General features: G+C 44.4%; 39 protein-coding genes, 21 tRNA genes, 2 rRNA genes, 5 pseudogenes and 1 riboswitch (1 of these 68 running past the window's edge). Of the genes and pseudogenes, 49 read left to right on the top strand and 18 right to left on the bottom strand.

Going from position 1 to position 43,149, the window contains the following annotated elements; genetic code table 11:
* From Q3W56_RS11120 to Q3W56_RS11005, 24 genes and pseudogenes are all read left to right on the top strand, one after another.
* Positions 1 to 83: ribosomal RNA gene (locus tag Q3W56_RS11120) — 23S ribosomal RNA — on the top strand; the annotation flags it as partial.
* Between the two features lie 134 nt (positions 84 to 217).
* A 5S ribosomal RNA gene (gene rrf, locus Q3W56_RS11115) occupies positions 218 to 333 on the top strand.
* A gap of 22 nt (positions 334 to 355) precedes the next feature.
* A tRNA-Val gene (locus tag Q3W56_RS11110) sits at positions 356 to 431 on the top strand.
* Positions 432 to 463: 32 nt separating this feature from the next.
* Positions 464 to 539 (top strand) — tRNA-Thr (locus tag Q3W56_RS11105).
* 37 nt (positions 540 to 576) lie between these two features.
* A tRNA-Lys gene (locus tag Q3W56_RS11100) sits at positions 577 to 652 on the top strand.
* Between the two features lie 10 nt (positions 653 to 662).
* A tRNA-Leu gene (locus Q3W56_RS11095) sits at positions 663 to 749 on the top strand.
* 5 nt (positions 750 to 754) lie between these two features.
* Positions 755 to 829: transfer RNA gene (locus tag Q3W56_RS11090), tRNA-Gly, on the top strand.
* A gap of 14 nt (positions 830 to 843) precedes the next feature.
* Positions 844 to 929 (top strand) — tRNA-Leu (locus Q3W56_RS11085).
* Between the two features lie 9 nt (positions 930 to 938).
* Positions 939 to 1,015, top strand: a tRNA-Arg gene (locus Q3W56_RS11080).
* Between the two features lie 26 nt (positions 1,016 to 1,041).
* Positions 1,042 to 1,118 (top strand) — tRNA-Pro (locus tag Q3W56_RS11075).
* A 5-nt stretch (positions 1,119 to 1,123) separates the two neighbouring features.
* Positions 1,124 to 1,196: transfer RNA gene (locus Q3W56_RS11070), tRNA-Ala, on the top strand.
* Between the two features lie 24 nt (positions 1,197 to 1,220).
* Positions 1,221 to 1,297, top strand: a tRNA-Met gene (locus Q3W56_RS11065).
* A gap of 2 nt (positions 1,298 to 1,299) precedes the next feature.
* A tRNA-Ile gene (locus tag Q3W56_RS11060) sits at positions 1,300 to 1,376 on the top strand.
* A gap of 6 nt (positions 1,377 to 1,382) precedes the next feature.
* Positions 1,383 to 1,475: transfer RNA gene (locus Q3W56_RS11055), tRNA-Ser, on the top strand.
* 17 nt (positions 1,476 to 1,492) lie between these two features.
* Positions 1,493 to 1,569 (top strand) — tRNA-Met (locus Q3W56_RS11050).
* 64 nt (positions 1,570 to 1,633) lie between these two features.
* Positions 1,634 to 1,710, top strand: a tRNA-Asp gene (locus Q3W56_RS11045).
* 12 nt (positions 1,711 to 1,722) lie between these two features.
* A tRNA-Phe gene (locus Q3W56_RS11040) sits at positions 1,723 to 1,798 on the top strand.
* A gap of 19 nt (positions 1,799 to 1,817) precedes the next feature.
* Positions 1,818 to 1,893 (top strand) — tRNA-His (locus tag Q3W56_RS11035).
* A gap of 9 nt (positions 1,894 to 1,902) precedes the next feature.
* A tRNA-Gly gene (locus Q3W56_RS11030) sits at positions 1,903 to 1,976 on the top strand.
* A 15-nt stretch (positions 1,977 to 1,991) separates the two neighbouring features.
* Positions 1,992 to 2,068: transfer RNA gene (locus Q3W56_RS11025), tRNA-Ile, on the top strand.
* 10 nt (positions 2,069 to 2,078) lie between these two features.
* A tRNA-Asn gene (locus Q3W56_RS11020) sits at positions 2,079 to 2,153 on the top strand.
* Between the two features lie 3 nt (positions 2,154 to 2,156).
* Positions 2,157 to 2,247, top strand: a tRNA-Ser gene (locus tag Q3W56_RS11015).
* Positions 2,248 to 2,277: 30 nt separating this feature from the next.
* Positions 2,278 to 2,349: transfer RNA gene (locus Q3W56_RS11010), tRNA-Glu, on the top strand.
* Positions 2,350 to 2,597: 248 nt separating this feature from the next.
* Positions 2,598 to 3,191, top strand: a pseudogene (locus Q3W56_RS11005) (glycogen/starch/alpha-glucan phosphorylase); the annotation flags it as partial.
* Between the two features lie 16 nt (positions 3,192 to 3,207).
* On the opposite strand, the gene Q3W56_RS11000 reads toward Q3W56_RS11005, so the two are convergent.
* The 5 genes and pseudogenes from Q3W56_RS11000 to Q3W56_RS10985 form a co-directional block, all read right to left on the bottom strand.
* On the bottom strand, positions 3,208 to 3,675 hold the full coding sequence (locus Q3W56_RS11000; protein ID WP_302895514.1) for a TspO/MBR family protein: 468 nt from the start codon (positions 3,673 to 3,675) through the stop codon (positions 3,208 to 3,210).
* 91 nt (positions 3,676 to 3,766) lie between these two features.
* Positions 3,767 to 4,041 (bottom strand): annotated as a pseudogene (locus Q3W56_RS10995) (CotS family spore coat protein); the annotation flags it as partial.
* A 293-nt stretch (positions 4,042 to 4,334) separates the two neighbouring features.
* Positions 4,335 to 5,541, bottom strand: a pseudogene (locus Q3W56_RS10990) (glycosyltransferase family 4 protein).
* 7 nt (positions 5,542 to 5,548) lie between these two features.
* Positions 5,549 to 5,850 (bottom strand): annotated as a pseudogene (locus tag Q3W56_RS21015) (UDP-glucose 4-epimerase); the annotation flags it as partial.
* 347 nt (positions 5,851 to 6,197) lie between these two features.
* On the bottom strand, positions 6,198 to 6,917 hold the full coding sequence (locus Q3W56_RS10985) for a yteA family sporulation protein (protein ID WP_019715489.1): 720 nt from the start codon (positions 6,915 to 6,917) through the stop codon (positions 6,198 to 6,200).
* 292 nt (positions 6,918 to 7,209) lie between these two features.
* On the opposite strand from Q3W56_RS10985, the gene Q3W56_RS10980 reads away from it, so the two are divergent.
* The 10 genes from Q3W56_RS10980 (at position 7,210) to Q3W56_RS10935 (ending at position 18,846) form a co-directional block, all read left to right on the top strand.
* Complete coding sequence (locus Q3W56_RS10980) at positions 7,210 to 8,625, top strand: isochorismate synthase (protein WP_302895513.1); 1,416 nt, start codon at positions 7,210 to 7,212, stop codon at positions 8,623 to 8,625.
* Positions 8,622 to 10,364: a 2-succinyl-5-enolpyruvyl-6-hydroxy-3-cyclohexene-1-carboxylic-acid synthase gene (gene menD, locus Q3W56_RS10975; RefSeq protein ID WP_302895512.1), complete on the top strand. Its 1,743-nt coding sequence runs from the start codon at positions 8,622 to 8,624 to the stop codon at positions 10,362 to 10,364. Before Q3W56_RS10980 ends, menD begins: the two co-directional genes overlap by 4 nt.
* Positions 10,352 to 11,194: a 2-succinyl-6-hydroxy-2,4-cyclohexadiene-1-carboxylate synthase gene (gene menH, locus Q3W56_RS10970; RefSeq protein ID WP_302895511.1), complete on the top strand. Its 843-nt coding sequence runs from the start codon at positions 10,352 to 10,354 to the stop codon at positions 11,192 to 11,194. The genes menD and menH overlap by 13 nt, the downstream gene beginning before the upstream one ends.
* Before the next feature lie 13 nt (positions 11,195 to 11,207).
* On the top strand, positions 11,208 to 12,026 hold the full coding sequence (gene menB, locus Q3W56_RS10965) for a 1,4-dihydroxy-2-naphthoyl-CoA synthase (protein WP_003219322.1): 819 nt from the start codon (positions 11,208 to 11,210) through the stop codon (positions 12,024 to 12,026).
* Between the two features lie 90 nt (positions 12,027 to 12,116).
* Positions 12,117 to 13,577, top strand: a complete 1,461-nt coding sequence (locus Q3W56_RS10960) for an o-succinylbenzoate--CoA ligase (protein WP_302895510.1) — start codon at positions 12,117 to 12,119, stop codon at positions 13,575 to 13,577.
* Complete coding sequence (gene menC, locus Q3W56_RS10955; RefSeq protein WP_302895509.1) at positions 13,574 to 14,689, top strand: o-succinylbenzoate synthase; 1,116 nt, start codon at positions 13,574 to 13,576, stop codon at positions 14,687 to 14,689. The genes Q3W56_RS10960 and menC overlap by 4 nt, the downstream gene beginning before the upstream one ends.
* A gap of 275 nt (positions 14,690 to 14,964) precedes the next feature.
* Positions 14,965 to 15,885, top strand: coding sequence for a metal ABC transporter solute-binding protein, Zn/Mn family (locus tag Q3W56_RS10950; RefSeq protein WP_302895508.1), 921 nt, complete (start codon positions 14,965 to 14,967; stop codon positions 15,883 to 15,885).
* Positions 15,886 to 15,903: 18 nt separating this feature from the next.
* Entirely contained in the window at positions 15,904 to 16,656 is a 753-nt protein-coding gene (gene mntB / locus Q3W56_RS10945; RefSeq protein ID WP_302895507.1) for a manganese ABC transporter ATP-binding protein MntB, read from the top strand.
* A 5-nt stretch (positions 16,657 to 16,661) separates the two neighbouring features.
* Positions 16,662 to 17,969: a metal ABC transporter permease gene (locus Q3W56_RS10940; RefSeq protein WP_302895506.1), complete on the top strand. Its 1,308-nt coding sequence runs from the start codon at positions 16,662 to 16,664 to the stop codon at positions 17,967 to 17,969.
* Positions 17,959 to 18,846 carry a metal ABC transporter permease gene (locus tag Q3W56_RS10935; RefSeq protein ID WP_302895505.1) on the top strand — a complete coding sequence of 296 codons (888 nt, stop codon included), beginning with the start codon at positions 17,959 to 17,961 and terminating at the stop codon, positions 18,844 to 18,846. The genes Q3W56_RS10940 and Q3W56_RS10935 overlap by 11 nt, the downstream gene beginning before the upstream one ends.
* Positions 18,847 to 18,864: 18 nt before the next feature.
* Here the strand turns inward: Q3W56_RS10935 and Q3W56_RS10930 are convergent, their stop codons facing one another.
* From Q3W56_RS10930 to Q3W56_RS10920, 3 genes are read right to left on the bottom strand one after another with little or no spacing between them, the layout of a single operon-like run.
* Complete coding sequence (locus tag Q3W56_RS10930) at positions 18,865 to 19,023, bottom strand: DUF1540 domain-containing protein (protein ID WP_003219337.1); 159 nt, start codon at positions 19,021 to 19,023, stop codon at positions 18,865 to 18,867.
* Positions 19,024 to 19,076: 53 nt separating this feature from the next.
* Positions 19,077 to 20,117: a cytochrome d ubiquinol oxidase subunit II gene (locus tag Q3W56_RS10925; protein ID WP_302895504.1), complete on the bottom strand. Its 1,041-nt coding sequence runs from the start codon at positions 20,115 to 20,117 to the stop codon at positions 19,077 to 19,079.
* 42 nt (positions 20,118 to 20,159) lie between these two features.
* Entirely contained in the window at positions 20,160 to 21,491 is a 1,332-nt protein-coding gene (locus Q3W56_RS10920) for a cytochrome ubiquinol oxidase subunit I (protein ID WP_302895503.1), read from the bottom strand.
* A 205-nt stretch (positions 21,492 to 21,696) separates the two neighbouring features.
* Here Q3W56_RS10920 and Q3W56_RS10915 point away from each other — a divergent pair, with 205 nt between their 5' ends.
* Positions 21,697 to 21,945: a type B 50S ribosomal protein L31 gene (locus Q3W56_RS10915; RefSeq protein ID WP_019715477.1), complete on the top strand. Its 249-nt coding sequence runs from the start codon at positions 21,697 to 21,699 to the stop codon at positions 21,943 to 21,945.
* Between the two features lie 118 nt (positions 21,946 to 22,063).
* Entirely contained in the window at positions 22,064 to 22,627 is a 564-nt protein-coding gene (locus tag Q3W56_RS10910; RefSeq protein ID WP_302895502.1) for a beta-class carbonic anhydrase, read from the top strand.
* On the opposite strand, the gene yidD is transcribed toward Q3W56_RS10910, so the two are convergent.
* Positions 22,624 to 22,851 carry a membrane protein insertion efficiency factor YidD gene (gene yidD, locus Q3W56_RS10905; protein WP_019715475.1) on the bottom strand — a complete coding sequence of 76 codons (228 nt, stop codon included), beginning with the start codon at positions 22,849 to 22,851 and terminating at the stop codon, positions 22,624 to 22,626. The two genes, Q3W56_RS10910 and yidD, sit on opposite strands and share 4 nt — an antisense overlap.
* Before the next feature lie 126 nt (positions 22,852 to 22,977).
* Here yidD and Q3W56_RS10900 point away from each other — a divergent pair, with 126 nt between their 5' ends.
* Both Q3W56_RS10900 and Q3W56_RS10895 read left to right on the top strand, forming a co-directional pair.
* Positions 22,978 to 23,451 carry an S-ribosylhomocysteine lyase gene (locus Q3W56_RS10900; RefSeq protein WP_019715474.1) on the top strand — a complete coding sequence of 158 codons (474 nt, stop codon included), beginning with the start codon at positions 22,978 to 22,980 and terminating at the stop codon, positions 23,449 to 23,451.
* A gap of 119 nt (positions 23,452 to 23,570) precedes the next feature.
* On the top strand, positions 23,571 to 24,011 hold the full coding sequence (locus tag Q3W56_RS10895; RefSeq protein WP_302895501.1) for a FixH family protein: 441 nt from the start codon (positions 23,571 to 23,573) through the stop codon (positions 24,009 to 24,011).
* Here the strand turns inward: Q3W56_RS10895 and ytzI are convergent.
* Entirely contained in the window at positions 24,005 to 24,145 is a 141-nt protein-coding gene (ytzI, locus tag Q3W56_RS10890; protein ID WP_019715472.1) for a YtzI protein, read from the bottom strand. The genes Q3W56_RS10895 and ytzI overlap by 7 nt on opposite strands.
* A gap of 133 nt (positions 24,146 to 24,278) precedes the next feature.
* Between ytzI and Q3W56_RS10885 the strand changes: the two genes are divergently transcribed.
* The 3 genes from Q3W56_RS10885 (at position 24,279) to ytkD (ending at position 25,972) form a co-directional block, all read left to right on the top strand.
* Complete coding sequence (locus tag Q3W56_RS10885; protein WP_019715471.1) at positions 24,279 to 24,716, top strand: Dps family protein; 438 nt, start codon at positions 24,279 to 24,281, stop codon at positions 24,714 to 24,716.
* Positions 24,717 to 24,881: 165 nt separating this feature from the next.
* On the top strand, positions 24,882 to 25,286 hold the full coding sequence (locus Q3W56_RS10880; RefSeq protein WP_019715470.1) for a phage holin family protein: 405 nt from the start codon (positions 24,882 to 24,884) through the stop codon (positions 25,284 to 25,286).
* 209 nt (positions 25,287 to 25,495) lie between these two features.
* On the top strand, positions 25,496 to 25,972 hold the full coding sequence (ytkD, locus tag Q3W56_RS10875; protein WP_302895500.1) for an RNA deprotection pyrophosphohydrolase: 477 nt from the start codon (positions 25,496 to 25,498) through the stop codon (positions 25,970 to 25,972).
* Positions 25,973 to 25,998: 26 nt separating this feature from the next.
* Here ytkD and Q3W56_RS10870 read toward each other — a convergent pair whose 3' ends face one another.
* From Q3W56_RS10870 to Q3W56_RS10860, 3 genes are read right to left on the bottom strand one after another with little or no spacing between them, the layout of a single operon-like run.
* Positions 25,999 to 26,811 carry an ABC transporter permease gene (locus Q3W56_RS10870; protein WP_019715468.1) on the bottom strand — a complete coding sequence of 271 codons (813 nt, stop codon included), beginning with the start codon at positions 26,809 to 26,811 and terminating at the stop codon, positions 25,999 to 26,001.
* On the bottom strand, positions 26,786 to 27,568 hold the full coding sequence (locus tag Q3W56_RS10865; protein ID WP_302895499.1) for an ABC transporter ATP-binding protein: 783 nt from the start codon (positions 27,566 to 27,568) through the stop codon (positions 26,786 to 26,788). Before Q3W56_RS10865 ends, Q3W56_RS10870 begins: the two co-directional genes overlap by 26 nt.
* Before the next feature lie 12 nt (positions 27,569 to 27,580).
* Positions 27,581 to 28,585, bottom strand: a complete 1,005-nt coding sequence (locus Q3W56_RS10860) for an ABC transporter substrate-binding protein (protein WP_302895498.1) — start codon at positions 28,583 to 28,585, stop codon at positions 27,581 to 27,583.
* A gap of 149 nt (positions 28,586 to 28,734) precedes the next feature.
* Here Q3W56_RS10860 and Q3W56_RS10855 point away from each other — a divergent pair, with 149 nt between their 5' ends.
* The gene (locus tag Q3W56_RS10855) at positions 28,735 to 29,508 is read left to right on the top strand and encodes an alpha/beta hydrolase family protein (RefSeq protein WP_302895496.1); all 774 of its coding nucleotides are present in this window, start codon (positions 28,735 to 28,737) and stop codon (positions 29,506 to 29,508) included.
* A gap of 51 nt (positions 29,509 to 29,559) precedes the next feature.
* Positions 29,560 to 29,802 (top strand): DUF2584 domain-containing protein, encoded by a 243-nt coding sequence (locus tag Q3W56_RS10850; RefSeq protein WP_268289626.1) that lies wholly within the window; start codon positions 29,560 to 29,562, stop codon positions 29,800 to 29,802.
* Positions 29,803 to 29,840: 38 nt separating this feature from the next.
* Here the strand turns inward: Q3W56_RS10850 and pckA are convergent, their stop codons facing one another.
* On the bottom strand, positions 29,841 to 31,424 hold the full coding sequence (gene pckA / locus Q3W56_RS10845; protein WP_302895492.1) for a phosphoenolpyruvate carboxykinase (ATP): 1,584 nt from the start codon (positions 31,422 to 31,424) through the stop codon (positions 29,841 to 29,843).
* Positions 31,425 to 31,623: 199 nt separating this feature from the next.
* A riboswitch (SAM riboswitch) is annotated at positions 31,624 to 31,761 on the top strand.
* A gap of 167 nt (positions 31,762 to 31,928) precedes the next feature.
* Here pckA and metK point away from each other — a divergent pair.
* The 3 genes from metK to alaP all read left to right on the top strand — a co-directional run bounded on the left by metK (position 31,929) and on the right by alaP (position 36,706).
* Positions 31,929 to 33,131 carry a methionine adenosyltransferase gene (metK, locus tag Q3W56_RS10840; protein WP_019715463.1) on the top strand — a complete coding sequence of 401 codons (1,203 nt, stop codon included), beginning with the start codon at positions 31,929 to 31,931 and terminating at the stop codon, positions 33,129 to 33,131.
* Positions 33,132 to 33,279: 148 nt separating this feature from the next.
* Positions 33,280 to 35,178: an asparagine synthase (glutamine-hydrolyzing) gene (gene asnB, locus Q3W56_RS10835; protein ID WP_003223311.1), complete on the top strand. Its 1,899-nt coding sequence runs from the start codon at positions 33,280 to 33,282 to the stop codon at positions 35,176 to 35,178.
* A 136-nt stretch (positions 35,179 to 35,314) separates the two neighbouring features.
* A complete protein-coding gene (alaP, locus tag Q3W56_RS10830) occupies positions 35,315 to 36,706 on the top strand; it encodes an alanine permease AlaP (protein ID WP_302895490.1) in 1,392 nt (463 codons plus the stop codon).
* Positions 36,707 to 36,970: 264 nt separating this feature from the next.
* On the opposite strand, the gene Q3W56_RS10825 is transcribed toward alaP, so the two are convergent.
* A complete protein-coding gene (locus tag Q3W56_RS10825) occupies positions 36,971 to 37,486 on the bottom strand; it encodes a gamma carbonic anhydrase (protein WP_302895489.1) in 516 nt (171 codons plus the stop codon).
* 48 nt (positions 37,487 to 37,534) lie between these two features.
* Between Q3W56_RS10825 and ytpA the strand changes: the two genes are divergently transcribed.
* Both ytpA and tbcS read left to right on the top strand, forming a co-directional pair.
* Positions 37,535 to 38,314, top strand: a complete 780-nt coding sequence (gene ytpA, locus Q3W56_RS10820; RefSeq protein WP_302895488.1) for a phospholipase YtpA — start codon at positions 37,535 to 37,537, stop codon at positions 38,312 to 38,314.
* Between the two features lie 20 nt (positions 38,315 to 38,334).
* Complete coding sequence (gene tbcS / locus Q3W56_RS10815; RefSeq protein ID WP_302895487.1) at positions 38,335 to 39,441, top strand: tetraprenyl-beta-curcumene synthase; 1,107 nt, start codon at positions 38,335 to 38,337, stop codon at positions 39,439 to 39,441.
* On the opposite strand, the gene mnmM is transcribed toward tbcS, so the two are convergent.
* The 3 genes from mnmM to Q3W56_RS10800 all read right to left on the bottom strand — a co-directional run bounded on the left by mnmM (position 39,431) and on the right by Q3W56_RS10800 (position 42,728).
* Positions 39,431 to 40,015, bottom strand: coding sequence for a tRNA 5-(aminomethyl)-2-thiouridylate-methyltransferase MnmM (gene mnmM / locus Q3W56_RS10810; protein ID WP_302895486.1), 585 nt, complete (start codon positions 40,013 to 40,015; stop codon positions 39,431 to 39,433). The genes tbcS and mnmM overlap by 11 nt on opposite strands.
* Complete coding sequence (mnmL, locus tag Q3W56_RS10805) at positions 40,012 to 40,980, bottom strand: tRNA modification radical SAM protein MnmL/YtqA (RefSeq protein WP_302895485.1); 969 nt, start codon at positions 40,978 to 40,980, stop codon at positions 40,012 to 40,014. Before mnmL ends, mnmM begins: the two co-directional genes overlap by 4 nt.
* 86 nt (positions 40,981 to 41,066) lie before the next feature.
* A complete protein-coding gene (locus Q3W56_RS10800; RefSeq protein WP_302895484.1) occupies positions 41,067 to 42,728 on the bottom strand; it encodes an MFS transporter in 1,662 nt (553 codons plus the stop codon).
* A gap of 405 nt (positions 42,729 to 43,133) precedes the next feature.
* On the opposite strand from Q3W56_RS10800, the pseudogene Q3W56_RS10795 reads away from it, so the two are divergent.
* A pseudogene (locus Q3W56_RS10795) lies at positions 43,134 to 43,149 on the top strand (thioesterase II family protein) (its annotated part continues 539 nt past the right edge of the window); the annotation flags it as partial.

Here is a 43,149-nt window from a genome sequence, read left to right as displayed (position 1 = left end):
AGATGATCAGGTTGATAGGTCTGAGGTGGAAGTGTGGCGACACATGGAGCTGACAGATACTAATCGATCGAGGACTTAACCACATTTTGAATAATGTCACACCTGTTATCTAGTTTTGAGAGAACACCTCTCTAAAAGGCGGAAAAGCAAAGAAACTCCGCTAAGGGCTCTCACATCCTGTGAGAAACGCCCAGTACCTTCATCCTGAAGGCATTTGTTTGGTGGCGATAGCGAAGAGGTCACACCCGTTCCCATGCCGAACACGGAAGTTAAGCTCTTCAGCGCCGATGGTAGTCGGGGGTTTCCCCCTGTGAGAGTAGGACGCCGCCAAGCAATTGCACGTTAGTGTAATTATGGAGGATTAGCTCAGCTGGGAGAGCATCTGCCTTACAAGCAGAGGGTCGGCGGTTCGAGCCCGTCATCCTCCACCATTTTTCATTATACATATCGGTTGTACATATATGCCGGTGTAGCTCAATTGGTAGAGCAACTGACTTGTAATCAGTAGGTTGGGGGTTCAAGTCCTCTTGCCGGCACCACTTTTATATGATATAATATTCAAGTCTCTTGTAAGAAGAGCCATTAGCTCAGTTGGTAGAGCATCTGACTTTTAATCAGAGGGTCGAAGGTTCGAGTCCTTCATGGCTCACCATTTATTTGTTGCGGATGTGGCGGAATTGGCAGACGCGCTAGAATCAGGCTCTAGTGTCTTTACAGACGTGGGGGTTCAAGTCCCTTCATCCGCACCATTTCTGCGGAAGTAGTTCAGTGGTAGAACACCACCTTGCCAAGGTGGGGGTCGCGGGTTCGAATCCCGTCTTCCGCTCCAACTATACCATCCACGCCGGGGTGGTGGAATTGGCAGACACACAGGACTTAAAATCCTGCGGTAGGTGACTACCGTGCCGGTTCAAGTCCGGCCCTCGGCATTAAGTTTTGCGCCCGTAGCTCAATTGGATAGAGCGTTTGACTACGGATCAAAAGGTTAGGGGTTCGACTCCTCTCGGGCGCGCCATTATTCTTATAGAATAGTTAGGAAATCGGGAAGTAGCTCAGCTTGGTAGAGCACATGGTTTGGGACCATGGGGTCGCAGGTTCGAATCCTGTCTTCCCGACCATTCTTGGGGCCTTAGCTCAGCTGGGAGAGCGCCTGCTTTGCACGCAGGAGGTCAGCGGTTCGATCCCGCTAGGCTCCACTTGGTTTCAATAAATATTTATTTGGCGGTGTAGCTCAGCTGGCTAGAGCGTACGGTTCATACCCGTGAGGTCGGGGGTTCGATCCCCTCCGCCGCTACCAATGGACCTTTAGCTCAGTTGGTTAGAGCAGACGGCTCATAACCGTCCGGTCGTAGGTTCGAGTCCTACAAGGTCCACCACTATATGGAGGAATACCCAAGTCTGGCTGAAGGGATCGGTCTTGAAAACCGACAGGGGTGTCAAAGCCCGCGGGGGTTCGAATCCCTCTTCCTCCGCCATATATATTCTTAATCATCGCGGGGTGGAGCAGTTCGGTAGCTCGTCGGGCTCATAACCCGAAGGTCGCAGGTTCAAATCCTGCCCCCGCAACCAAAATATGTGAATGAAACAAGGAGTGCCTGAAGGGTACAACACCAATAATTCACTTTATACATATGGTCCGGTAGTTCAGTTGGTTAGAATGCCTGCCTGTCACGCAGGAGGTCGCGGGTTCGAGTCCCGTCCGGACCGCCATTTAAATACTTAGGCTCGGTAGCTCAGTTGGTAGAGCAACGGACTGAAAATCCGTGTGTCGGCGGTTCGATTCCGTCCCGAGCCACCATTTATCAATATATATTTTGGCGGTTGTGGCGAAGTGGTTAACGCACCAGATTGTGGCTCTGGCATTCGTGGGTTCGATTCCCATCAATCGCCCCAAATAAAATTGCGGGTGTAGTTTAGTGGTAAAACCTCAGCCTTCCAAGCTGATGTCGTGGGTTCGATTCCCATCACCCGCTCCAATTCTAAACTGTCATGGGCCTGTAGCTCAGCTGGTTAGAGCGCACGCCTGATAAGCGTGAGGTCGATGGTTCGAGTCCATTCAGGCCCACCATGGCTTATATTCCACAGTAGCTCAGTGGTAGAGCTATCGGCTGTTAACCGATCGGTCGCAGGTTCGAATCCTGCCTGTGGAGCCAAATGGAGAAGTACTCAAGTGGCTGAAGAGGCGCCCCTGCTAAGGGTGTAGGTCGTGTAAGCGGCGCGAGGGTTCAAATCCCTCCTTCTCCGCCATAAGATTACAGATATAAGTTCTCAACCATCGGCCCGTTGGTCAAGCGGTTAAGACACCGCCCTTTCACGGCGGTAACACGGGTTCGAATCCCGTACGGGTCATCCAAAAACCTTGCATATCCTGCAAGGTTTTTTATTTTTTATAAATGCTGATATGGCTTAGATATCATTCTATATTCTATAAACAGGCAACAAAAATCTTCATATATTTTGTTTTTCTTCGGAAAATAAAGTTAATTGTCAATAAGTATATAAGTATAAGCGTTTTAATGAGAGGGCTTTTTTATTTCTTCGGATAAATACTATAAATGAAAACTATGATGTCAGAGGAGAACAGCATTTGATGCACAAAGCGAACGAAGCTGAATGTTCTTCATATTATGTATTTGTATAATCGGCTCAAAGAGGACTCGGGATTTTCAATCTATCCGCAAACCTTTATTTTCGGGGCAAAGGCTTCACCAAGCTGTTATTATGCCAAGAAAATCATTAAGCTGATCCATTCTGTCGCAGAAAAGGTCAACTATGATCCGGCAGTCAAACAGCTGATCAAGATCGTTTTTTTGGAAAATTACAGAGTTTCTATGGCTGAGCGGATTTTTCCGGCATCAGATGTTAGTGAACAAATTTCAACTGCAAGCAAGGAAGCGTCTGGTAAAGGAAATATGAAGTTCATGATGAACGGCGCCTTGACTATTGGCACGCATGATGGCGCAAATATTGAGATACTTGAGCAGGTGGGGCCTGATTGTATTTACACATTCGGCTTAAAGGCGGATGAAGTTCTATCGTATCAGGAAAACGGTGGCTATAGATCGAGGGAATATTATCAGCATGACCGCAGAATCAGGCAGGTAGCGGATCAACTGATCAACGGTTTCTTTGAAGGGGAAGCAGATGAATTTGAATCGATCTATGACTCGCTGCTTCCGCATTATGAAAAGCCGCTTAAGCGGCTTTTCACAGATTCATGGAATAGATTGTGAAGGATAAAAATGTCGCAAATGCACTCCATAAAACATAAGGCAAAAGAAGATAGCTTGCGGCTCTGCTGTATTTTCTCGCTATGATCATTAAAAAGAGTGCAGTGATGGCGACAAGCAGGGAGTCAATTGATGCAGCAAGCAGATTCTTTTGGGTAAATTGAAAATAGCTGAATGCCTGATTAAGCACATAATTAATCAAAAGCGTAAGCCAAAAGCTTTTCGCATTTTTAAATGAAAACGCGGCATACACAATGGCAGCTGAAAGGGAGATCAGGGCAAAAAGGATGGCCCAAACGATGCCGATCGCAGATCCGGGTGGTGTCCAGTTCGGTTTTTTCAGTGAATTGTACCATTCTTGGTCAATTGGAAACAGGTAGTCTGCGGCTGAAAACAACGCATATGTAATCACAAAAACCGCGATTGCGCCGACAATCTTCTTCATATTTGAACCTCCGTATGTATTTATTTTACATTCATTCTTACCCTTTATTTTATAAAGATCAAACCCCCGATATGCGGGGTAAATAATGGTCTTAAATCCCTGCAACGCGTTCATATTCAACTGCCTGACTCTAAGTCTTCCTGCGGTAAAGCAGATTTGCGGGCGTATTTTTCGCGAATGACATCGTAAAGTTCATAAAGTTCATAAGGAAACAGCATATCAGTTTTTGTTCGTCGGCATCTGGCTTCATATCCGTTCAGTATCACATGAAATGTTTCTACACCCCAAACGTATCTAAAAGCGGAATAATCATTTTTTGTAACCTCGTATAGGAAGATCAAAAGATACGGTATTTATGTCGATGATTCTGCCATTAAAGGTCACATTTTTTAACTGTTTTACTTCTACCTTATAACTTGACTATTAAAAGAATCTGGTTTTTTACCCGTTTTGTTTTTGGGGCAATTCCATTCCGCACAAATTGGTTTTTCAATCAACCGTTATTTAACTTGCAGGAATGGAGCTATGTTGAAAATAACACTGATCGCCACAGAGAGCTTCCTGTCCCCTCGGCTCGAGGAGGCGTTATTCAAATCTACCTCTTGCAGTAAAAAACAGCCCGTATTTCAGCCCGAGCTGTAGGTTTTATGATTTTGCTTTCATAAAAGCTGGTTGAAAGATGATAAATCAAGGTTTTGTTAGAAAAGGCAGCGGTAATGGTTTGTTTTCCGGTGTCAGAACGGATTGGTAAACGGCATTGAGCCTTTTGGTTACATGGGTAAAGGTAAATAAAGATTCTACATTGTGCCGGCCGTTTTTTGTGATTTTGTTTATTAATTCTTGGTCTGAAAAGGCTCTGTCTATTGCTTTCGCAAATGAAGAGGGTTTGTTGTAGCTGTCGATGACAAGACCATTGACTTCGTGTTTTACAACTTCTCCGTTTCCGCCCCGGTTTGTGGTAATTAAGGGAGTTCCGGCCGCCATTGCTTCATAATTCACACGGGCGAGGGGTTCATCCCACTGAGAGCTACACACAAATACATCTGACATCAGAAAGAGGTTTGGTATGTCGTCTGCAGGGATGAATTTCGTGAATATTATGTGGCCCCTGTATGGCAGCGCCAGCTTGCGCAGATAGGTTACATAGTGGTTTTCACCGTCATCGCTGAACCACTTCCCGCCTGCTATAACAAGCACAGCGTCGGGATGCTGCTGTAAAATCCGTTTCATGCTGTGAATGAGAAGGTGAGGCCCTTTTGTGGGGCTTAAACGGCCGGCAAATAAAATGACTTTCTTATCCTCAATGCCGTATTTTTTCCGGTATGTTTCTCTAATAGCCGAACCTTTCAGCGTCCAGACAGGCGGATAAGAGTGGATGTCAACACCGGAGTATACGACTTGGGTAATGTCCTCGGCTTCAGGGAACCGTTCAATGACCGTTTGTTTAATAAATTCGCTGACGGTTGTGATCATGGAGACATTGTCGAGTACTTCTTTTCCTTGCGCGAAGGTCATCTTTTTTTCAGAAAACATTTCGTTATGCAGGCTCAGAACAATCTTGCTGTTTGGTGAGGCTTTTTTATATAGAGCAACATTTAAAGGCCTATTGAACACGTGAATAAGGTCAAAGGAAGAGGCTCGCAGTTCCTCGGTTACCGCCTCGCGGTAATGCTCTTTTGGCAGATGGATATACTGTACGCCGTCTTTTGTTTCTTTTTTTGGAAGTGATGGATCTTCTATTGAAAAAATGGTCAGATCGTACCGTTTGCTAAAATACGGCGTAACACCGTCGATCATCATTTGAATTGCGCCGCCGCGTACCGCGGGCGCCGGCAGCTTTTCTGTACAGATAAAGGCAAGCTTCATTTTCATTCCCCCTGAACAGCGACGATAAATATGCGAATTCGTTGGCCAAACCATCTTTGAAATCTTTGCTCACGTTTTGCTTGGTTCCCCTATTATTTTGACCGATAAGTGTAGTGCTGCTTTTTACCGAAAATGTCTTCAATGAGGGAGACAACCTTTAAGATTTAAAGCACCTTTGCGCTTCCCCTGTTTCGCCAATAAGATGTGGTTTCACAAAAACAGCGTTGATGCCTTTGACACAGTCGTCGATATAGGTAAAATCTTTTAACTGCTGCCGTTACCGAAGATGGTGAGCGGCTTTTGCTGAAGCAAAATTACTGATCATATACCAATATCCTATTAAATAAGGGCTGGTTCGTGATTCCGCTTTCTGCCCAGTTTTTTCGCCTCATCTGATGTACAAACATAGGGGTATGCTTTTGGAATATCATGTAATTCACAGCAGCTGAGGGGAAAAAGCGGCCATACTTGCCGGCGGGAACAATGCGTTGTGATAAAAGGGGACTAGAATATGTGAAAAAGCCTAAACAAAACCCACTGTCACATACCGCAGCAGGGTGTTAAATTTTTACACCGTATACTTTTGATGAGCTGGAAACATTAGAAGCTAGTCCCGATATGCTGAATACGTAAAAGAACCCCCGACAACCGGGGGTTCAATCAGCGTGGAGGTCGCCGAATGTTGTCATGATTCCCTCTTCATCGAGTTCTTCCTCATAACGCTCATGAGCTCTGCTTTGATAAACTGTAATTTCTTTGCCTGTAATATCTGTAGCGATGAAATTTTCGTACGACTCCGTATTGCCGATATTTTCTTCGGCATTCATCGTCATATCATCATAGCTGAGCGGAGGGTTTTCCATATCCTGCGGTGTTTGCGAATTCCCGTATTTTTCGACGTCCTGGTAGGAATCTTCACTGTCATAAGGTGCTCTGATTTCTTCATCATCGTCAAATTCAAATTGCCCGAAAGGTGTTTCTTCTTCGATTGGACGGTCTTTGGAAACGACATCCTGTGACGAATACTCTGCGAGCGTTGTGGCAGTTGGAAACGCTTCAAGACGTTCGTAAGGGATTTCCTTTCCGCTGACTTCACAAATACCGTACGTACCGTTTTCTATCGCCTTCAATGAATGCTCAATGTCTCGGAGGTGCTCTCTCTCATGCAAGTCGAGGGCAATGTCTTTCTCACGCTCGTAAAGCTCTGTCGCCTGATCGCCGGGGTGGTTGTCGTAAGCCGAAAGCTCACCCCATGAATCATAAGGAAAGGCAGAGTTAAGCTGGAAATGGTCATTGTCTTTGAAACGGTTTAAGATTTCTTCTTTTGTTTGTTCCAGTTCCTGTTTCAAGTGTTGAAGCTGGTCTTTTGTAAGCAATGTGATCGCCTCGTTTCTCTGTGGTGCATACCTTTAGTATGAACAGATCGCCTGAAGAACTTTCATAAATGACGAGTGGAGGAATATAGGAGATTTTCCTTATATGGTAAGCGGATACAACCTTTGCTATCAGTGGAGAAAGAAATTTAAGGTTTGTTTCTTTTTCATTTCTGGAATTAGGTTTATAATAGGTAAGGCAGGCCATTTGGACTGCAGGATCTGTGTGTTTGACACAAAGGAGACACAGGTGTATGGTATTAAAAGCATTTTAAGGATTATGGAGGAATGTCTCATGGTGACAACGGTGCAGCGTACGTTCCGAAAGGAAGTTCTACATGCATTACATAAAGCCAAAGAAGTCAACCATGCTGTCTTAATAAGCTATTCGAGACAAATCGAGTCTCTTGACCCTCTATCATTTTTCAATTACGGAGCAAAAAAATATACAGGCAATCGATTTTTTTGGTCAGATCCTGAAAGTGAATTGACAATAGTCGGTCTTGGCAAAGAAGCGGTTTTCCAGACAAATCAAAAAAACAGCGAGCGTTATCGCGAGGTTTTTGAACAATGGGAGCGCTTTAAAAAGACGGCTTTTCATATTTATGAAGAAGAAAAGCTGCAGCATTCTGCAGTGGGACCTGTGTTATTCGGAGGATTTTCCTTTGACCCTTGCGAAGAAAGAGGTACACAATGGGACCATTTTTCGGAAGGGGATTTCTTTGTGCCTGCGCTTATGCTGACGATGACTGCCGAAGGCCCGTTTCTAACAGCCAACAGATGGGTAAGCGGAGAGGAAGACGCAGAGACAGTTTTGGAAGGCTTAAAGTCTCTTGCAGCCGAATGTAAGGTTCCTGCTTTACACCAAGAAGATCAAGCTGCAATTACAGCATCTCAAGAGCTGGATAAGGATGATTGGCTGAAAGCAATCGAAACGGCAACAAGCCAAATTAAAGAGGCACAATATGATAAGGTGGTTCTTGCCCGAGAGCTGCTGCTCACGTTTGAAGGGCCGATCCAAATTGAACCGGTGCTTAAAACGCTTCTGAACGATCAGCAGACAAGCTATGTTTTTGCAATCGAGCAGGAAGGAAAAACCTTTGTCGGCGCGTCTCCAGAAAGACTGATTAAAAAAGACGGCAGCACTGTCATGTCTTCTTGTCTGGCAGGCTCCATTAAACGTGGCACGAATGAAGAAGAAGACCGCCGGATAGGCCTAGAATTATTAAACGATGAGAAAAATCTGCTGGAGCATGATATTGTTGTAGGCATGATTCATAATGCTTTTGCATCAAGCTGTTCTGAGGTTGAAAAGCCTGACGGACCTATGTTGTATAAAACGAAAAGTGTTCAGCACTTATTTACGCCGATTGTTGGGCAGCTTCGTGAATCTGCTTCACTTTTTGATTTAATTGAGAAACTGCATCCTACGCCGGCGCTTGGGGGAGCACCTCAAAAAAAAGCCGTTGAAGTGATCAGAGAGATCGAACCGATGTCCCGTGGCTGGTATGCGGCCCCTATCGGCTGGATTGACAGCCAGGATAACGGAGAATTCGCAGTGGCCATTCGCTCAGGACTGATCGAAGGCAGCACAGCAAGGCTGTTTGCCGGGTGCGGCATTGTGGAAGATTCGGAGCCACAGTCTGAATATGAAGAAACACAGATTAAATTGAAGCCGATGATCTCTGCATTAGGAGGTGAGAGGCGTTGACAGCCAACCCAATTACTCATTACATCGGAAGTTTTATTGATGAATTCGCCCTTTCCGGGATTACGGATGCCGTCGTCTGCCCGGGCTCAAGATCCACACCGCTGGCTATTCTTGCAGCCGCGCATCCCGATATCAGTATTCATGTCCAAATTGACGAAAGATCTGCCGGTTTCTTTGCTTTAGGGCTGGCAAAAGCGAAGCAGCGTCCCGTGCTTTTGATATGTACATCAGGAACAGCCGCGGCCAACTTTTATCCGGCTGTGATTGAAGCCCATTATTCAAGAGTGCCCATTATTGTGTTAACTGCTGATCGGCCTCACGAGTTGCGCGAGGTAGGCGCACCGCAGGCTATTAATCAGCACTTCTTATTCGGTAACTTTGTTAAGTTTTTCACAGACTCTGCTCTACCTGAAGAGTCTCCGCAAATGCTGAGATATATTCGAACACTGGCCGGCCGCGCCGGCGGGGAAGCACAAAAGCGCCCAATGGGACCTGTGCATGTGAATGTGCCGCTGCGTGAACCGCTGATGCCGGATCTTTCGGATGAGCCGTTTGCAAGAATGAGAACAGGCCGTCATGTGTCTGTAAAAACGGGTACGCAGTCTGTTGACCGCGAAACCCTCTCTGATGTAGCTGTAATGCTGGCAAAGGCTGAAAAAGGAATGATCGTCTGCGGAGAGCTCCACAGTGATAAGGAAAAAGAACACATTATTGCGCTGTCAAAAGCGCTTCAGTATCCGATTTTAGCGGACCCGCTGTCTAATCTGAGGAACGGCGCTCATGATAAAAGCACTGTCATTGATGCGTATGATTCATTTTTAAAAGATGATGAGCTGAAGGCGAAATTGCGTCCTGATGTCGTCATTCGTTTTGGGCCGATGCCTGTCTCAAAACCGGTTTTCTTATGGCTCAGGGATGAGCCGGCAATTCAGCAAATTGTGATTGACGAAGATGGAGGGTGGAGAGACCCGACACAGGCAAGCGCGCATATGATTCACTGCAACGCATCATCTTTTTCTGAAGCCATCATAAAAGAACATACTGACAGGATTAGATCATCAGAATGGCTGGAAAAGTGGCAGTTTGTCAATGAACGGTTCCGTGCGCATTTGCAAACAATGAGCAGTGAAGAGGTTTCATTTGAAGGCAATCTCTATCGAATTCTTCAGCATCTTGTGCCTGAAAACAGCTCTCTGTTTGTCGGTAACAGTATGCCGATCAGGGATGTTGATACATTTTTTGGAAAACAAGAACGTGCTTTCCGAATTTATTCAAACCGGGGCGCAAACGGGATAGACGGTGTCGTCTCCTCTGCTATGGGGGTATGTGAAGGAACAAAAGCGCCTGTTACACTCGTGATTGGAGATTTATCTTTTTATCACGATTTAAACGGACTGCTGGCAGCCAAAAAGCTGGGCATTCCTCTTACTGTGATTCTCGTGAATAATGACGGCGGAGGGATTTTCTCATTTTTGCCGCAGGCTTCTGAAAAGACACACTTTGAAGATTTGTTCGGCACACCGACAGGGCTCGATTTCAAGCATGCGGCTGCACTATACGGCGGAACATATTCATGCCCGGCCTCGTGGGATGAATTCGAAACAGCTTACGCGCCCCAGGCAGACAAGCCCGGACTCCATTTGATAGAAATCAAAACGGATCGCCAATCGAGAGTTCAGCTCCATCGCGATATGCTGAACGAGGCAGTGCGGGAAGTGAAAAAACATTGGGAACTGTAAACATAACTGTTTCAGACGGTGTCCGATATGCTGTGACAGATGAGCGGCCGGATGCTTCCGAGGCCGTCGTCTGTCTGCACGGGTTTACCGGCAGCAAACAATCATGGAATTTCCTTGATGGGATGCTGCCTGATTCCCGTTTGATCAAAATTGATTGTCTAGGGCATGGCGAAACCGATGCCCCGCTGAATGGGAGAAGATACAGCACAAACCGGCAAGTTTCTGACCTTGCAGAGATTTTTGATCAATTAAAACTTCACAAAGTGAAATTGATTGGGTATTCTATGGGAGGAAGGCTTGCTTATTCATTTGCGGTGGCATATCCCGAACGGGTATCGGCACTGGTGCTAGAAAGCACAACGCCGGGGCTCAAAACGCTTGAGGAACGGCGTGAGAGAATCATGCGGGACCGGAAGCTTGCCGATTTTATTTTGCGTGACGGGATCAAAGCCTTTGTGCAGTATTGGGAGAACATTCCTTTGTTTTCATCCCAGCAGCGGCTGGCTGAAGATATTCGGCACATGATACGATCCGGCCGTCTGCGAAACAATAAGATTGGGCTTGCAAATAGTTTAACGGGCATGGGCACTGGTTCACAGCCTTCCTTGTGGAGCCGTGTAGAAGAAATAGCCGTGCCTGTGCTTCTAATCTGCGGGGAGTGGGACAAAAAGTTTTGCGCCATTAATCAAGAGGTGCATAAGAAGCTTCCATCTAGTAGAATAGAGATTGTTCCAAAAGCCGGCCATACGGTCCATGTGGAACAACCGAGATTTTTTGGTAAAATAGTGAGTGAGTTTTTGACAAGCTTGACTCATTCACATAGAGAATAAAGGAGGTCATCATATGGCTGCAGAATGGAAAACAAAACGGACATACGATGAAATATTGTATGAAACGTATAATGGTATTGCAAAAATAACAATCAACCGCCCTGAGGTACATAACGCGTTTACACCTAAAACGGTTGCTGAAATGATTGATGCGTTTGCTGACGCAAGAGATGATCAAAACGTTGGGGTTATTGTGCTTGCCGGTGCCGGAGACAAAGCGTTTTGTTCAGGCGGAGACCAAAAAGTGCGCGGCCACGGCGGATATGTAGGAGACGACCAGATTCCGCGTCTAAACGTACTGGATCTTCAACGTTTAATCCGCGTTATTCCAAAACCGGTTGTTGCGATGGTGTCCGGATATGCGATCGGCGGAGGCCATGTGCTTCACATCGTATGTGATCTGACAATCGCTGCCGACAACGCGATTTTCGGACAAACTGGCCCTAAAGTGGGAAGCTTTGATGCTGGTTACGGTTCTGGCTACTTAGCTCGAATTGTAGGACATAAAAAAGCCCGTGAAATCTGGTACCTTTGCCGTCAGTACAACGCACAGGAAGCGCTTGACATGGGTCTTGTCAACACAGTTGTTCCTTTGGAACAACTTGAAGAAGAAACGATTAAATGGTGTGAAGAAATGCTTGAAAAAAGCCCGACCGCACTTCGTTTTCTTAAAGCTGCGTTTAACGCGGACACAGACGGACTTGCTGGAATTCAGCAGTTTGCAGGGGATGCTACCCTTCTTTACTACACAACTGATGAAGCAAAAGAAGGCCGTGATTCCTTTAAGGAAAAACGCAAACCTGATTTCGGACAGTTCCCTCGTTTCCCGTGATCAGCAATACTTAGTAAACAAACAGCTTGAGACTTTGCGGTCCAAGCTGTTTTCTTTTCAATACAGACATTTTACCTCGGAGATGATGACATGCTGACAGAACAGCCCAACTGGCTCATGCAGCGGGCACTGCTGACACCTGAGAGAATCGCTCTCATCTATGGAGACCAAACCGTGACATTTGCAGAATTGTTTGCTGCGTCTAAGCGAATGGCGGCGCAGCTTGCTGCTCATTCGGTTCGAAAAGGAGAAACTGCGGCTATTTTGCTCCAAAACCGTGCAGAAATGGTTTACGCCGTTCACGCTTGTTTTTTGCTTGGTGTGAAGGCGGTACTTTTGAATACGAAGCTGTCAACACATGAAAGGCTGTTTCAGCTGGAGGATTCCGGCGCCCGCTTTTTACTGACAGATTCAAACTTTGACCAGCAAGATTATGAGCATACCGTTCAAACCATTGATGTGGACGAACTGATGAAAGAAGCCGCTGAGGAAATTGAGATCCAGCCTTATATGCAATTGGATGAAACGGCAACGCTGATGTATACCTCGGGTACGACAGGCAAGCCCAAGGGGGTTCAGCAAACGTTCGGAAACCATTATTTCAGTGCGGTGTCATCCGCGCTTAATTTGGGTATAACAGAACAAGACCGCTGGCTTATCGCATTGCCGCTCTTTCACATCAGCGGATTGTCCGCGTTATTTAAATCTGTGATTTATGGAATGACTGTCGTGCTTCACCAGCGTTTTTCCGTAAGCGATGTGCTGGATTCTATCAGCAGGCATCAAGTGACAATGATATCTGCGGTGCAGACAATGCTGGCCAGTCTTTTGGAAGAAACAAGCCGCTGCCCTGAATCCATCAGGTGCATTCTGCTTGGCGGAGGCCCTGCACCGCTGCCCTTGCTTGAGGAATGCCGCGAGAAAGGATTCCCTGTCTTTCAGTCATACGGAATGACAGAAACATGCTCACAAATTGTTACCCTGTCGCCGGAATTCAGTATGGAAAAGCTCGGATCTGCGGGTAAACCGCTGTTTTCATGCGAAATCAAAATAGAGCGGGACGGACAGGCGTGTAAACCGTTTGAACACGGTGAAATCATGGTCAAAGGCCCGAATGTGATGAAAAGCTATTTTAACCGGGAGAGCGCAAACGAAGCCTCCTTTCAAAATGGCTGGCTGAAAACAGGTGATCTTGGGTATTTGGACAGCGAAGGCTTTTTATATGTACTGGACAGGCGTTCAGATTTGATCATATCAGGCGGAGAAAACATTTATCCGGCTGAAGTGGAGTCAGTGCTGCTTTCACACCCCGCTGTAGCCGAAGCCGGTGTTTCAGGGGCAGAGGACAAAAAATGGGGGAAAGTGCCCCACGCCTATCTTGTCCTTCACAAGCCTGTGAGCGCAGAAGAATTGACCGCCTACTGCAAAGAACGCTTGGCGAAGTTTAAAATTCCGGCAAAATTCTTTGAACTGGACAGCCTGCCGCGCAATGCGTCTAATAAGCTCATGCGAAATCAGCTGAAGGATGCGCGTAAAGGAGAACTGCTATGATCGAAATAGAGAAAATTACGCTTTACCATTTGAGCATGAATTTAAAGAAACCATTTAAAAACAGTATTGAAACGCTTCAAGAGCGTAAATTTCTGATCGTGGAAGCTATTGATACATCCGGTGTCACTGGCTGGGGAGAAGTGTCTGCGTTCTCTTCGCCTTGGTACACCGAGGAAACCATTGGAACATGTTTGCACATGTTAAAGGATTTTTTTATTCCCAATGTTGTGGGACGTGAATTCAATCACCCTTCCGACGTGCCGGACAGTCTGGCGCGCTATAAAGGAAATCGGATGGCAAAAGCGGGACTTGAATCCGCTGTATGGGATATCTATGCGAAAAAGAAGGGCATATCCCTCGCTGAGGCATTGGGCGGGACAAGAGATAAAGTGCCTGCTGGGGTGGTTGTCGGCCTGGCACCCCTTAATGATATGTTGAAGGAAATTGAGAGTTATCAAAAAGAAGGGTATCAAAGAATAAAAATAAAAATTCAGCCTGGACAGGATGTGGAATTGGTCAAGGCCATCCGCAGCCGGTTCCCAAACATGCCGCTCATGGCCGATGCCAATTCCTCCTATGAACTGAAGGATATCAGCCGTTTAAAGGAGCTTGATGACTATCAGTTAATAATGATTGAGCAGCCGCTCCAAGCTGACGATATCGTAGACCACCGCCACTTGCAGAAACATTTGAAAACGGCCATTTGCCTTGATGAAAGCATTTGTTCAGCCGATGATGCGAGACGGGCGATTGAGCTCGGAAGCTGTAAAATCATTAATATTAAGCCTTCCCGAGTCGGCGGTTTAACAGAAGCCTTAAAAATTCATGATTTGTGCAGAGAGCATCATATGCAGGTTTGGTGCGGAGGGATGCTGGAAACAGGCATATCCAGAGCGCAAAACGTGGCGCTAGCTTCACTGCCGCAATTCACATTACCCGGTGATATTTCATCATCTTCACGCTATTGGGATGAGGATATTGTGACCCCTGATATCCGTATCGATAATGGGTTTATTTCTGTGTCAAAACAGCCTGGTTTAGGGGTTGAAGTGAATCAGGACATTATGCGAAAATATGTGACCAAAATGGATGTTTTCACACAGCATGGATGAGAAAAAAGCATTTTGCCATTTTGAGCGAGTGTCAGTGTGCTGTTATAGTAAAAGCGTTCGATGAATACATCCCTTCTCGTTTGGACCGGCTGCCCAGCCGGTTTTTTTATGCATTTGTTGCTTGACATAAATGGACAAACGCGATATTTTTGCACAAAGGAAACTTTTTGTCCTGTCTAAATAAAATATGCTTTTGGCTAATTTAATGTCACATGTCTAAGAAATAAAAACATAAGATAATACAATCGGACATTGTGGCAAGGAGGAGGGAAATGATGAAACAGTTACTGATGGCAGCAGTACTTTCCGCTTGCTTTGCGTTAACAGGATGCGGTACCGATTCAGCCGGGAAAAGCAACGATCAGCGATTGCAGGTAACGGCAACAACATCCCAAATTGCCGATGCAGCCGAAAACATTGGAGGAAAGCATGTAAAAGTCACCTCTTTAATGGGACCAGGGGTCGATCCGCATCTTTACAAAGCCTCACAAGCTGATACGAAAAAATTAATGTCAGCCGATGTTGTGCTTTACAGCGGATTGAATTTGGAAGGGAAAATGGAGGATGTTCTTCAAAAAATAGGCGAACAAAAACAAGCAGCGGCAATTACTGAGGCCATACCGAAAAGCAAGCTTATTTCTGCCGGAGCAGGTAAGACGTTTGATCCCCACGTTTGGTTCAGCATTCCGTTATGGATCTATGCGGTGGATGAAATCGAAACGCAATTCAGTAAGGCGATGCCTGAGCACGCGGAAGATTTTAAGAAAAATGCCAAAGAGCACGAAGAAGATTTGCAAAATTTAGATAAATGGGCACGTCAGGAGATTGCACACATTCCGGAGAAAAGCCGTGTGCTTGTTTCGGCTCACGATGCCTTTGCGTATTTGGGGAAAGAGTATGGTTTTCAGGTGAAAGGCCTGCAGGGACTAAGCACAGATTCGGATTACGGATTGAAGGATGTTCAAGAACTTGTCGATCTCCTAACAGAAAAACAAATAAAAGCTGTTTTTGTAGAAAGCAGTGTGTCTGAAAAATCAATAAATGCAGTCGTGGAAGGGGCTAAAGAAAAAGGCCATACAGTCACAATCGGCGGTCAGCTCTATTCAGATGCCATGGGTGAAAAAGGCACAAAAGAAGGCACATACGAAGGAATGTTCCGCCACAACATTAACACTATTACTAATGCGCTTAAATAAAGAAAAGAGGTGAGGGACATGTTCCCTGTTGAGCTCGATAATGTAACGGTTGCCTATCATAAAAAGGCTGTTCTGCAGGACATTTCGCTGCAGATCCCTGAAGGAAAACTGATTGGCATTATCGGTCCAAACGGCGCGGGCAAATCAACCTTGATCAAAACCATTCTCGGTCTTGTGCCCAGGGCGTCAGGAGACATCTCTATTTACGGCAAAGACTATAAGGATCAGCGGACAAGAATCGGATACGTTCCGCAGCGGGGTTCGGTTGACTGGGATTTTCCCACAAACGCGCTCGATGTCGTGCTAATGGGGAGATACGGCCGGATTGGCTTATTGAAAAGGCCCAAAAAAGCCGACGTGGATATGGCGAAGGCTGCTTTAGAAAAAGTCGGGATGCTTGATTATGCAAAGAGGCAGATCAGCCAGCTGTCAGGAGGCCAGCAGCAGAGGGTGTTTCTTGCCAGGGCACTATGCCAAGACGCTGACATTTATTTTATGGATGAACCGTTTGCCGGGGTTGATGCAGCGACGGAGCGGGCAATCATGACGCTTTTGGCAGAACTAAAAGAAAAAGGAAAAACAGTGCTTGTCGTCCACCATGATCTGCAGACTGCCGAGGATTATTTCGATTGGATTCTACTGCTTCATCTAAGAAAAATCGCTTTCGGACCTGCGAAAAACGTTTTTACAATCGAAAACTTGCAGAAAACGTATGGAGGAAGGCTGACATTTCTGAAAGATAAAGTGCTGGCAGAAGGACATAAGGAGTGAGAGTATTGTTTGAAAGTTTGTGGCTGCAGCTCCAGCACCCGAATACACAGTGGGTGCTGGCTGGAACGCTTTTACTGGGAGCGGCAAGCGGTGTTTTGGGCAGCTTTGTGCTGCTTAGAAAGCAAAGTTTAATCGGCGATGCAATGGCCCATTCAGCTCTGCCGGGAGTGTGTCTCGCTTTTTTGTTCACCGGGCAAAAATCACTGCCTTTCTTTTTGCTGGGGGCAGCGCTTGCCGGGCTGCTCGGAACGTGGTGTATTCAGCTGATTCCACGGCTTTCAAAAACAAAAGAGGACTCGGCAATCGGGATTGTTCTCTCAGTGTTTTTTGGCGTCGGGATCATACTATTGACATTTATTCAGCAGCAAGGGACAGGAAGCCAAAGCGGGCTTGATTCTTTTTTATTCGGCCAGGCCGCTTCATTGGTCAGGCAGGATATCATTTTGATTGCGGGAATATCAGCTGTTCTATTGCTCCTTTGTGTTGTTTTCTTTAAGGAGTTTACGTTGATTACTTTCGATCTCGCGTTTGCAAAGGGATTAGGACTGCCGGTGCGTTATTTAAACGGGCTTTTGGCTTGCCTTATCGTCTGTGCTGTCGTCATCGGGCTTCAGGCAGTTGGTGTGATATTAATGGCAGCTATGCTAATTACACCTGCCATAGCTGCAAGGTTTTGGACCGAAAGATTTACCGGAATGTTAGTCATTGCCGGGGTCACAGGCGGGGTCAGCGGTGTGGCCGGAACCTTGCTGAGCACGACGATGAAGGGGATGGCGACAGGGCCATTAATGATCTTATCAGCAACAGTGATTTTTCTATTTTCAATGATTTGCGCGCCTAAGCGGGGATTGGCTGCAAAAGCAATAAGGCTGATCAGGCTGCGGCGCAAAACAAGCAGGGAGCAGGTGCTGCTGACGATATATGAGCAGTATGAAAAGAACGATCTTTATGTAATAGCTGAACGTGTTAGAAAGACAAGGCGCCTATCCCCTTCATTATGCCATAAGGTATTGAATGGCTTAGAAAAAGAGAGGTGCATCGTGCGGGTTGAAAATGGGATTTGGCAAATAACACGTACCGGGATAGAAAAAGGCTATCACATGGCTTTGAAGCATCGGATGTATGAAATGTACCTCATGCACGAAATGGAGCTTGCGAATCTGGAAATTGATCAGGATCATTTTGACCCGGATCGTTTGCCTGGGGAAACAAGAGAGCGGCTTCTTTCACTCTTAAAGCTGTATGGCCGGATGCCTAAGCTTCAAAAGGCGGCTCCTGATGCCGGGAAAGGACAGATCGCAAATGAGTTTTGAAGCATGGATTATAGCTACAGGTGTACTAGTCGGTGTAAGCTGCGCATTAATCGGAACATTTCTCGTGTTGAGAAGAATGGCGATGCTGGCCGACGCGATCAGCCATACAGTGTTGCTTGGCATTGTCGGTGCTTTTCTTGTGACAGGAAGTCTTGACGGAATTCCTATGTTGATCGGCGCTGCAATTTCTGGTCTGTTAACGGCATTTTTGGTTCAGCTTCTTCACAGCAAAGGGGTTCAATCTGATGCCGCGATAGGAGTTGTGTTTACATCTTTATTTGCAGTCGGTGTTATTTTACTTTCTGTGTATGGAGCGAATGTCCATCTCGATATTGAGCACTCGTTAATGGGAGAAATCACGTTTGTGCCATGGAATACGCTCTCAGTATTCGGAGTTGACATCGGGCCGAAAGCGTTTTGGATGCTGGCATCTGTCCTAGTTTTAAATGTCTTGTTGATCAGTGTGTGCTATAAGGAATTCAAAATCGCTTCGTTTGATCCGCAAATGGCTTTAGCTCTGGGAATACCGGTTTTGCTGATTCATTATGTGCAAATGGGCATGTTGTCGCTAACAACCGTTGCTTCCTTTGATTCGGTTGGTGCTGTCTTGGTTGTAGCCATGCTGATTGTCCCACCTGCTGCGGCTCATTTGCTGACGGACCGGCTGCTTTATATGCTGATTCTCAGCGCGCTGATTGGCGGACTGTCGGCGGTTATGGGCTATTTCTTCGCAACATGGCTTAATGTTTCAATTTCCGGAGCAATGGCGGCCATGACAGGTGTATGTTATGCCGGCGCCATTTTGTTATCGCCTGCAAACGGGATCATGACAAAAAAGCTGAGAACAATGAACATGAAAAAAGAAAGAGCTGGCTGACGCAGCTCTTTCTTATGATTACAAATCATGCGGCTTAAACGTTTTGCAGTCCGTTTCCTGGCTGTTTTCAGCCGTTTCACCAGTATGGCTAACAACATAAATGGCATCAGCGGTGCATTTGTTTCCTTTGCCCCAATAAGAACAGTTGTTGACTTCGCATAGAATTTTCTGCTCCATGCCATCCCCTCCTTATAAAGGTTCTGGCTTAGTATAGCCGTCGGGTATGTCCGCTATTCCTCTTGGCGGATATACCGTTTATCTCGCATAAACATTTTCCAGAAAAAATAAAATCCTGGAAAGAGAATGATAAATGCAACGATATACGTCGCAAACAGCGCTCTGAACGTTGCTGGCTCTGTGAAACCCGACATGATTGTCACATCGGGATAAATCATATACGGGAGATGCGCCCGTCCGTACGCGTAGCTTGCCAGAAAATACTGGATCGCAATCGCGACAAGTGCAAGCCGCGGCTTTCCGATGTTTTTGCCAAAGCTCTTGTTTGGTAGAAAAAGTGCGATTCCCGCGATGACAAATGTAATGAACGATGCAATAATCCAAGAGAAATCATTCATCATTCCGCTGTACAGCCAGTTTGCTTCATTCCGCAATGTCATTATAATGCTAACAGCAAATAGGAGTGAAATTGGGCCTGTAATCAAGGCGCTTTTTCTGTAGGCGCGGTACGCGTCCTGTTCCTCCGCCACATTTGAAAAATCAGCAAGCAGCAGCGAAGACAAAAACAAAGTGCTTAAAATTGCAAACCCGATAAATGAGTAGGCATTGGGGCTTGAAAAGATTTTAGACATGTTCAAGTTATAGATTCCGTTCGTTTTTTCTATAAACCCTCCGTGTGTCACAGGAAGCACCAATATTAAAATAGCAGGGATGATAAAGCCGGAGATGCCGGAAATATATCTTAGTATCTTCCGCTCCTTTGCTGTGTTAGAAAAAACGAGAAATCCGCTTCGAATCGCTAAAAACAGTAAAATCATGCTGCCGGGAATTAATAAAACGGTTCCGAGCACAAATGTCGCGCCAGGAAAAAAGCTGAAGAGCGCCACGACGATGGCCACAATAAAAACGTTTGTGACCTCCCAAGTCGGGGACAGAAAGCGGTTCGCAATATCGGTGGCCTTCATGTGCTCCTTGTTTAAATAGATCATAGACCAAAATCCCGCTCCAAAATCCATAGTCGCCATGACGGCGTAAACAAACACAAAGCCCCAGATAATTGAGATGGCGATCAGAGCGTCAGTTGAAATGTCCATTTGTCGATCTTCCTTCCATTTGGTTTCCTGTTTGCGGAGCCATTACGACTCCGCAGTATTTAAATCCTCGTCAACCGGGTGCTTGCGGAAATAGTACAGCAGCACATAGACGACAGCTGCGCCTAACACGGCGTAAACAAATGTGAAAAATAAAAAGAGCACCCCGATCGAGCCAGTCGTTGTCACGACATCCGACGTTTTTAGGAGATGATAGATGACCCAAGGCTGCCTTCCCGTACAGGCGAAAATCCAGCCGAATTCAATGCCGATGAGACTAAAAGGGCCTGCTGTAATGAAAATGACCAATAGCCACGTTGGGAAGCGGTCTTTCTTGAGTACCTTTCTCCAGACCACACCGATAATGGAATAAAGAATAAGCAGCATTCCTACGCCGACCATCGCATTAAACAGCGTGTGAATGAAGAGCGGCGGCCATTCGTCTCTAGGAAATGCATTTAATCCCTTTACAACAGTATCAAAGCGGTTCGCTGCCAGAAAGCTTAACGCCCATGGAATCTCGATGGCCCATTTTACTTTCTCTTCCTTCGGGTCTGTAAAACCTCCGATAGCAAGAGGGGCGTGAGATCTTGTTTCAAACAAGCCTTCGGCGCCTGCTAATTTTTCAGGCTGATATTCGTACAGCATTTGTGCGGATTCGTGCCCGTTCAAAGCGGTCAGCAGTGAAAAAATGCCGCCGATCGTCAGTGCAAGCAAAAGGGCTTTCCGGTGAAAGCGATAGACCGTTTCCTTTTTTCTCGACCGAATCATTTTATATGCAGCAACAGAAGCAACGATAAACGCGCCCGTCATAAATGCGGATAAAACGACATGTCCTGCGGTGATAAAAAAGCTTGGGTTGAAGAATGCAGCCCACGGATCAACATCTGTAATTTTTCCGTCTGAAATTTTAAAACCAGCCGGCGTTCCTTCAAAGGCATGGACATTCGTGATCAGAACAGCTGATGCTGCTGCCCCAACTAACACAAAGAAAACGGCAACAATCCTCATTGCCGGTGACAAGCGGTCTGCGGCGTATACATAAATCGACATGAAAAGGGCTTCAATAAAAAAAGCATAAATCTCAATTTGAAACGGCAGGGACATGACCCGGCCGATGACTTCCATAAAACCGGGCCATAAAAGCGCGAGCTGAGTGCCCGCAATCGTCCCGGTCGGTATGGCGACCCCCAGCAAAACGGCTTGTGCTTTCGTCCATCTCTTTGCCATAATCGCATAATGGTCATCTTTCGTTTTTTGATAGATCAATTCTGCCACTAAAATCATGAGCGGCAGACCTACTCCAAGCGTTGCGAAAATGATATGAAAGCCCATTGTCGTGCCAAAAAGGCTTCTGGCCAAAACTAAATCATCCACAATCATAAACCACCTTTCTAAAAAGACGTTCTGTATGTATTTTGGGTTTATTATTTGCTTCCTCGGCTAGATTATTCTTCCTATTCTTAAATGCGATGAGGTTTACAATGCAAAGACGCAGGGAAGGATGTAGGAAGATTGACAAAACGTCTGTGAGGATATAAAATAAAACGTAATTATTACGATTTGAGGAAGGGAGATATATATGAAAGAAGGAATTCATCCAAAGAACCACAAAGTCATATTTCAGGATATCAACAGCGGCTACCGTTTTCTTAGCACCTCTACTAAAACATCTCATGAAACAGCAGAGTGGGAAGACGGCAACACATATCCGGTCATTAAAGTAGAGGTCAGCTCTGACACGCATCCGTTTTATACAGGCCGCCAGAAATTCAATGAAAAAGGCGGAAGGGTGGAGCAGTTCAAAAAACGTTATAATATGGGAAAATGAGGCAGACCCTGAGGGTTTGTCTTTTTTCTTGCCCAGTTTAATTTTTGATAAGATGACGAAAAGACAAATGCTGTGATATATTTGAGAGTAAAAAGACCAGAAAGGAATACAGCTAGCTATGAGCCTTCTAAATGATATTCTTGATTTTAACAAGACATTTACTGAACAAAGGGAGTACGAAAAGTATCAAACATCAAAATTCCCTGATAAAAAAATGGCGATTCTTTCTTGCATGGACACTCGTTTGGTTGAATTGCTGCCACATGCAATGAATATGCGAAATGGTGACGTGAAAATCATTAAAAGTGCCGGTGCGCTTGTGACACACCCATTCGGAAGCATCATGAGAAGTTTGCTCGTTGCTGTGTACGAGCTGAACGCAGATGAGGTATGTGTGATCGGGCATCACGATTGCGGCATGAGTAAAATCAGCAGTGAAAGCATGCTTGATAAAATAAAGGAAAGAGGAATTCCGGAAGAACGGATTGAAACATTGAAGTACTCCGGAGTTGACTTTGATCAGTGGTTTAAAAGCTTCGATTCAGTGGAAGCGAGCGTAAAAGACAGCGTGAACGTCATTAAACATCATCCGCTGTTCCCGGAAAATGTGCCTGTCCATGGTTTAGTCATCGATCCTGAGACAGGAAAACTGGATGTTGTCGTGAACGGCTATAACGATTAATGCTTTCGTTTCTTTTCAGGAACAGGATCGACCCCTCCCGGATGGAACGGATGGCATTTCAAAATCCGTATGATTGTCAGCCAGCCGCCTTTTAAAGCGCCGTGCGTTTTAATCGCTTCGATTCCGTATTGAGAACAAGTCGGATAAAAGCGGCATGTTGGGGGCGTCAAGGGAGAAATGAATTTTTGATATCCTCTGATCAGCGCGATAAATAGGGTTTTCATATGTCTTCAGCAACCTTTCTGATGCAAGTATAAGAAAAAAAACACAGATTGAAAAGTTATTTGATAATTCTTATCGGAAAGGTGTGTTATAATGAATGTACATTTTTTTAAAAGGAGAGTGCCATTATGCCTTCAGTAGAAAGTTTTGAGCTTGATCATAATGCGGTTGTTGCTCCATATGTAAGACATTGCGGCGTGCATAAAGTAGGAACAGACGGCGTTGTAAATAAATTTGATATTCGTTTTTGCCAGCCAAATAAACAGGCGATGAAGCCTGACACCATTCACACACTTGAGCATTTGCTCGCGTTTACGATTCGTTCTCACGCTGAGAAATACGATCATTTTGATATCATTGATATTTCTCCAATGGGCTGCCAAACAGGCTATTATCTTGTTGTGAGCGGAGAGCCGACATCAGAAGAAATCGTTGATCTGCTTGAAGACACAATGAAGGAAGCGGTAGAGATTACCGAGATTCCGGCTGCGAATGAAAAGCAGTGCGGCCAAGCGAAGCTTCATGATCTGGAAGGCGCTAAACGTTTAATGCGTTTTTGGCTGTCACAGGATAAAGAAGAATTGCTGAAAGTATTTGGTTAAACAGTAAGGGACCTTTTTGCGCTTATGCAAAAAGGTCTTTTTTGTGTCGTGTCATTTTTTTGCTACCATTTGCTGTAAGCGTTTGCTACTATTTATGTAAATGATGAAAGGGTGATGGCATGAAAAAGATGTTGGTTGTTCTGCTTTTTTCTGCATTTTTGCTTAATGGATGCGGTACTGGTGAAAACAAAGCAAATACTGCAGCTGAGACGCCTGAGGTATTGGATGTCAAGCTGACTGGCCCTAAAAAAGTAAATCCAGGAGAAAGCGCCGCGTATGAAGCAGCGGTATCATATGGTAACGAAGCGGTGACGGATGCCGATGAAGTGGAGTTTGAAGTGTGGAAAGAAGGAGAGAAAGACGCCAGCCGAATGGTTAAAGCGAAACAAGAAAAGGGCGTATACCGATTGGAAACAACGTTTAAGGAAGATGGTGTCTACACTGTCCAATCCCATGTCACAGCAAAAAAACAGCATAGCATGCCGACCTTAAAAGTCCAAGTCGGTGACGCCGATGCTGTCAGCAATCAGTCTGAAGACGCGCATTCACATAATCATTGATTTTTTGAATCAACACGAGTTTCTTGCGGAGGATCAATGGTGTGTTTAACATTATAGGCTTTGACAGTCGTCCAAATGGTGACAAGCAAAACAGCCAGCACAATCAAGATACTTATTGTAATGAGAAGCGCCATGACATTCCACCACCTCCCGTCTTTTAACAATTATAGCAAAGTAAAAGAAATCGTGACAGATAAGGGTAAAAAAGAGGTTTTGACGTACGATATAGAGGGTACACATAGTCATATAAAAAGGAGGAAGATAATCATGTCAGAACAATTGATTCAAGCAGTGAACAAACAAGTAGCCAACTGGACAGTCATGTATGTGAAACTACATAATTATCACTGGTATGTGAAAGGGAAAGATTTCTTCACTCTTCATGAAAAGTTTGAGGAGCTGTATAACGAAACGGCAACTTATATTGACGACTTAGCTGAACGTCTTTTGGCGCTGGACGGAAAACCGATTGCGACAATGAAGGAATCCCTGGAAACAGCTTCTGTAAAGGAAGCGTCAGGAAATGAAACGGCTGAACAAATGGTTCAAAGCGTATACGATGATTTCACAATCATAGGGGAAGAGCTGAAAAACGGCATGGATTTAGCTGATGAAGTCGGTGATGAAACAACAGGAGACATGCTACTTGCGATCCATCAAAATATTGAAAAACACAACTGGATGCTGAAAGCTTACCTAGGTTAGGTCCAAAAAAGAAGAGCCGGATGTCTTATAATAGACGTCCGGCTTTTAATTTTACATCCAAAAAAATAGGCGACAACCAGTCCATTTTTCTGAAAAATCCAATCCGTTCGGCTTGTTTTCCATAGAATATCGTAAGGCCGTTTCTGTGAAAGGATGTTGGAATAAATGGATAGAGACTTTGGCATCTTTTCGTTAATAGCAGTCAGCGTTTCAGCAGCGGGGTTTTTCTTCGGAGGTTTTCAGTATTCATTTCTGATTTTGCTCTCTCTAATGGCAATTGAATTTATCAGTACGACCTTGAAGGAAACGATTATCAACAGGTTGGCGTTTAAAAAGGTATTTGCCCGGCTTGTCAAAAAATTAGTCACGCTGGCTCTGATCTCTGTATGCCACTTTTTTGATCAGCTGCTGAATACACAGGGGTCAATACGTGACTTGGCTATTATGTTTTATATCCTTTATGAATCTGTGCAAATTGTAGTAACAGCCAGCTCTCTCGGTATACCGGTCCCTCAGATGCTTGTCGATCTTTTAGAAACGTTAAGAAATAAATTCAAACGCAAACCGTAACTTTTACCTGTTCACGGGTCATAATAAAGCCCAGAGCGTCAGTCGCACATTCTGGCAAAAAGCACAGAAAAAACTGTACGAGCTGGTCTGCATGCTTTAGCCCTTGATGGCGTGCTGGGTTTCCCTTATTTTTTGATTAAAGGCTTCCGAAGAAACCTAACTGTGGTATGATGTATGGAAGATAGTAGGAACGGATTTGAGGGATAAACATGTACGAGTTTAAAGATTATTATCAGAATACTGTTCAGCTTTCCTTTGACGATCAGCCTTTCTCGGACAGCCCGAAGCATGTCTGGGTGATTTGCCGTTTTGGCGGCAAATGGCTTTTAACAGAACATGAGGACAGAGGCTATGAGTTTCCAGGCGGGAAAGTAGAGCCGATGGAGTGCGCAGAAGAGGCGGCGCTCCGGGAAGTCAAGGAAGAGACGGGCGCGAGAGTGAAAAGCCTCAAGTACCTCGGACAGTATAAAGTTCTCGGTAAAGAAAAAGTGATTGTGAAGAATATCTATTTTGCAGTTATAGAAAAGCTTGAAAAGCAAGCTGATTACTATGAAACGAAAGGCCCGGTTTTGTTTCATGAGCTTCCGGAGAACCTTTCCCGCAATAAAAAGTTCAGCTTTATTATGAAGGATTCCGTTCTTCCGATCAGTTTGAAAAGACTGAAAGAAGCTGGATGGATTGAATAAAAAAACCGGCATATTTGCCGGTTTTTTTATGCCCTGCCCTTCGTCCATTTCTTTTCCAGCAGCTCTACGCCCTGATACATTAAAGTGGCGAATATGGCGATGATCAGCAGACTTAAGAAGACGAGTGTAAAATTAAAGACTTGGAAACCATAAATAATCATATATCCTAATCCGACCTTAGAAACAAGGAATTCTCCTACAATGACGCCAACCCATGATAAACCGACATTTACTTTTAATGTTGAAATAATAGCGGGAGAGGATGCGGGCAGAATCACTTCTTTAAAAATGACCCATTTTTTTGCGCCGAATGTTTTCATGACTTTTATATAGTTTTCGTCCACTTCCTGGAAAGCAGTGTACACGACGATGGTTGTGATAATAACGCTGATGATGGCCCCCATCGCAATAATGCTGATAAAACTGGGACCGAGCGCGACAATCAGGATCGGGCCGAGAGCCACTTTGGGCATTGCATTCAGAATAACAAGATACGGATCTAAAATCCTGGCAAGCCGGTTGGACCACCATAACAAGGCAGCGAGGCACGTGCCCATAAACGTACCAAGCAAAAAGCCAAGCACCGTTTCAAATAAAGTGACGCCGATGTGGGACAGTAAAGACCCGTCACCGAGCTTCTCCAGCAATAAATGCCATACAGCTGACGGAGAGCTGAAGATCAGCGGATCAATCCAGCCGAGCCTGCTGGAGATTTCCCAACCCGCGAAAAAGAGAATAAATATGGCAAGCTGAAAGGAATGGACATTCCGTTTTTCCTTTTTCTGTTTGAATTGATATTGCTCGTGAAGCAGATCAATCGTTTCTTTGCTGTTTCTCAAGAGAATTCAGCTCCTTCCATATCGTTTGAAACAGCGTCTGGAAGGATGGCTCCTGGCGGGCGTCAAAAGGCAACATCGCGGCCAATTCTTTAGGAATGGTAAAAATCTGATGGATGGTGCCCGGCTGGTTTGAAAATAAAAATATTGTATCGCTCATCGCTATCGCTTCCCCAATATCATGTGTGACAAGCACTGCAGTTTTTTGATACTCCTTTAATGTACGGAATACCAGATTTTCCAGTGCCAGCTTTGTCTGAAAATCAAGCGCGGAAAATGGCTCATCCAGCAAAAGCAGACTTGGATTTGGCGCAAGAGTTCTTGCAAGCGCGGCTCGCTGGCGCATTCCGCCCGACAGCTCCTTCGGATATTTTTTCTCCACATCTATGAGGCCGAACTCCGGCAATAAACCGAGTGCAGCAGCCTTGCTTTCTTCCGTCAGCGTGTCGGCGATTTTTAAACCGAGAAGCACATTTTCCTCGATAGATTTCCAGGGAAATAAGTAATCCTGTTGAAGCATATAGCCAATATTATGTTCTTTTTGATTCGGCTCACGGCCTTCAATCAGAACTCTGCCTTCCGAGGGCTCAATCAGGCCGGCAATAATAGAAAGCAGTGTTGTTTTTCCGCAGCCGCTTGGGCCGAGAAATGAGATGAAATCACCTTTTTCGGCATTGAAATGAATATCCCGTACGGCCGTCGTTTTTTCTTTAACAGAAAAATAAGTATGGGTTACATGGTCGACATGTAAGAAAGACATAGATGGCGCCTCCTATTTTTCCGAGGTGACTTTTTCGGCAATTTGTTTATTTACAAGCTGATTGTATGGAATATGTTTCGGCAATTCTCCCGATTGATCCATAATGGTTTGGAGCAGCTCCCATTCTTTTTCGTTGAGAAGAGGGTCTGGCGAATACGAATGCTGTTTTTTATATCGTTCAATGGATGTTTCAATGACTTCTGGATCGGTATCATCAAATTCATCTTTAATGGCGTCTGTGATTTCTTTCGCCGAGTGTTTTCCCACCCACTGCTGCGCCTTATAGATAGCTCTTGTAAACTTGACGGCTGTGTCTTCATGTTTTTTCAGATAGCTTTGTTTTGCTATAAAAGTCGTGTAAGGAACCTGGCCTGATTGTTCTCCGAACGAAGCCACGATATGGCCGATGCCTTTTTTCTCAAAGAGAGAAGCTTGAGGTTCAAAGAGCTGCACATACTCGCCTGTTCCAGAAGCAAATGCATTGGCGATATTGGCGAAATCTATGTTCTGGATGAGGTCAATATCCTTGTGCGGGTCAATCTTATGGTTGTTCAGAACAAACTCGCCGACCATTTGCGGCATGCCGCCTTTTCTTTGGCCGAGAAACGTTTTTCCTTTTAGCTGATCCCATTCGAACTTTTCAACATCTTCTCTCGCGACGAGAAAGGTTCCGTCTGTCTGAGTCAGCTGGGCGAAATTAATGACAGGATCTTTAGCCCCTTGCGCTTCGACATAAATAGATGTTTCTGCCCCGACAAGTGCGATGTCTGAGCCGTTTGAAAGAAGCGATGTCATGGTTTTGTCGCCGCCCCAGGTCGTATTTACATCGACATCAAGCCCTTCTTCCTTGAAAAATCCTTTAGACTCAGCAACATATAAAGGCGCGTAAAAAATTGAATGGGTCACTTCGGATACTTTGACTTTGGTGAGCGTTTCCTCCTGCTTGCAAGCCGCTAGGGCGATCATCAGAAATATACTGCCGACACAGGCGCAGCCCAGCCTTAACCATTTGTTCACATAGACAACCTCCTTATTTAGCATCAAGTTAATATCCTTTTTTGCTTTACATATCGTATGATGGGTATAAAAATGTGTGAATGCCTAATCAGGTTCTCAGGATGTAATTTTGGAGTAAGGAAAGCATATAATAAAAGGAGGCGGATGCTATGATTGTTGAGAAAAGAAGATTTCCGTCGCCAAGCCAGCATGTGCGTCTGTATACGATCTGCTATCTTTCGAATGGCTTACGGGTAAAGGGGCTTCTGGCTGAACCGGCGGCACCGGGACAATATGACGGATTTTTATATTTGCGTGGCGGGATTAAAAACGTGGGCATGGTTCGGCCGGGCCGAATCATCCAGTTTGCGTCCCAAGGGTTTGTTGTGTTTGCTCCTTTTTACAGAGGAAATCAAGGGGGCGAGGGGAATGAAGACTTTGCAGGAGAAGACAGGGAGGATGCTTTTTCCGCTTTTCACCTGCTTCAGCAACATCCGAATGTCAAGAAGGACAGAATACATATCTTCGGTTTTTCCCGCGGCGGCATTATGGGAATGCTCACTGCGATTGAAATGGGCCGGCATGCTGCTTCATTTGTTTCCTGGGGAGGCGTCAGCGATATGATCCTTACATATGAGGAGCGGCAGGATTTGCGGCGAATGATGAAAAGAGTCATCGGCGGAACACCGAAAAAGGTGCCTGAGGAATACAAATGGAGAACACCGTTTGACCAACTAAACAAAATTCAGGCACCCGTGCTATTAATCCATGGAGAAAAAGACGAAAACGTTTCGATTCAGCATTCCTATTTGCTTGAAGAAAAGCTAAAACAGCTGCATAAGCCAGTGGAGACATGGTACTATAGTACATTCACACATTATTTCCCGCCAAAAGAAAACCGGCGTATCGTGCGGCAGCTCACGCAATGGATGAAAAACCGCTGACGGTGAAATATGTTATGATAAAGCAAAAAGAGAACGAAAGGGGATTTCACGTTGGGAATGCCTGTTGAATTTAATACACTGATTGTGACAAAAGGAAAAGAAGTTCGCATAGATGAAAATATATTCACGTTAGAGAAAGACGGATACCGTGTGTATCCGATGGAGATTCCGATGGATGTGCGCAAAACAAAGTTCGGCGAAAAGTCAGGCACAGCTGAAGTGCAGAAACTTCAATGGGAAGGCGGCCGGACCATTATTACGTACAAGCTGACTTCTTTGCATTCTGTCAATTAAAACAAGCCAAGAGCGTAATTGCTCTTGGCTTTTGCTTTTTAAACGAGAGGGCCGCCTGCCAGTGCAATGGCATCTGTATGCGCGAACTTTTTAAAATTTTCTTTGAATTCATTTGCGAGATAGACAGCCTTTTCTCTGTATTCTTTCTTGTTGCTCCACGTGTTTTCAGGCTGAAGGATTTGATCAGGAACGCCAGGAACATGGACCGGTATATGCAGGCCAAAAATATCGTCAGTCATCGTATCTGTATCCTCTAATTTGCGTTCAATCGCTGCTTTGACCATTGCTCTAGTGTAAGAAAGCTTCATGCGTTCGCCTGTACCGTAGCCGCCGCCGGTCCAGCCGGTATTAACTAAGAAAACGTCTGCACCGTGTTCATCGATTTTTTTGCCGAGCATTTCAGCATAGACGTGAGCAGGAAGCGGCAGGAACGGTGAGCCGAAGCATGTGGAAAACGTCGTCTCAGGAGATGTCACACCGCGTTCGGTTCCGGCTAGCTTGCTCGTATAACCGCTCAAGAAATGATACATCGCCTGCTCCTTCGTCAGTTTGCTGATCGGGGGCAGGACTCCGAATGCATCAGCCGTCAAAAATACAATTGTTGACGGGTGGCCTGCCATGCTTGGTGTCATGATGTTGTCAATCATATGAATCGGGTAAGCCGCACGCGTATTTTCGGTATAGAAGGAATCATCATAATTGGCTTCTCGTGTATCTTCATCAACAACAACATTTTCGAGAACAGCCCCAAAGCGGATCGCGTTAAAGATCTGAGGCTCCTTTTCTTCGCTTAAATGAATGCACTTGGCGTAGCATCCGCCTTCAATATTAAAGACGCCTGTGTCAGACCATCCGTGTTCATCATCGCCGATCAGTTTGCGGTCAGCATCGGCTGAAAGAGTGGTCTTGCCTGTTCCAGACAATCCGAAGAAAAGGGCAACATCGCCTTTTTCACCGACATTGGCAGAGCAATGCATAGATAAAATATCTCTTTCAGGGAGCAGGAAATTCATAATGGAGAAGATGGACTTCTTCATTTCTCCGGCATACTCTGTTCCGCCAATTAAAATCGTCCGTTTTTCGAAAGAAACAATAATAAAGGTTTCGGAATGGGTGCCGTCTGTTTTTGGATCCGCTTTGAACTTCGGAGCAGAAAGAATGGTAAAAGGCTGTTCAACTGTTTTCTTATCATTGCCTTCCGGGCGGATAAACAGCTGTCTGGCAAATAAATTGTGCCATGCGAACTCATTTACGACGGTGATCGGCAGTCTGTATTTTTCATCTGCGCCGGCAAATCCTTCAAAAACAAACAACTCATCTCGCTGTTTCAGATAGCTGACGACTTTCGTGTACAGCCGCTCGAACGCTTCTTCTGAAATCGGCTGATTCACCGTTCCCCAATCGATCTTATTCTTCGTGCTTTCTTCCTCCACGATAAATTTGTCTTTAGGAGAGCGTCCTGTATAAGCGCCTGTTGTCGCCCGAACAGCACCCGTAGAAGTTAACATCCCTTCGTTCCGGGAGAGTACTTTTTCTGTAAGCTGTGCTGCTGATAAATTATGACGCACATTTGGGCTTGTTAATAAGGCTTGTAAATCAGCGGTTAAATCAACTGAGTTCATATATGAAACCTTCCTTTACCGTTTTTTGTGTTTTACTAATTGTGAATTAGTATAACATATATTTTCAAATAGTCTATACTATTTAACGTTTTTTGTGTGTGCGTTTTCCAATGTTTTCCCTCAATACAGGCGCCTATTTCTTCTGAATCATATTGACATTGCAAACCCTTTTACGATAAGATATTTCATTGAGCGGATACTCTTATCCCGAGCTGGCGGAGGGACAGGCCCTATGAAGCCCAGCAACCGGTTTCTCTGTTATTTATTATGTGAACTGTGTGAGACAACCAAGGTGCTAACCTGTTGCAAGGTTGTATGATTCCTTGAGCGATAAGAGTGAAAGGCACAAAGACCAAACCCTTTCCTCGATGGAAAAGGTTTTTTTATTTCATAAATATGCCAATTAACATTCTCTAATATAACGTTACATTGTATAAGAGGGAGCGAGTTCCGTATCATATATACAAGGTCTTTCGGGAGGCCTTGTGCAGGAGGAAGCAAATCATGAGTGAAAATCGTCGTTTATTTACATCAGAATCTGTTACGGAGGGGCATCCGGATAAAATCTGTGACCAGATTTCTGACAGCATTTTAGATGAAATACTAAAGAAAGACCCTAACGCGCGTGTTGCTTGTGAAACGTCTGTGACAACTGGATTGGTTCTTGTCAGCGGAGAGATCACAACATCTACGTATGTTGACATTCCGAAAACGGTTCGTCAAACCATTAAAGAAATCGGATACACACGTGCGAAATACGGATTTGATGCGGAAACTTGTGCAGTTTTAACATCAATTGACGAGCAGTCTGCCGATATCGCGATGGGTGTAGACCAGGCGCTTGAAGCCCGTGAAGGCACAATGAGCGACGAAGAAATTGAAGCGATTGGTGCGGGTGACCAAGGTTTAATGTTCGGTTACGCGTGCAACGAAACGAAAGAGCTTATGCCTCTTCCAATTTCACTTGCTCATAAATTGGCCCGCCGCCTGAGTGAAGTCCGTAAAGAAGATATTCTTCCGTACCTTCGTCCTGACGGCAAAACACAGGTAACGGTTGAGTATGATGAAAATAACAAACCTATCCGCATTGATGCGATTGTTATTTCAACTCAGCATCACCCTGAAATTACGCTTGAGCAAATCCAGCGCAACATTAAAGAACATGTGATCAATCCGGTTGTTCCTGAAGAGCTGATTGATGAAGAAACAAAATATTTCATCAACCCTACGGGACGTTTCGTTATCGGAGGCCCTCAAGGGGATGCGGGACTTACAGGACGCAAAATCATTGTTGATACGTACGGCGGCTATGCACGCCACGGCGGAGGCGCGTTCTCTGGTAAGGATGCAACGAAGGTAGACCGTTCTGCAGCTTATGCAGCGAGATACGTTGCGAAAAACATCGTTGCGGCTGAGCTTGCTGATTCCTGCGAAGTACAGCTTGCTTACGCGATTGGTGTTGCACAACCTGTATCAATCTCAATCAACACATTCGGTTCCGGAAAAGCTTCTGAGGAAAAACTGATTGAAGTTGTCCGCAATAACTTTGATTTACGACCTGCCGGCATTATCAAAATGCTTGATTTACGCCGTCCGATCTACAAACAAACTGCTGCGTACGGCCACTTTGGACGCCACGATGTTGATCTTCCGTGGGAACGTACAGACAAGGCGGAGCAGCTGCGTAAAGAAGCGTTAGGAGAATAATTTTATAGCCGCTTACTGGTTAAGCGGCTTTCCCTTTTTTATGTTGTATTCATGTTTATTTTTTTACATAACCGTGAAACCAAATACTATTCCCAGCGTCTATAAATAGGGGTTCAATGATGACAATTTTAATTATGGAGGCAATACTATGTGTGGATTTGTCGGGGTTTTTAACAAGCATCCGTTAGCTCAAACCGCTGATCAAGAAGAACTAATCAAACAAATGAACCAAATGATCGTTCACCGCGGTCCTGACAGTGATGGATATTTCCATGATGAGCACGTTGGATTCGGATTCAGACGGCTCAGCATTATTGATGTAGAAAATGGCGGACAGCCTTTATCATATGAAGATGAAACATATTGGATTATCTTTAACGGAGAAATCTATAACTATATTGAACTGAGAGAAGAACTTGAAGCAAAGGGGTACACATTCAACACGGATTCGGACACAGAGGTTCTTCTTGCGACATACCGTCACTATAAAGAAGAAGCGGCGTCCAAACTCCGCGGTATGTTTGCCTTTCTGATTTGGAATAAAAACGATCATGTGCTTTATGGAGCAAGAGATCCATTCGGCATTAAACCGTTGTACTACACAACGATCAATGATCAGGTTTATTTTGCCTCAGAGAGAAAAAGTTTAATGGTCGCTCAAAATGATATTGAAATAGATAAAGAGGCATTGCAGCAATACATGTCTTTCCAATTCGTTCCTGAACCAAGCACGCTTGATGCCGATGTGAAAAAAGTGGAACCGGGTTCACAGTTCACAATCCGCCCGGACGGTGATATTACATTTAAAACGTATTTCAAAGCAAACTTTAAGCCAGTTCAAACTGAAGAAGACAAGCTTGTAAAAGAAGTGAGAGACGCGATCTACGATTCTGTAAACGTTCATATGAGAAGTGACGTTCCTGTCGGTTCATTCCTGTCTGGCGGAATTGATTCTTCCTTTATTGTATCCGTTGCAAAAGAATTTCATCCAAGCTTAAAAACATTCTCTGTCGGATTTGAACAGCAGGGCTTTAGTGAAGTCGATGTAGCGAAAGAAACTGCAGCGGCACTTGGCATTGAAAATATCAGCAAAGTCATTTCGCCTGAGGAATACATGAACGAGCTTCCGAAGATCGTATGGCATTTTGATGATCCGCTTGCAGATCCGGCAGCGATTCCTTTGTATTTTGTTGCAAAAGAAGCGAAAAAACATGTAACGGTTGCTTTATCAGGGGAAGGTGCGGATGAGCTCTTCGGCGGATATAACATTTACCGTGAGCCGCTTTCGCTTAAACCGTTTGAACGCATTCCGTCAGGCCTGAAAAAGATGCTGCTGCACGTTGCAGCTGTTATGCCTGAAGGCATGAGAGGAAAGAGCCTGCTTGAGCGCGGCTGTACTCCGCTTCAAGATCGTTATATCGGTAACGCGAAAATTTTCGAAGAATCTGTCAAAAAACAGCTGCTGAAGCATTATGATCCGAATCTTTCATATCGTGATGTGACAAAGACTTACTTTACAGAAAGCAGCTCATACAGCGATATCAACAAAATGCAGTATGTCGATATCCACACTTGGATGCGCGGCGATATTTTGTTAAAAGCGGATAAAATGACGATGGCGAATTCTTTGGAATTGCGTGTGCCGTTCTTGGATAAAGTCGTATTTGACGTCGCTTCTAAAATTCCTGATGAGCTGAAAACGAAGAATGGCACAACGAAGTATCTTCTTCGCAAAGCCGCTGAAGGAATTGTGCCTGAGCACGTATTAAACCGCAAAAAGCTTGGTTTCCCTGTACCGATCCGTCATTGGCTGAAAAACGAAATGAACGAATGGGTGCGGAACATTATTCAGGAAAGCCAAACGGATGCTTATATCCACAAGGATTATGTTCTTCAACTCCTTGAAGACCATTGTGCGGACAAGGCTGATAACAGCCGGAAAATCTGGACTGTACTGATCTTTATGATCTGGCACAGCATCAATATCGAAAAACGGTACATGCCTGAAGAGCTGAGCCATCAGCCTAAAGAAGTCATCTTTGTGTAACAAGCAACAAGGCTTTCGATTAATCGAAAGCCTTGTTATTATCCTTTTATTTCTTCATCATCATTGATTTACCCAATCCACACGGAAAATTCAGAAAAATGATTTATTGATATTTTTTTCTAGGGGAGAAGAAAGCATGCAAAAACAAAAACAAGAGCTGCACCGCGGACTCGAAGAAAGGCATATTTCTTTAATGTCTTTAGGAGCTGCCATAGGGGTGGGATTGTTTCTCGGCTCCGCATCAGCTATTCAATTAGCGGGTCCGGGTATTTTGGGAGCGTATGCCATAAGTGGGATGGTCATGTTTTTTATTATGAGAGCGCTTGGAGAAATGGCCATTCAAAAACCAGTCGCTGGCTCTTTCAGCCGCTATGCCCGTGATTATTTGGGACCGCTTGCAGGCTATTTAACAGGGTGGAACTACTGGTTTTTATGGGTTGTAACCTGTATGGCTGAAATCACTGCTGTCGGAATTTATATGGGGTACTGGTTTCCGGACGTGCCAAACTGGGTTTGGGCACTATCGGCGCTGGTCATTATGACGGGTGTTAATTTCCTGGCTGTCAAAGCTTACGGAGAGCTTGAATTTTGGTTCGCTTTGATTAAAATTGTCGCGATTTTATCTATGATTGCTGTCGGTTTATTGATGATCATCGCAGGGGTCGGCAATGGAGGCATCGCAACTGGAATCAGCAACTTGTGGAACAACGGAGGATTTCTTCCACATGGAATAAAAGGGGTTTTATTGTCACTGCAAATGGTGATGTTCGCCTATTTAGGGATTGAAATGATCGGGGTGACAGCTGGCGAAGTGAAAAATCCGCAAAAATCGTTAGCCAAGGCAATTGATACGGTATTTTGGCGTATTTTGATTTTTTATGTAGGCGCTTTATTTGTCATTATGTCTATTTACCCATGGCAGGAAATAGGCTCACAAGGAAGCCCGTTTGTCCTCACATTTGAAAAGGTGGGCATTCCATCGGCAGCAGGCATCATTAACTTTGTCGTCTTAACAGCCGCGCTGTCTTCATGCAACAGCGGCATTTTCAGCACAGGGCGGATGCTGTTTAATTTAGCGGAGCAGGGTGAGGCGCCGCAAGCATACGGGCAGCTGACGAAAGGCGGTATTCCGGGTAAAGCTGTTCTGGCTTCAGCGGGCGCTTTATTAGTCGGAGTGCTGTTAAACTATGTTGTTCCTGCAAAGGTGTTTACTTGGGTCACAAGCATTGCGACATTCGGAGCGATTTGGACGTGGGCAATCATTTTGCTTTCTCAAATTAGATACCGGAAAAGCTTGCGGCCAGAAGAAAAGAAACACTTAAAGTACAAAATGCCTTTCTTTCCGTTTACGTCTTATGTATCATTGGCATTTTTAGCATTTGTCGTGATTCTTATGGCTTACAGTCCTGATACAAGAGTAGCCGTGATTGTCGGACCGATTTGGTTTCTTATCTTGCTTGCTGTTTATTATGGAAAGGGTTTTCATAAGAAAAACGCGGCTGATGCCAGCGAACGAAATATCAGCTGACCAAAAGAGAAAGAGCTCCCAGCGGGCTCTTTTTGTGTGTGCTCATAGAAAATAGAGAACAGGAAAGAATAGGAATATAATTTTTGCAGAGGCAGCTTACAATTGCGGAACATGTTTTATGATAAGATAAAAGTCATACGTTTGATGCCGGATGTGAACGTTTTATGGAGAAAACAAAACCCGAACTGTCATTACGTCCGGGTCAGCAATGGTTATTGCTTTCAAACATAATTTGAAAAATGGTAAAGTAAGACGAAGCAGGTCTTATGCTTTTTGAAGTGATTTATAGTATTGGCCCTTTGTTACATATTCCGACCGTATTCTATGCATATCTTGTCGGTCTTCTTCGGTCAATGGGCGGATGACTTTTGCAGGACGGCCAAAAGCGAGATGGCCAGGCGGAATGATCTTTCCCGGCGGGACAAGACTGCCGGCACCAATAAAGGCACCTTCGCCAATCTCGGCTCCGTCTAAGATGATTGAGCCCATGCCGATTAAGGCGTTCTTGCGGATAACAGCGCTATGAAGTGTAACCTGATGGCCTATCGTGGCGTCATCTTCAATGAGAAGCGTCCGGTTCGGGCTTTGATGGAGGCAGCTTAAATCTTGTATATTGACTCTGTTTCCGATTCTAGTCGGCGCGACATCTCCCCTTATGACAGCAGAAAACCAAATGCTGGACTGTTCTCCGATAACGACATCACCGGTAATTGTTGCATTATCAGCTACAAAGGCTGTTGGGTGGATATCTGGCATGTGTTCCTTATAAGGGTAGATCATAGTATTCATCCTTCTTTCTCTATTTAAATTTCGTATGAGGTGAAGAGCATGTGGACCTGGAAAGCAGATAGACCTGTTGCCGTGATTGTGATGATCCACGGGGCAAGTGAATATCACGGGCGATATAAATGGCTGATTGAAATGTGGAGATCTTCGGGTTATCACGTTGTCATGGGCGACTTGCCGGGTCAGGGGACAACGACAAGAGCCAGAGGTCATATTCGCTCATTTCAAGAATACATTGATGAAGTAGATACTTGGATAGATAAAGCACGAACCTTTGAGCTGCCGGTTTTTCTTCTCGGTCACAGCATGGGCGGCCTGGTCGCGATTGAATGGTTTAAACAGCAAAGAAATCCCCGTATTACGGGAATTATTTTATCATCACCGTGTCTCGGACTGCAAATTAAAGTCAACAAAGCGCTTGACCTTGCATCAAGAGGCCTGAATGTCATCGCTCCGTCGCTTAAGGTTGATTCGGGATTATCAATTGATATGGCGACGCGTAATGAGGAGGTCATCGAGGCCGACCAAAATGACTCGCTATACGTCAGGAAAGTATCTGTCAGATGGTACAGAGAACTGTTAAAAACAATTGAGTCAGCGATGGTGCCGACGGATGCGTTTTTGAGAGTGCCGCTCCTTGTGATGCAGGCCGGTGACGATATGCTTGTTGACAAAACGATGGTCATCAAGTGGTTCAATGGTGTAGCTTCCCACAATAAAGCGTACAGAGAGTGGGAAGGGCTTTATCATGAAATATTTAATGAACCCGAAAGAGAAGATGTCTTTAAAGCGGCAAGAGCGTTTACTGATCAATATATTTGAACTAGTTGGGGGTGCATGTGTTGACAGTACCGGAACATCCTTTTGGACTGATGGCAAAAGTATATCGAGATATATTTCCGCTCGTTCATCAAGAGCTGGACATATGGAAGCAAAAATCAGAATCAATTTCTAACAGTGAATTAAAAGCACAGGCAACCGCAAGTATTCGAGACAAAACGTTCCACTGTGAGGGCGGCGGCATAATGGCCTTGTTGTCAGGCAATCAAAAGCAGAAATGCGTCGAGTTTATCATTGCGTATCAAACGATCAGTGATTATCTGGACAATCTGTGCGACCGGAGCACCTCACTTGACCCGCAAGATTTTCGGAAGCTCCACACCTCAATGCAGGACGCACTGACAGTGGGAGCGGAACCGCAAAATTATTATCAATTCAGAGAAGAACAGGATGACAGCGGATATTTGCATGAACTGGTCAAAACGTGCCAGCGTGTTCTTGGTTCCATTGAGCACTACGACATGATTAAACCTTATCTGCTTGAACTGTGCGGCTATTATTGCGATTTGCAGGTGCATAAGCACGTCATTGAGCATGAGCGTGTTCCGCGGCTTGAGAAGTGGTTTACTCAATATGAATCTGAGCTGCCTGAGAAGATGGAATGGTATGAATTTTCAGCCTGTGCAGGCTCTACGTTAGGCATATTCTGTCTTGTTGCGTATTCGTTCCAGCCTGATTTCACAGAAAACACCGCTAAAAAAATCCGCAATAGTTATTTTCCTTACATACAAGGTCTTCACATTCTGCTTGATTATTTGATTGATCAAGAGGAGGACTTGCTGGAAGGGGACTTGAATTTCTGCTCGTATTACGAGTCGCATGAAGAAATGATGAAGCGGCTTGAACACTTTATCCAAAAAGCCGACGAACATTTACAAGGCATTCCGCATGAAAACTTCCATCGTTTAATCAATCGCGGCTTGCTGGGCGTTTATTTGTCAGATGATAAAGTGGCTGGCCAAAAGGAAATGGGCCGGCTCGCGAAGAAGCTGATCAAGGCAAGCGGAAAAACCTCCTTTTTCTTTTATATCAACGGCAGAGCCTACCGGAAATTTCAAAAAATGGGCTGGATGAAAAACGCAAAGAAAAAAGCTCAAATCATTTGCTGATTTGAGCTTTTTTTTCGATGGCAACAATAAATGGCGGGTCATTTTGTTGATTGATAAATCCGTATGTTAAGACACGGGCTGCTTGCTGATCCAAGTTCCGGCAAAAGTCAAGCACGTCGTTTTTTTCAGCTTTGCCTTCTGGGTGACCATGATAGACGACCAAAACAATCAGGCCTTCATCTTTCATGATGCTGAGAAGCTGTTCAATTGCTTTGATCGTTGAACTGCCGTTCGTTGTAATCGATTTGTCCCCGCCCGGCAAATAGCCGAGGTTAAACACAGCAGCCGCCACTTTGCCGTGTGTTTCCGGCGGAAGGGATTCAGCGATTTTGTCATGGCTTTTGTGAAATAACGTTGTTCGCGCTTGATATATCTCACCGAGCCGTTCCTTCGTATTGGCGACGGCTGATTCCTGGATGTCGAATGCGTACACATGGCCGTGTTCACCGACCAGCTCCGCTAAGAACTGTGTATCATACCCGTTGCCCATCGTTGCATCGACGACAATATCTCCTTCTCCCGTGGCCATTTTCAGCAGTTCTTTGCTGTAGGGAAGAATTTTCTTCAAAATCATAGCGCTGATTCCTCCTCAAGCCGTTGAAAGAACTTTCCTTGATAGCTGCCGCGATTTTCAAGCTCTTTATTAATGGCGCCAAGCACTTCCCATTTGTTGACGCTCCACATCGGCCCAATCATCAATTCTATCGGTCCGTCACCTGTAATGCGGTGGACGATCATTTCCGGCGGAATGATCTCAAGCTGATCGCAGACGAGCTGAACATATTCGTCTTGAGAAAGGAATTCGAGTTTTCCTTTTTCATATTGCTTGACCATCGGTGTTCCCTTCAATAGGTGCAGCAGATGGATTTTAATGCCCTGGACGTCCAAATCTGCGACAGCCTTAGCAGTTTCCATCATCATGTCCCGGTCTTCCAAAGGCAGTCCGTTGATAATATGCGAGCAGACACGTATGCCGTGTTTTCTTAATTTATTGACGCCTTCCACATAGCAGGTGAAATCATGTGCGCGGTTGATCAGAAGAGCAGTCCGTTCATGAACCGTTTGAAGCCCAAGCTCCACCCACAAATACGTGCGTTCATTCAGCTCTGCCAAATAGTCAACGACATCATCAGGCAGACAGTCCGGACGTGTGGCAATCGAAATGCCGACCACATCATCAAGTGCGAGGACAGATTCAAACTTCTCACGAAGCACTTCAACGGGCGCATGTGTGTTGGTAAAAGCCTGAAAATAAGCGATGTATTTGCCGTCCTTCCATTTTTCGTGCATACGGTTTTTAATGTCATGGAACTGCGTCATTAAATCATCGGCCCGGTTCCCGGCAAAATCGCCGGAGCCTGCTGCACTGCAAAATGTACAGCCGCCGTGGGCAACGGTGCCGTCCCGGTTCGGACAGTCAAAGCCGCCGTCCAGCGCCACTTTAAACACCTTATGGCCGAAATGTTCTCTGAGATGATAATTCAATGTATGATAGCGTTTTTCCGTATTTGAATAAGGAAAAGGATTGTTCTGCATCACAATTCATGTGCCTCCTTGCGTACGATTGCATCCTAAAATTGTAGCACAAAAAGGAGATATGGGACAAACTGTCCCATACGCAAATGTTATAAGGAACTAGTTTTTTCTTGTTTCACTCTTAGTTTTCTTGGAGATATATCACTAAAAAGAGAAAAAATAATTCCAAGTATGAGAATGATGCTTCCGATTTTAAACGTAAAGTTGAAGCTGTCACTGATTTTCTCGTTATAAAGTTCTGCTATTTTGTTCTGAAGAATTATGACTTGCTCTCTTTGCTTTTTAAACTTTTCTTTTACTTTATCTTTGTATGGCTTGGGTGTTTTAGAGAGAAGTTCTTCTTCTTTTTGATTTAGTTCTTTCATTGTTTTTTCCTGGTCAAAAGTGTTACTGTTTGACTCGTGCAAATGGGCTATAATTTCTGTTTTTGCCATTTCATCAAATACCGCATTATCTTCTACAATTTTTACAGCTTCTTTTGTAGCAGAATCTACATGATGATTGATGCTTGTTGTTAGGACACTAGTAAGAATAGCAATCCCAACTGCTTGCCCCACAGTCCTCATCATATTTAAAATCCCTGATGCAATACCAATTTTTCCCGGGGGGATTAATCTAATTCCTGAACCCATAGCCGGCCCAATGATAAGTCCTAAAGCTAAGCCGGATATACAAAGAAGAATTATTACAAGTGAAATAGAACTGTCATATCTTATATAACTATATAAGTAAGTTGAGATTGTTAACCCCATCATACCTAAACTAGAAAATAGAGCGCCTCCTAGTTTATCCGATAACTTTCCAGATAGAACAGAGGTAAACATAGAAGATAATGCTAAAACAGATACAATTAGACCTGCCTCTAATTCTGTTTTTCCCATTAGATTAGTAAGCAGTAAAGTTATGATAAGAGTTCCGCTCGTTAGTCCTAGCCCTTGCATAAAAAGTGTTAATGAACTAAAAGTGAATGTCTTTACCTTTAGCATTGATAAAGGGACCATTGGGTATTTTATTTTTGATTCAATATAGAGGAATAACATAAGTAATAACATTGATATACTCATAAAAATAAGAAATGTGGAAGATGTCCACCCTAAATCTGATACTTTAGCAAAACCAAATGTTAAACAGAATAGAGCTCCAGATAAAATCAGCATACCAATATAATCAACTTTTTTATTGGCTGAGTTATCATAGCTTTCAGTTATGAAAATAGCAGCAAAAAAGATAGCGATAATGCCTAGAGGAATATTTATGAAAAATATAGATTGCCAATTAAAGTTTTCAGTTAACAATCCACCGAGAACAGGGCCTAATGTCGCGGCAAGTCCTGAAAAAGCTCCCCAAATTCCAATAATCATTCCTTTTTTTTCTTCGGGCACAATTTCGAGAGCAATTGGCATTGTTACTGGAACAATAAAAGCAGCTGATAAGCCTTGAATGACTCGAATTGCAATCAACATTTCAATGGATCCACTTATACACGCCAGAAATGATGTGAAAATAAAAAGGGCTAGTCCAAATATAAATGCTTTTTTTCTTCCAAAATGATCAGCTAGTTTAGATGCAGCAACTAACATAACAGCGAATGCTAGTGTATAGCCTGTAGCAACCCAGGCCACTTGGGATAGTGTGCAGGAAAAATCAGTTAACATTTCAGGTAGTGCGATGTTTACTATTGTTGTATCCATTACAGAAATAAATGTACCTAAGAGTAAAGCACCTAAAATTATAATTTTCTTAAAATTCATATATTTCATCCCCTTGTTGATAATAATCTAAAGTGTTATTTAACAATTATCTAAAAACATAGTAAGTTAAAACAGTAATATTTGTCAATGGATTGTTTTAAAATTCCTTTTTTAAAATTCATTACTAATAGTTCTTTAATAATGGTATAGGCTTTACAAACACTAAAAAATTCCTTAAAATAGAATATAATAGATTATAATTCCTATTAAGTGTTTTTATTCTAATTTATTTAGCTTTGAAGGAGGTAATATATGACGACTTTAATTAAATTGTTTTGTATTCCGCATGCTGGAGGAATGACTAGTATTTACAATGAGTGGAAACCCATTGTGGGACTAAATATGGAATTAATCCCTATTGAACTGGCAGGTAGGGGAACTAGGTTTTGAGATGAACATTACAAGACTTTTGACCAAGCTG

The organism is Bacillus sp. C28GYM-DRY-1, assembly GCF_030519405.1.
Taxonomy (GTDB): domain Bacteria; phylum Bacillota; class Bacilli; order Bacillales; family Bacillaceae; genus Bacillus; species Bacillus spizizenii_A.
This window is presented reverse-complemented; position numbering and strand designations above follow the sequence as displayed.

Bases quoted from the DNA above. Each gene is read 5' to 3' on its own strand.
- asnB (WP_003223311.1), top strand. From the start codon at position 33,280: ATGTGTGGATTTGTCGGGGTTTTTAACAAGCATCCGTTAGCTCAAACC.
- Q3W56_RS10885 (WP_019715471.1), top strand. From the start codon at position 24,279: ATGTCAGAACAATTGATTCAAGCAGTGAACAAACAAGTAGCCAACTGG.
- Q3W56_RS10895 (WP_302895501.1), top strand. From the start codon at position 23,571: ATGAAAAAGATGTTGGTTGTTCTGCTTTTTTCTGCATTTTTGCTTAAT.
- ytkD (WP_302895500.1), top strand. From the start codon at position 25,496: ATGTACGAGTTTAAAGATTATTATCAGAATACTGTTCAGCTTTCCTTT.
- Q3W56_RS10880 (WP_019715470.1), top strand. From the start codon at position 24,882: ATGGATAGAGACTTTGGCATCTTTTCGTTAATAGCAGTCAGCGTTTCA.
- pckA (WP_302895492.1), bottom strand. From the start codon at position 31,424: ATGAACTCAGTTGATTTAACCGCTGATTTACAAGCCTTATTAACAAGC.
- Q3W56_RS11000 (WP_302895514.1), bottom strand. From the start codon at position 3,675: ATGAAGAAGATTGTCGGCGCAATCGCGGTTTTTGTGATTACATATGCG.
- Q3W56_RS10910 (WP_302895502.1), top strand. From the start codon at position 22,064: ATGAGCCTTCTAAATGATATTCTTGATTTTAACAAGACATTTACTGAA.
- Q3W56_RS10935 (WP_302895505.1), top strand. From the start codon at position 17,959: ATGAGTTTTGAAGCATGGATTATAGCTACAGGTGTACTAGTCGGTGTA.
- Q3W56_RS10925 (WP_302895504.1), bottom strand. From the start codon at position 20,117: ATGGACATTTCAACTGACGCTCTGATCGCCATCTCAATTATCTGGGGC.
- Q3W56_RS10825 (WP_302895489.1), bottom strand. From the start codon at position 37,486: ATGATCTACCCTTATAAGGAACACATGCCAGATATCCACCCAACAGCC.
- ytpA (WP_302895488.1), top strand. From the start codon at position 37,535: ATGTGGACCTGGAAAGCAGATAGACCTGTTGCCGTGATTGTGATGATC.
- Q3W56_RS10865 (WP_302895499.1), bottom strand. From the start codon at position 27,568: ATGTCTTTCTTACATGTCGACCATGTAACCCATACTTATTTTTCTGTT.
- Q3W56_RS10950 (WP_302895508.1), top strand. From the start codon at position 14,965: ATGAAACAGTTACTGATGGCAGCAGTACTTTCCGCTTGCTTTGCGTTA.
- Q3W56_RS10915 (WP_019715477.1), top strand. From the start codon at position 21,697: ATGAAAGAAGGAATTCATCCAAAGAACCACAAAGTCATATTTCAGGAT.
- Q3W56_RS10930 (WP_003219337.1), bottom strand. From the start codon at position 19,023: ATGGAGCAGAAAATTCTATGCGAAGTCAACAACTGTTCTTATTGGGGC.
- ytzI (WP_019715472.1), bottom strand. From the start codon at position 24,145: ATGGCGCTTCTCATTACAATAAGTATCTTGATTGTGCTGGCTGTTTTG.
- mntB (WP_302895507.1), top strand. From the start codon at position 15,904: ATGTTCCCTGTTGAGCTCGATAATGTAACGGTTGCCTATCATAAAAAG.
- metK (WP_019715463.1), top strand. From the start codon at position 31,929: ATGAGTGAAAATCGTCGTTTATTTACATCAGAATCTGTTACGGAGGGG.
- menB (WP_003219322.1), top strand. From the start codon at position 11,208: ATGGCTGCAGAATGGAAAACAAAACGGACATACGATGAAATATTGTAT.
- yidD (WP_019715475.1), bottom strand. From the start codon at position 22,851: ATGAAAACCCTATTTATCGCGCTGATCAGAGGATATCAAAAATTCATT.
- Q3W56_RS10980 (WP_302895513.1), top strand. From the start codon at position 7,210: ATGGTGACAACGGTGCAGCGTACGTTCCGAAAGGAAGTTCTACATGCA.
- Q3W56_RS10900 (WP_019715474.1), top strand. From the start codon at position 22,978: ATGCCTTCAGTAGAAAGTTTTGAGCTTGATCATAATGCGGTTGTTGCT.
- Q3W56_RS10855 (WP_302895496.1), top strand. From the start codon at position 28,735: ATGATTGTTGAGAAAAGAAGATTTCCGTCGCCAAGCCAGCATGTGCGT.
- Q3W56_RS10800 (WP_302895484.1), bottom strand. From the start codon at position 42,728: ATGAATTTTAAGAAAATTATAATTTTAGGTGCTTTACTCTTAGGTACA.
- Q3W56_RS10960 (WP_302895510.1), top strand. From the start codon at position 12,117: ATGCTGACAGAACAGCCCAACTGGCTCATGCAGCGGGCACTGCTGACA.
- mnmM (WP_302895486.1), bottom strand. From the start codon at position 40,015: ATGATTTTGAAGAAAATTCTTCCCTACAGCAAAGAACTGCTGAAAATG.
- alaP (WP_302895490.1), top strand. From the start codon at position 35,315: ATGCAAAAACAAAAACAAGAGCTGCACCGCGGACTCGAAGAAAGGCAT.
- menC (WP_302895509.1), top strand. From the start codon at position 13,574: ATGATCGAAATAGAGAAAATTACGCTTTACCATTTGAGCATGAATTTA.